This is a genomic window from Streptomyces sp. NPDC096193 (genome assembly GCF_040302905.1).
GTDB lineage: Bacteria > Actinomycetota > Actinomycetes > Streptomycetales > Streptomycetaceae > Streptomyces.
This window is the reverse complement of the sequence record NZ_JBEOSJ010000035.1, coordinates 1-57,527: the sequence shown is the minus strand read 5'-3', so window position 1 is coordinate 57,527 and position 57,527 is coordinate 1. Positions and strand designations below refer to the sequence as shown.

Sequence of the window (57,527 nt, the reverse complement as noted above, 5' to 3'; positions counted from 1 at the left end):
CTTCCCTTCGGTCTTGCGTTTCCAACCCTACCAGATTCTTTTTCCGTTCCGTTTCCGGTGGAGTTTGAATCCGATGGCCGATTGGAGTGGCCTTTCGCCTTTCGGCTGCACCGACTTTATCAGAAGCATTTCGGCTGAGCTAATCAGCCTGAGTGATCCGGATAGGGAGTCGATTGGCTCTGCGGAAATTTGAATTTCCGTTGAGAGCGAGAGAGACGTTATCAACTGCTCTCGGCCTTGTCCAGTCCGAGGCAACTACCAAAATCTACCTCCCCGCATCTGCCGTGTCAACGGTTTTTGCGGGCGGAGAGGACAGTAGCAGGTCAGGCGGGGCAGACGCACATCACGCAGCGACCGGGAGCTCGGCACTGCGGTCGGTTTCGTCGACATCGCCGGTGTCGCCGGCCCGAGCCGCTCGTCCGCCCAGGACGTAGACGTATGCAAGGAAGGCCACTTCAGCGACGATGCCGATGGTGATGCGGGCCCATGTGGGCAGGCCGGACGGGGTGACGAAGCCTTCGATCACGCCCGACACGAAGAGCACCAGCGCCAGGCCGATGGCCATTCCGAGTGCGGCGCGCCCTTGCTGGGCGAGGGCCGTCCGGCGGGACAGGGAGCCGGGGTCGATCAGCGTCCAGCCGAGCCGCAGGCCCGTGCCCGCCGCTACGAAGACAGCGGTCAGTTCGAGAAGACCGTGCGGCAGGACGAGACCCAGGAACGTGTCGAGACGGCCGGCGGAGGACATCAGGCCGATGCCGACGCCCAGATTGAGCATGTTGAGGAACAGGATCCAGATCACCGGGAGGCACAGGAAGGCGCCGAGGGTGAGGCACATGGCGGCCGCCTGAGCATTGTTCGTCCAGACCTGGGCGGCGAAGGAGGCCGCGGGGTGGCTGGAGTAGTACGTCTCGTACTCGCCACCCGGTTGCGTGAGCCGGCGCAGTTCCTCGGGGGCGGCGATCGCGGACTGGACCTCGGGGTGGGCGCCGATCCACCACCCGATGATCGCGGCGAGGAGGGTGGAGAGGACGGCGGTCGGTATCCACCAGTGACGAGAGCGGTAGACGGCAGCCGGGAAACCGGCGGTGAGGAAGCGGACCGCGTCGCGCCAGGTGGCTCGCCGGGTTCCGGTGACCGTGGACCGGGCCCGGGCGACCAGCTGCGTGAGGCGGCCGGTGAGGACCGGGTCGGGGGCGCTCGACTGTATGAGGGACAGGTGCGTGGCGGTGCGCTGGTAGAGCGCGACGAGTTCGTCGGCTTCGGCGCCCGTGAGTCGGCGGCCTCGGTGCAGTAGGTGATCCAGGCGGTCCCACTCGGCACGGTGGGCGGTCACGAAGACATCGAGGTCCATGGTCGGCTGCTGCTCCAGGCACTGGGGTGCGTACGGTTCGTACTACTGCGGCGCGCTGCGGATCAGCTTGGCAGACTGGTGAAGCAAGGGGCAGGGACGGTCGACGGCGGAGGGCGGCAGCGGTGAGTGCGCTAGTGACGGGGGACGCGGTCGTACTGGGGCTGCAGTCGGCGAAACTGCCGAGTCGGGCACTCGCCATAGTGATCGACCTCGTGGTCGTGTGGGCCGCTTATCTGTTCATCTCGATCGGCCTCGCCGTGGCGACGGCCTCACTCGACGAGGCAGCCGTCATGGCGGTGTCGATCGCGACGTTCCTGCTGGTCCTGGTGGGTGCGCCGATAGCCGTGGAAACCCTGAGCCACGGGCGCTCCCTGGGGAAGCTCGCCTGTGGACTGCGGGTCGTGCGGGACGACGGTGGGCCGATCCGGTTCCGGCACGCGCTGGTGCGCGGGGCGATGGGCGTGGTCGAGATCCTGATGTCGTTCGGGGTCATCGCCTGTATCGCGTCGCTGGTGTCGGCGCGGGGCCGGCGCATCGGGGATGTGTTCGCGGGGACGCTGGTCGTACGGGAGCGGGTCCCGGCCACGCGTGGGAATGTCCTGCCGCCTCCGCCGCCGTGGCTCATGGGCCGTTTCGCGGAATTGGACCTGTCGGCGGTACCTGATCACCTGTGGCTGGCGATACGGCAGTACCTGACACGGATGCGCCAGTTGGACCCTGCGGTGAGCTGGTCGATGGCAGAACGGCTGGCAGGTGACCTGGCCGAACGCACGGGGGCGCCCGCGCCGCAGGGTGTGCCTCCGGCCGCCTATCTGGCCGCTGTGGTGAGCGAGCGGCAAGCACGCGACGCACGACGGGCCTTCGGGGCAGGGGGCGTCGGAGGTGCCCCGATGACCGGGGCCGGCCAGATGCAGGCGGCAGCACCCGCTCTCGGCTCCCCGGCCACGGGGGCGAGTGGCGTTGCTGGTGCGGCTGCTGCTGTTGCTGCGGGGAGCGTTGTGGCCCCTGGTGCAGGCTGGATCCTTGGTGGCAGTGAGACTGCTGGTTCTCGGGCGACGCCGGCGGCGGTCGCGCTGACCAAAGAAGCTCACCCCCACACCCCGACCGAGCCGACCCGTGGTGCTGGTGAGCGCGCCGACGGCGGCGCATCGCAGTCGACGGGCTTCGCTCCGCCCGCGTAGGGGCGGGCGCCCCGACCAGAAGCAGCAACCGGGCCGGCCGCGGCAGACTTCCGCAGGCCTGCCCGTGATCGTTCGTCAGGGCAGGACCGACGGTGGCGTCTCGAGGTCCTCGAGTTCGATGCCGGGCGCCGCGAGAACCACGTCCCCCGCGATGTACACCGCGTGCTGCTCCCCCGTGTCCAGGGCGCTGACCTGGTATTCGTCCACGGTCAGAGGGCCATTGTCAGTGGCATGCGCTTCACTCTTCACCAGGGCCCAGGACTGATCCACAGTGCGGGGGGCGAGGACTGGGTCCGTGAAGGCGACCAGGCGGACGCGCGTCGCCGGGGAGCCGGGGGTGAGGTGCAGCAGGCGGGCTGTGGCGATGAGAAAAGCGGGGGAAGTGCCGGTGAAGGCGTGTGCGCGGACATTGCCTTCGGTGGCATCAGTGCCGGTGGGGTCGGTGCGGACCCAGGTGACGCCGTCGAGCGCGGCGCCGCGGACCTGCCAGCTGGATGCGTGCAGTTCGAGACGGATGGGACGGCCGAGTTCGTCGAGGGCGAGGTCGACGGAGCCGGCGTGGTCGCCGGAGGGGGTGGTGATCTGCGAGACGTAGCGCCAGCCGGACGGACCGGGGGCGCATTGGAAGTGTTCGTTGCCGAGGGGGGTGTGATCGTGCGGATCGTGGAGCGAATAACGGCCGCGGGGCATGGGGGCGTCGGTGTCCTTGGGCGGTGAGGCTCGTGCCGGAGAGCCGGAGCCGTTCGGGGGGCGTACGGGGCAGGCCCCCGACACGGGGGTGCGGGGGCCTGCCTGGAACCGCTGCCGGCTGTGCTGTCTGTTGGCCACGGGCGGCTGACTGCCGCATGCGACGAGTGAGGCGTGACGGCCACCTGGCCTGCGGCAAGTGGTGTGACGGCCACCTGTCGCGGAGCTGTCCGGCTGCCGCCGTCGGAGACGGCGCAGCTGCCGTCGGCTGCCGGAGGGTGTCCGGCAGCCGTCGGCCGCCGGAAGCTGTCCAGCGCCGCCACGGGCCGGTCCTGTCCTCAGGTCCGACCTACGGCCGACTGCCCACCCGCGCTGTCCAGGGGGCAGCCGACCGTGGCCGGCAGACGATCAGTAGCGGTAGTGGTCCGACTTGTACGGGCCCTCGACCTGCACACCGATGTACGAGGCCTGCTCGGGGCGGAGCGTCGTGAGCTTCACGCCGAGCGCGTCCAAGTGCAGCCGCGCGACCTTCTCGTCGAGGTGCTTCGGCAGCACGTAGACGTCGGTCGGGTACTCCTGCGGCTTGGTGAAGAGCTCGATCTGCGCCAGGGTCTGGTCGGCGAAGCTGTTGGACATCACGAACGAGGGGTGACCCGTCGCGTTGCCCAGGTTCAGCAGACGGCCCTCCGACAGCACGATGATGACCTTGCCGTCGGGGAACTTCCAGGTGTGGACCTGGGGCTTGACCTCGTCCTTGACGATGCCCGGGATCTGCGCCAGGCCGGCCATGTCGATCTCGTTGTCGAAGTGGCCGATGTTCCCGACGATGGCCTGGTGCTTCATCTTGGCCATGTCGGCGGCCATGATGATGTCCTTGTTGCCCGTGGTGGTGATGAACAGGTCGGCCGTGCCGACGACCTCGTCGAGCGTGGTGACCTGGTAGCCGTCCATCGCCGCCTGGAGGGCGCAGATGGGGTCGATCTCGGTGATGATCACGCGGGCGCCTTGGCCGCGGAGGGACTCCGCGCAGCCCTTGCCGACGTCGCCGTAGCCGCAGACGACCGCGACCTTGCCGCCGATCAGGACGTCGGTGGCGCGGTTGATGCCGTCGACGAGCGAGTGGCGGCAGCCGTACTTGTTGTCGAACTTGGACTTGGTGACCGCGTCGTTGACGTTGATCGCCGGGAAGAGGAGGGTGCCGTCGCGGTGCATCTCGTACAGACGGTGAACACCGGTGGTGGTCTCTTCGGTGACGCCGCGGATCTCGGACGCCAGGCGGGTCCACTTCTGCGGGTCCTCGGAGAGAGTGCGGTTCAGCAGGCGGAGGATGTAGGCGTACTCCTCGCTGTCCGCGGTGGCCGGGTCGGGGGCCTCGCCGGCCTTCTCGAACTCGACGCCCTTGTGGACCAGGAGCGTGGCGTCACCGCCGTCGTCGAGGATCATGTTCGGGCCGCCGGTGGGCGTGCCGGGCCAGGTCAGCGCCTGCTCGGTGCACCACCAGTACTCCTCCAGCGTCTCGCCCTTCCAGGCGAAGACCGGGACGCCCGCGGGGCTGTCCGGCGTGCCGTTGGGGCCGACCGCGATCGCGGCGGCGGCGTGGTCCTGGGTGGAGAAGATGTTGCAGGACGCCCAGCGGACCTCGGCGCCGAGGGCGACCAGGGTCTCGATGAGGACGGCGGTCTGCACGGTCATGTGCAGCGAGCCGGTGATGCGAGCGCCGGCGAGCGGCTGCTGCTCGGCGTACTCCTTGCGGATCGACATCAGGCCGGGCATCTCGTGCTCGGCGAGGGTGATCTCCTTGCGGCCGAAGTCGGCGAGCGAAAGATCGGCGACCTTGAAGTCCTGGCCGGTGGCGACAGTCGTCATGGGCGAGCTGCTCCTCGTGGTGTGGGTCGAGGTGGGTACGGCTGGCTCTGCGGCGGCGGACACAGGAATGCCCGGGCCACTCGCAGCGCAGTCCGTCGGAGGCCCTCTCTCCCTCGGTCGGTCCGTGAGGACCGCCCGACCGCCATCAGCAGCGACGTCTGAGTCTGGTCACGAATCTACACCGATCCCTGCGGTCGACCCCAGCCCGCCCCGGGGCGGGATTCGGCCACATCCCAGGGCCCTTGTCCCTTGAGTGCCGGGCGACCAGGGCTTTTGACGTGGCGCAAACGTGGTGCACGATGCTGCGGGATCGGGAATCTGCACGATCTGCGCCACAAGCGTTAGGAGAAACACGTGACCAGTCCGGAGAGCGAGAAGCGGAAGGTCAGGCTTCTCGCGGTGACCGCCTGTCCGACCGGCATCGCGCACACCTACATGGCCGCGGAGAAGCTGGCACAGGCCGCGGAGGCGCTCGGCGTCGAGATCAAGGTGGAGACGCAGGGCTCCATCGGCGCTGAGAACGTCCTTACTGACAACGATGTCAGAAACGCTGACGGCATCATCATCGCCGCCGACAAGGACGTCGACCGCAGCCGTTTCGTGGGCAAGAAGGTGCTGGCCGTCGGGGTGGCCGAAGGGATCCGCCACCCGGAGCGTCTGATCGAGCAGGTGCGGAGCGCGCCCGTGCACGCTGCGGGCAGCGGCAGTGGCGGCGGACCGGTGGTCGGCGGACCGAGGGCGGCCGGGGGCGGCAAGGAGCGCAGCATCGTCTACAAGGCGCTGATGAACGGCGTCTCGTACATGATCCCGTTCGTGGTCGTCGGCGGACTGCTCATCGCGATATCCCTCGCACTCGGCGGTGACGCGACGGCCAAGGGCTATGTGATCCCCGAGGGGACCTTCTGGGCGGATGTGAACGCCGTCGGTGTCATCGGCTTCGAGCTGATGATCCCGATTCTGTCCGGATACATCGCCTACGCGATCGCCGACAGGCCCGCGCTGGTGCCGGGCATGATCGGTGGCTGGATCGCCGGGCACGGGGAGTTCTACGACTCCGAGGCGGGCGCCGGGTTCATCGGCGCCATCGTGACCGGGTTCCTGGCCGGATATCTGGTCCTGTGGATCAAGAAGGTCAAGGTTCCCAAGTTCGCGCAGCCGATCATGCCGATCATCGTGATCCCGATCGTGGCGACGACGGCGCTCAGCCTGTTCTTCATCTATGTCATCGGCGAACCCATCGCCTGGGTGTTCACGCATCTCACCGACTGGCTGAGCGGGATGACCGGAACCAGTGCGGTACTGCTGGGTGCGCTGCTGGGGCTCATGATCGCGTTCGACATGGGCGGGCCGGTCAACAAGACCGCGTTCCTCTTCGGCGCCGGGCTCATCGCGACCGGCAACCAGACCGTCATGGGCATGTGCGCAGCCGCGATCCCGGTGATGCCGCTGGGTCAGGGGCTCGCCACGCTGATACGGCGCAGGCTCTACTCGCAGCAGGAGCGCGAGACCGGTATGGCGGCACTGTTCATGGGCATGTTCGGCATCTCCGAGGGCGCGATTCCGTTCGCTGCCGCCCGGCCCGCGCAGGTGATACCGGCGAACATGCTCGGTGGTGCGGTGGCCGGCGCGATCGCCGGTGTCGCCTCCGTCGAGGACGCCGTACCGCACGGCGGACCGATCGTGGCGGTGCTCGGCGCGATCGGCGGGGTGCCGATGTTCTTCCTCGCCGTGGCCGTCGGCACCCTCGTCACGGCGATCACGACGAATGCGCTGATCGACATCAAGGAGCGCGGCAGCCGCGGTCAGGCGGCACTCGCGACGGCGGGAGCCGGAGCCGCACCCGCAAGCGGGACCGGGCCTCTCGTACCCGAGCCGGTACTCGCCGACGCGGGGTCGGGCGTCGGCACCGCGGCCGTACGCACGAAGGCACCCGCCGCTCCCCCGGCGGCCTCCGGCGCCACCGCGCCACAGGCCGGCCCCGAGACCGGGACCCATGCCGAGGCCGCGCCAGAGCCCGGGAGCCAGGCCGAGCCCGGGACCCAGGCCGAGTCCGCGCCCGAGGCCGGGACCGCGGCTGTCGTCGACGAGGTGCTGTCCGGGTATCTCACCGGGCGGACCGTGAAGGTACGGCTGGAGGCGCAGACCAAGGACGCCGCCATCCGCGAGATGGCCGCGATGCTCGCCACCACCGGGAAGGTCGCCGACCTGGAGGCGCTGGTGGCGGCGGCATTCGTCCGTGAGGACCAGGGGTCCACCGGGCTCGGCGAGGAGATCGCCATTCCGCACGCCAAGACCGATGCGGTCACGGCGCCGGTGGTCGGGTTCGCCCGGTCGGCCGAGGGCGTCGAGTGGGGGTCGCTCGACGGCACGCGGGCCAAGTTGATTTTCATGATCACCGTGCCGGAGGCGGCCGCGGGTGACGAACACCTGCGGATCCTCGCGATGCTGTCGCGCAAGCTGATGGACACCGGCTTCCGCGAGCGGTTGTCGACGGCTCCCGACGAGGCGGCGGTCCTCGCGGTGTTGCGCGAAGTTCAGTAGCCGTACGCCTGCCCGCACAGGTGCGTGCAGGAGCAGGCCGTAACCATGACTGAGGGCCATGCACCCCGGGCCCCGCGCGGGCATCGCGCGGGGCCCGGCCCGTGCGGGCCGGGGGTGGCGACGTGGGGGGACCACATGAGAAGGAGACGGCCGAAGCGCCGGCTGCGAGTTGCCGGGTTAGTTCTGCTGGCAGTCGGCCTGCTGGGGACGACGGGGACGCTGGTGCCGCTCTTGGGGTACTCGGTGCGCGCGGCGAGCGGCGATTCGATGACGCCTGGGTATGCGCAGGGCGACGCCGTCTTCTTCGACGAGGCGGGCCCCGATGACGTACGGCGTGGCGACATCGTCCTGTTCCGCGCTCCGGCGCCCGTCGACCAGGAGACGATGAAGCGGGTGGTGGGCGTCGGCGGGGACTCCGTCGCCTGCTGCGACAGCGGTGAGCGGGTCACCGTGAACGGGAAGCCGCTGCGAGAGCCCTACCTCAGGGACGGGGACGCGGTCGGCGGTGCGCCTCCGTACGACGTGAAGGTGCCGGACGGGCAGGTCTTCCTGCTCGGGGACAACCGTATGGATTCCCTCGACTCACGCTTCTTCGAGGGCGGCGGCACCGTGCCGGTGGGGGCGGTGAAGGGCCGCGCGGACGACACCGCCGTGCCGGTGCTGCTGATCGTGGGTGTCGTGGTGTCGGGCATGGCACTTCTGGCCGGAGCAGGCCTCGGGTTGGCCGACTGGGTAACGGGGCGGCGGCGGCGTGCGCGGCCGGCTGGGCAGTTCACCGGGCCGCCTCCCGGCGCCCCGCCGGCTGCCCCGGCCCGACCCAGACCGCCTCGGCGCTCAAAAAGGTGACCTGGTGACCCGGAAAGGTGACCTAAAGAAGAGGCATGCGCAAGAAGAGGGAAGCAACGGTTGGGCCCCCGGACCACAGGGTCCGGGGGCCCAACCGTTACGTATGCAGGATGCCGTTCGCGCGCCCGAGGGGTCAGGCCGAGGTGTCAGTGCGACCCGTCCGGGGCCGGGCCGTCGCCCGGGGACTTCGCCGGGTTCACACCCGCCTCGGCCGCCGCCGCGTCGTAGATGTCCGGCTCCAGGTAGATCACGCGGGCGATCGGGACGGCGGCGCGGATGCGGTCCTCGGCGGCGTTGATCGCATGGGCGATCTCCGTGGCCGTGTCGTCGTGCTCCACCGCGACCTTCGCCGCGACCAGAAGCTCCTCCGGACCGAGGTGGAGGGTGCGCATGTGGATGATGCGCGTGACCACCTGGCCGTCCACCAGGGCCTTCTTGATCTTCTCGACGTCCTCGACACCGGCCGCCTCGCCCAGCAGGAGCGACTTCGTCTCCGCGGCCAGGACGATCGCGATGGCGATCAGCAGGACACCGATGCAGAGCGTGCCGATGCCGTCCCACACGCCGTTGCCCGTGCCCAGGGCGAGGCCGACGCCGCCGAGCGCCAGGAACAGACCCACCAGCGCGCCCAGGTCCTCCAGCAGGACGACGGGGAGCTCGGGCGCCTTGGCCCGCCGCACGAACTGCGTCCACGACAGCGCCCCGCGGACCGCGTTGGACTCCTTGATGGCCGTACGGAAGGAGAACGTCTCGGCGATGATCGCGAAGACGAGGACGCCGACCGGCCAGTACCAGGCCTCGATCGGGTGCGGGTGCTTGATCTTCTCGTAGCCCTCGTAGATGGCGAACATGCCGCCGACCGAGAAGAGGACGATGGAGACGAGGAAGGCGTAGATGTAGCGCTCGCGGCCGTAGCCGAAGGGGTGTTGCGGGGTCGCCTCGCGCTGGGCCTTCTTGCCGCCGAGGAGCAGCAGACCCTGGTTGCCGGAGTCGGCGAGCGAGTGGACGCTTTCGGCGAGCATCGACGACGAGCCGCTGAACAGGAACGCCACGAACTTCGCTACCGCGATTGCGAGATTGGCGGCCAGTGCCGCCACGATCGCCTTGGTTCCGCCTGACGCGCTCATGTGTGCGGGATGTCCCTTCGTCCTGACGTCGGTCGCCGGTTCGGTTTTGCCCGGTCTTTGCGGTGCGCCATTGTTGCAGCACCGGAAGGCGGGCGGCGTCAGACCACCACAGTGGCGCGGAAGAGGGTTCCGGTACCGCCCCTGGTGCCCGCGATCTCCGTCTTGTCACCTGCGGGGACGAACACGGACTCCCCCGGTGCGAGGGCCAGTTCGCCGACGGTGACGCCGCCCGCGGTGCAGAGCAGGATCTGCGGGGTCGGCGCGGTGATGTCGCGTGCGGCCGCTCCCGGCGCGAGAACGAAACGCGAGAGACGGAACTCGTCGGTGGGGGTGTCGTACAGCTCCTCACCGGACGGGGAGGCTTCCGGGCGCAGTACGCCGGGGTCGCCCGCCTCGAAGCGGACGATGCGCAGCAGTTCGGGGACGTCCACGTGCTTGGGGGTCAGTCCGCAGCGCAGGACGTTGTCGGAGTTTGCCATGATCTCGACTCCGAGCCCGTTGAGATAGGCGTGCGGAACTCCGGCGCCGAGGAACAGGGCCTCTCCCGGCTGCAGTTGGACGTGGTTGAGCAGCATCGCGGCGATGACGCCCGGGTCGCCCGGGTAGTGGCGGGCGATGGCGGCGTACGGGATGTAGGGACCGCCGAGCCGTTCCGCGGCGAGCGCGGCCGCGTGCACGGTCTTCGTCATCTCGTCGGGGTCGGCGGTCAGCACCGCGGTCAGGACTTCGCGGAGCGCGGCCTCCTCCGGGGTGGCGTGCAGCAGGTCGACGTACGGCTCCAGCGTGTCGACGCCGAGGCCGGCGAGCAGTTCCGCGGCGTCCAGCGGGTCCCGGAATCCGCACAGTCCGTCGAACGGCGTGAGCGCGCAGATCAGTTCGGGCTTGTGGTTGGCGTCCTTGTAGTTGCGGTGCGGGGCGTCGGCCGGGACGCCCGCGCTCTCCTCGGCGGCGTAACCGGCCTTCGCCTGTTCGAGGTTCGGATGCACCTGGAGGGAGAGCGGGCCGCCCGCGGCGAGGATCTTGAGGAGAAAGGGGAGACGCGGGCCGAACTTCTCGACGGTCGCACTGCCGAGTTCGCCGGCCGGGTCGGCGGCGATCACATCGGACAGCGCGCGCTCGCCCGCCTCGCGGGTGAGACGGGACGGCGCGCCCGGGTGGGCGCCCATCCACATCTCGGCCTGCGGCTCACCGGTGGGTTCGATGCCGAGCAGCTCCGGGATCGCGGTCGTGGATCCCCAGGCGTAGGGGCGCACGGTGTTGGCGAGGCGGTCCATGATCTTTCGGCTTCTCCCTGCTTCATTTCCGTACTGCGGTGGTGCGGTGGAACGGCGGTGCGATGGAACGGCGGTGCGGTGAATCGGTGCTGCGATGGATGCGGTGGATGCGGTGGTGCTACGCAGGGTGGCCCAGCGCCGCGAGCGCCAGGTAAACAGCGGCGAAATCGGTGACGGCGAGCAGCTCGGCGATCGATTCGAGCTCCGAGCCCTCCTCGGGTTCCAGCTCGCTGATGGGGGTGTCGTGGCTGAGTGCCAGTTCACGCGCCGTGGGGGCTGCGGTCAGACCGCCGACGGGCCGGTCGCGCAGCAGGACGACCCGGGCGCGCAGTGCCTGCGGCTCCTCCACCCGGTCGCGGAAGAAGTCGTCCGGGTCGGCGCCGGCGGCGAAGTCGCTGACGAGGAGCCCGCCGTGTGCCGGGAGCGCTTCGGGCAGTTCGGCGGCGAGTGCGGGGCATCCGGCCAGCTCGGCCAGCACGGCGGCGAACCGTCGGCCCACCGGCGCCGCGCCCCCACCCTCCGTCCAGACCAGCGGAAGGCTGTCGGCGAGCTCGGCGGCGAGCGTCTTTGCCGGGTTGCTGTACGTGGCGATCGCCGGGCCGCAGCGCTCGGCGGTGCGGTCCAGACGTTCCGCCACCTTCTCCAGGATCTCCGCGGGAGCCTCCAGCAGCCCGACCCGGTCGAGCAGGGCCAGCAGCGGTGTGAACAGCGCCCACAGCGCGCCGGGGCTCGCGGCCTGCGTCTCCTCGTACAGCTCGTGCGGGGCGGTGGCCATCGGGACGACCATGCCGTGCGTACCGTCGACGGCCTCGGCGAGCGGTGAGTTGCGCGGGGCGACGGCGACGACGGTGGCACCCCGGCGGTACGCCTGCTCGGCGAGGAGCGCGAGGCCCGGTTCGCTGCCGTCGGTGGTGGCGATGAGCAGCAGGTCCACCGATCCCGCCCAGCCGGGGAGCGCCCAGCGCAGCGCGCCGGCCGCGGGTGCGACACCGGTGGGATGCAGGCGGGTGACGGGGGCGAAAGCACCGGCGAGTGCGCCGATCAGATCAGCGACTCCGGTGGCGGCGTGTCCGGGGCCGGCGACGAGGACGGCACGGGGGCGGCCCTCGGGCTTCAGCTCGGAGATGCCGGCCTCGGCGGCGTGCCGGGCGGCGGTGCGGACCCGCGCCCCCGCCTCGGCGGCGCCACGGAGCAGTCCTCGGCGATCGGCACGGGCCAGGGCTTCCGGATCGTCGAGGAGCGACTCGTCGAGCATGGGATGGGGTCTCCGATCGCCGTACGGTGGTGGGTCAGGCGGGGCGGCGTGCTTCGTCGACGAGAAGGACGGGGATGCCGTCGCGTACGGGGTAGGCCAGGCCGCATTCCTTGCTGGTGCAGATCAGCTCGGGGGTCTCCTCCGCCGTGCTGTCGCTGAGCGGCGCGTGGCAGGCCGGACAGGCGAGGATCTCCAGGAGACCGGCTTCGAGCGGCATGTGTGACGTTCCCTTCGGGGGCGGACCATGTGCGGTGGTGGCCGAACACGCGGTCGCGGTCTTGCGGATTGGGCCACGTCAGCGTACCGCCGGGGGGCCCGGTGCGGCGCGTTCTGGGGGTGAAGGTGCGGGCCGCGTGCGGGGCGCCGCGCCTCGGAGACTCAGGGCCGGCGTGCGGGGCCGCGCGCTTCGGAGACTCAGGCCCGCCGTACGGGGCCGCGCGCTTCGAAGGCCAGGCCCGGCGTGCGGGGCGCCGCGCCTCGTACCCACCCGGCCACGCCCCGCCGCCCGGCCGTGCCGGTCACCGCACCCCGCGCATCCCGTGCATCCCGTGCCCCAGGTTTCCCCCTCAGCCCTCCCGCACCAGCCCCAGGACCTCGTCCCGCACCTTCGCCATCGTCGCCTCGTCCCGTGCCTCCACGTTCAGGCGCAGCAGCGGTTCCGTGTTCGAGGGGCGGAGGTTGAACCACCAGTCGTCGGCCGACACCGTCAGGCCGTCCAGTTCGTCCGTCGTCACGCCGGGGCGCCGCGTGAATTCCGCCTTCACCGCCGCGGTGCGGCCCGCCTGGTCCGCGACCGTGGAGTTGATCTCGCCGGAACCGCGGTAGCGGTCGTACTGCGCGACGAGTTCGGAGAGCGGGCCGTCCTGGGAACCCAGCGCGGCCAGGACGTGCAGGGCCGCGAGCATGCCGGTGTCCGCGTTCCAGAAGTCGCGGAAATAGTAGTGCGCCGAGTGCTCACCGCCGAAGATCGCTCCCGTGTGCGCCATCTCCTGCTTGATGAAGGAGTGGCCGACGCGGGTGCGGACCGGCTTGCCGCCGTTCTCGCGGACGACCTCGGGGACCGACCAGGACGTGATCAGGTTGTGGATCACCGTGCCGCCGGGGTGCTTCGCCAGCTCCCTGGCCGCGACGAGTGCCGTGATCGCCGACGGGGAGATGCCCTCGCCTCGCTCGTCGACGACGAAGCAGCGGTCGGCGTCCCCGTCGAAGGCGATGCCGAGGTCGGCGCCTTCGAGCCGGACGCGTTCCTGGAGGTCGACGATGTTCGCCGGATCCAGCGGGTTCGCCTCGTGGTTCGGGAAGGTGCCGTCCAATTCGAAGTACATCGGGACGAGGGTGAGGGGCAGGGACGCGAGGACCGTGGGGACGGTGTGGCCGCCCATCCCGTTGCCCGCGTCCACGACGACCTTCAGCGGGCGCATGGCGGAGAGGTCCACCAGCGACAGCAGGTGGGCGGCGTAGTCGGTCAGGGTGTCCCGCTCGGTCACCGTGCCGGGCGTGGCCGCCGGGGCCGGTGCGCCCTCCTCGGACCACTTCTCGGCCAGCCCGCGGATGTCCGCGAGGCCGGTGTCCTGGCCGACCGGAGCCGCGCCGGCCCGGCACATCTTGATGCCGTTGTACTGCGCGGGATTGTGCGAGGCGGTGAACATCGCGCCGGGCAGGTCGTAGTGCCCGGAGGCGAAGTACAGCTGGTCCGTCGAGCAGAGCCCGATCAGGGTGACGTCGGCGCCGAGGGCCGCCGCGCCGCGGGCGAAGGCACCCGACAGCCCCGGGGACGTGGGGCGCATGTCATGGCCGACGACGATCGCGTCCGCGCCCGTCACCTGCACGAAGGCTGCCCCGAACAGCTCGGCCAGCGCCTCGTCCCACTGGTCCGGCACCACCCCGCGGACGTCGTACGCCTTGACGATCTGCGACAGATCAGCGGTCACGGGCCATCCTCCTGAAAGTCTCTGCGGTCGCACCAAACTACCCGCACAAACTAAGGCAGCATCCAGCCCAGTACCGCGGTGCTCTGCGCGGTCACGATCAGGCACATGACCAGGAGCAGTCCGAGGCTCCAGGGGAGCACCTTGCGCAGCAGATCGCCCTCCTTGCCCGCGAGCCCCACGGCCGCGCAGGCGATCGTCAGATTCTGCGGGGAGATCATCTTGCCGAGCACTCCGCCGGAGCTGTTGGCGGCGGCGAGCAGTTCCGGCGACAGCCCGGACTCACGTGCCGCCGACACCTGGAGTGCGCCGAAGAGCGCGTTCGCGGAGGTGTCCGAGCCGGAGACGGCGACGCCGAACCAGCCCAGCACGGGCGACAGGAACGCGAGTCCGGCACCCGCCGCGGCGACGAACTGTCCGATGGTGGCGGCCTGCCCGGACAGGTTCATCACATACGCGAGGGCCAGGACGGAGATCACCGTGAGGATCGCGAACCGCAGCTCGCGCACGGTCGCCAGCCACTCGCGCGCCGCATCGGTTGCCCGTACGCCGAGGACGACGGCGGTCAGCGCTCCGGCCAGGAGCACCAGCGTCCCGCCGGTGGCGATCAACGGCAGGGTGAACTCGTTGGCGCCGACCGGCTTCCCGTCCGGGTCCGCCACGTGCAGCAGGGGCCAGTCGAAGATCTGCGTCGCCTGCGCCAGCAGGCGTTTGACCGGCGGGATCTGGGCGATCGAGAAGATCACGACGATGAGGGCGTACGGGGCGTAGGCGCGCACCACTTCCCGGCGGGGGTCCTCGCGGTCGAGTTCCTCGCTGCGCACACCGGTCAGTACGGCCGCCCGCACCGGCTCCTCGGCGGGCCTGCGTGCGCCCGGCACGGCGATCAGGGCGGCCGCGCCCGCCAAGGCGGCGGCGATGTCGGCGAGTTGGGCCGAGACATAGTTGGCCGCCGCGAACTGGGCCACGGCGAAGGCGACTCCGCAGGCGAACGCGGGTACCCAGGTCTCCCGCAGACCCCGTCGGCCGTCCACGAGGTAGACGAGCACCAGCGGTACGACGAGGGCGAGCAGCGGTGTCTGCCTGCCGACCACCGCGGCGACCGTGTCCAACGGCAGGCCGGTGACCTGGGCGAGGGTCACCACGGGGGTGCCCATGGCGCCGAAGGCGACGGGCGCGGTGTTGGCGACGAGGGAGACGACCGCCGCCTTGACCGGGTCGAAGCCGAGTGCGACGAGCATCACCGAGCAGATGGCGACGGGGGCGCCGAATCCGGCGAGCGCTTCGAGCAGCGCCCCGAAGCAGAAGGCGATCACCAGGGCCTGGATGCGCGGATCGTCGGAGAGCCGGCCGAAGGAGCGGCGCAGGATGTCGAAGTGCTGCGTGCGGAGGTCATCCGGTACACCCACAGGGCGTTGACGACGATCCACATGATGGGGAAGAGCCCGAAGAGCACCCCCTGCGCGCCGGCCGAGAGGGTCTGGCCGAGCGGCATCGTGAAGGCGGCCCAGGCGACCAGCACGGCGACGGCGAGGCCGATGAGTCCGGCGAGGTGGGCTCTCATGCGTACGGCGCCGAGGAGCACCAGGACGGTGACCAGGGGGAGGGCCGCGACGAGGGCGGACAGGGCGAGCGAGTTGCCGACGGGTTCCAGGTCCTGCACGAACACGACAGACCCACCTCCGGATTCCGTGATGCGGAAAGCGATCTCTCACCGACCCAAGGAATGGTCGTGTCCCCGACAAGCGGAGGTCAATGGTCCGCACAGGGATTCGTTCGACTTTCAAAGAAGCCGGCGCCCGGGCAGGGGGCCGTCCGTCGGACATCCGGCCGGCCTCCGGTGGACGTGGGGAACTCCGGTGCAGGCGCCCTCGGACCTGCCTGCACGGCGATGCTCGAACCTGCCCGGGCCGCGTGCCCCACTCCTACCGGGACCGCGTGCCCCAGTCCTGCCGGACGGCGGGCTCAGTCCTGCCCGACGGCGGGCTCAGTCCTGCCCGACAGCGGGCTCAGTCCTGCCCGTAGCGCGGGTCCACGGACTCCGGTGCCAGGCCGAGCAGCTCGGCGACCTGCTCCACCACGACCTCGTGCACCAGCAGCGCGCGCTCGTCGCGGTTCTTCGTACGGATCTCCACGGGGCGCCGGTAGACCACGATCCGAGCGGGCCGTCCTTTGTCCGCGGGCGCCGAGGCACCGAGCGGAACCGCCTCGTCCGGCGCTCCCGGCACATCCAGCACCAGAAAGTCGACCTCGGCCAGCTGCGGCCAGCGCCGCTCCAGTCGCTCCATCGAGTCCTGCACCAGGTCACGGAAGGATTCGGCCCGGCTCGCCGCGAGCGGCACCTGGGGCGGGGCGACGGGTCCGCGCATCCCGCGACCATGGCGGTCGCGACGCCGCGGTCGCGGCTCGATCGGTGGGGGCGGTACAGGACTGTCCATCACTGACGCAGGGTAGCTCTCCGGGGGGGGCGGCGATCGCGTGCCCGCGCCGAGGAGGCACGATGTCGCAATGTGAGCGTTCCGGCGATCCTTCGGCCCGGTTGCGGGCCGTCCGGCGATCGTCGGCGTCATCGTGATTGACCTCATTTACGCCAAGTCATGACCGGATCACGGGTGGTCGCCGTCCCGGCACTTCTCCTTCCGCGCAGGTCAGGCCAGTTGCCCGGGACGCCCTCACCACGGGCGTCGTACCACGACACGGGGGAGTGACCTGGTGGAGAGTCGTCGCAGCCCGCTCAAGAGTGCGGTACCGTCCAACGTCGTGAGCCCTGTACGTCGCTGTTCGCGCACCGCGTGCGGCCGCCCTGCCGTCGCGACACTGACGTACGTCTATGCCGACTCGACTGCGGTCCTCGGCCCGCTCGCCACCTACGCCGAGCCCCACTGCTACGACCTGTGTGCGGAACACAGCGAGCGGCTGACCGCCCCGCGCGGCTGGGAGGTGGTGCGGCTCACCGATGGCTCCGCCCCGTCCCGTCCCAGCGGCGACGATCTCGAAGCACTCGCCAACGCCGTACGGGAAGCCGCCCGCCCTCAGGGCAGAGCGGCCGAGGCGCAGAACGGCCGTCGGACGGCGGACCCCATGGAGGTCGCCCGCCGGGGCCATCTACGGGTGCTGCGCTCACCCGACTCCTGAGGACCGGTACCCCGCACGTACCGCGGTCGGCCCCGCCCGGCGCCCCTGCGCGGAGCCCGCGCCTCCCTGTTGCCGCCGCGGCGCCGCCGTCAGTCGTCCAGTACCGACAGGTCCTGCCGGGCCTTCGGCACCGCCACCGTCCCCCGGTCGTCCGGCAGCGTCTGCACCGTGAACATCGCGACACCGTCCTGCGGCAGCGCCAGCATGCGCGAGGCGTGCACAGGGCCGCCCGAGACCGTTTCCACGGTCAGCGCGTACGTGCCCTTCAGACCGGTCGGCACCGGTGGCGCCACCGCTGTCGTGGTCCCCGCGCCGACCTTGTAGGTCTTCACGGCGGGGCTGCCGCCCTCGGTGCCCGCCGACGCGGTGACCTTGACCTCGCCGGCCGCACCGGGTGCGGTCAGCGAGAGCGTCGCGCCCTTGGCCGGGTTGCCGGAGACCGTCGCCCGCTCTCCGACGGCCGCGGTCGCCGGGATGAAGGCGACCTCCTGCTTGTCGCCCTTGCCGCGGACGACCCGAAGTGCCGCCACGACGGGGGTGGCCCGGCCGCTCTGGGCCGGGCTGAGGATCAGCGATCCGGCCTCGCCCTTGGTGACGTCCGCCAGGTCGACGCTCGCGGTCATCCCGGACTTCACATGCAGGGTCTCGTGGCCCGCCGGCACGATCGCGCCGTCCGGTGCCGCGAGCTGGATCTTCAGGTCGGCGTCGTCCTCACCGGGGGCGAAGGCCACCAGCCGCACGGAGGTGGCGTCGGCGGGGATCCCGGGCAGCACCGCGGTGCCGGCCGGGTCCGCCGACGCGGTCAGCCAGTCGCTGCCGGCCTTCTCGTCGGCGGCCCGCACCACGGCGCCGACCCGGCCCGTGCGGGTCGAGACATGGACCGTGACGTCCGGGGACGGCTGCGAGGTCAGCGTCGACAGCAGGACGGGGACGCTCGATCCGGCGGGCACCGGGATGCCCTCGGTCAGCGTGGTCTTGAGCGCGCCGTCCTTGCCGTAGAGCTCGATGTCGGCGACGGCCGGGGTGTCGTCCGGGTTGGTCAGGTGGACATAGTCCTGGCGCTCCTCGGCGGTGGAGGCACCGGGGAACCAGAAGTCGGTGTCGGGCGAGGTGCAGCCGACCCCGAGCAGGCCGCGCGCGCCGCCCGCGGTGACCGTGGTCGTCTGCTGGGCGCTCCAGCCGGGCGCGAAACGACCGGTGGCCGTGCCGACGAGCGCCGCCGCTTCCCCGCCGCTCACCTTCGCCCCGACCGGCTTGCCGGGCTCCGTCAGCGTGAGCAGCGGCTTGGCCGGCCCCGGCTTCTTCGCGGGCGCCTTCTTGGGCTCGGTCTCCGGGTCGGCGAGCACCGCGCTGGACGGCTTGAGCACGGCCGTGCCGCTCTTCGCTCCACCGTCCTTGCCCGCCGGGGTGAAGGACGAGTACTCGGTCTCGGCGACCTCGGAGCTGCTCGGCGCGGGACAGAGCAGGCTGGAGCGCTCCACCGGGAGCCGGGCCGCGGCCGTGCTCTCCTTCTCCGTGGTGCCGTCGGGGGCGCTCAGGGAGGCGAATCCGGTGACCGCGGCCAGGGCGGTGACGGTGGCGAGCAGGGAGATGGTCGTGCGCTTCACTCTGACTCGCCTCGCGTCGTGTTGCCGTGGTTTCCGTTCGGTCCGGGGCGGCGGCCCTCGCCGTCGTACGGGTAGGGGTCGTACGGCCCGTCGGGGTACTGGCCCTGCGGGTACTGGCCCTCGGGGTACTGCCCCTCCGGGTACTGCCGCCCGTCCGCGTACGGTCCGTCGGCGTACTGGCCGTCCTGGTACTGCCCCTCGGCGTACCGGCCGTCCTGGTTCCGGCCGTCCTCGGCGTAGCCGCCGTTCTGATACTGATCGGGCTGGTAGGGGTCGGCCTGGTACGGCTGCTGGTACGGCTCGTTGCCGTAGGCCCCCTCGCCCCCGTAGGGGTACTGGTCCTGGCCGTACACGGGGCTGTAACCGGGTTCCGCGTAGGTCTGCTGCCCGTCCCACTCGCCGTACTGCTGCTGGGGGACGGCGTAGGAGACGGACGGCGACTGCTGAGGGTCGAAGACGTTCTGGTCCGCCGGGGGCCGGCCGTACGGGTCGGCGTAGTGGCCGTTGTCCTCCGGCGTGCCGGGGGGCGTGGCCGGGACGGGCGGGGCGTTCGGGGGCTGCTCCCCCTCGGAATCCGCTTCTGCCTCGGCCTCCGCCTGGGCGCGCAACCGGCGGGCCCGGCGGCCCTCGCCGTCCACCGGCTGGGCCGGTACGGCGACCGCCTCGTCCGGCAGGTCGTCGTCGATCTGTGCCCGTCGGCCGGGCAGGGCGAGAACGACGAGTACCAGGGCGAGGAAGGCCTGCGCCCAGATCCAGCCGGTGTGGGCGGCGGAGTCCTCGTACGTCAGGTCGAGCCGGCCGCCCTCGGCGGGCAGCTCGAAGCCCTGCGCCCAGCCGTCGACGGTCGTCTTCGTCAGGGCACGACCGTCCAGCGTGGCCTGCCAGCCGCCGTCGGCCCGGTCGGCGATGCGCAGCACGCGCCCCTCCCCGCCCGACGGGATCTTGGTGTGCGCCTCGACGGTGTCCGACGCGACGGGCAGGGGGTCGCCCTTGCCGGTGACGATCGTGGCGCGGGCGACCTGGCGGTCCACGCGCCACAGCGCGCTGCCGTCGAGCTGGCTGAGGCGGCTGAGTCCGGGGGTGGCGTCCAGGACGCGGCTGGTCTGCCGCGGCGCTCCGTCGCGGACGAGGACGTAGCGGATCGCGAAGCCGCTGAGCTGGCTGGTCTGGTCGGCCCCGGAGCCGGCGACCAGATTGGCGACGATCTTGTCGAGACGGGCGTCGCTGCCGCCCGCCTCGGCCAGTTCGGCGTCACCGAGCCGGCTGCCGGAGCCGCGCACGAGGGTGTACGGCACCTGCGCGGGCGATGTGCCGCCGAGGACGAGGGTGCGCGGCTGGTCCCGGGTGTCGCTCTCCTCGGCGACGAACGCGGGCACCTGGACCGGGTCACGCCGGGTGAGCGGGTCGGCGGCGCCGCCGACCATCCAGCCCACGGCCGCGACGACCGGGCCGATGCCCGCCGCCAGGGCGATGAGCACGGCGACGGGCTGCCGCCAGCCGAAGTTCTGGGCGGCCACGCGTGTCCGGCCGCCTTCGGCGCCGAGGACGGCCGCCGACAGCAGGGCGATGCCGTAGACGAGGGTGGCGGGTCCGGCCCAGCCGGAGCCGTTGGCGACGGCCGCGAAGAGGAACCCGACGAGCGCGGCGGCCCAGGCCGTGCGGATCGCGAACTGCCGCTGCTCGCGCAGCAGGGCCGCCAGCGCGGCGAGGACGATGCCGATCAGCAGGAACCCGCCGCCCGCCTTCGGCCCGCCGGGGCTGATGCCGAGCAGGTCGAGCGCCGACGCGCCTCCGCTGCCGATGTCCAGTCCGGCTTCGCGGAGGAAACCCGAAGGGCTGGTCAGCAGGGTGAGCGACCAGGGCGCCAGGAGGAGCATCGGCGTGCCCACGGCGGCGAGGAGGCGCAGCGCGTAGGCGGTGATGTCGTTGCGGCGCAGGACGAGGACGCCGATCCCGAGGATGAGAGCGATCAGCCACACCACGGGCGTGAACGCCGTGGTGAGGGTGAGCAGCAGGGCGTACGCCCAGGTCGCGCGCCAGCTGCCGCGCGCGCCGGAGCCGGCACCCGAACGCAGACCGTGTGCAGCGACGGCCGCACGGACCATGAGGGGCAGCAGGATCGCGAGGACCGCGGTGCCGAGCCGTCCCGTGGCGAGCGCGCCGGTGGCCGCGGGCAGGAAGGCGTACGCGACGGCCGCCCACGCGCGCAGCAGCCGGGACTCGACGATGGGGCGTGAGGCGAAGTACGCGGTGAGACCGGCGAGCGGCACCGAGCAGACGAGCAGCACGGTGAGCGCGAAGCCGGTGGAGCCGAGGAACAGCGTGGACAGGCCCGCGAGGATGCCGAGGTAGGGCGGTGCCGTCTGGGTGCCGCCGGTGCCGAGGGGGTGCCAGCTGTCCGCGTAGCGCGACCAGAGGTCGGCCACGTCGGCCGGGGCGGGCAGCAGAGCGCCGCCGGCGAGCGATCCGCCGCCGAAGAGCCCGCGGCAGGCGACGACGGAGACGATGAGGAGAAGGGCGAACAGCACCGGCGCGGGCTTGCCCGCGATCTTCTTCAGCCGGGCGAACTGCTCGACCTCGAGGTAGTCGGCGTCGTCACCGCCGGGGCCGGACTCGACGGCGCCGTGCCGGGAGCCGCCCGCGTCGGACTCCTTGCCGGCACCGAAGTGACCGGCCACCTGCTCGACCGTGGCACGGACGGTGGCGCCGGTCGGCGGGAACAGGGAGCGCAGTTCGGCGGCTTCGACGGCTCGGCCGTTCGCTCTTCTGCGGCGGCCGGCGATGATGCGCTCGGGTCGCAGCAGGATGCCGAAGAGCCCCATGACCTCGTCGACGGCCTGACCGGGCACCTTGCCGACGAGATAGGCGAGGGTTCGCAGCAGTGTGCCGAGGACGATGCGCAGCAGGACGTAGGGAAGCGTCACGCCACGGGCGTTGGTGAGCAGCGTGTAGACGGCCCCGGCCTTGTCGACGCGGTGGGGGCTCGCGACGGAGCGGCCCGCGCAGTCGACGGTGCGGCGCTCACGGGCGGCGGCCTCCGCATGCCGCAGCACGGCGTCGGGGGCGATGAGCACGCGATGGCCGGCGGAGTGCGCGCGCCAGCACAGGTCGACGTCGTCCCGCATGAGGGGCAGCCGGCGGTCGAAGCCGCCGAGTTCCTCGAAGACGTCGCGGCGTACGAGCATGCCGGCGGAGGAGACGGAGAGCACGGAGCGGACCTGGTCGTGCTGGCCCTGGTCCTGCTCGCGCCGGTCGAGTCCGGTCCACCGGCGCCCGCTGTTGGCGATGGAGACGCCGGTCTCCAGGAGTTGCTTGCGGTCGTACCAGCCGCGGAGCTTGGGCCCGACGATGGCCGCGTACTCGTCGGAGTCGACGACGCGCAGCAGTTCGGCGAGGGCGTCCGGCTCGGGCGCCGCGTCGTCGTGGAGGAGCCACAGCCACTGCACCGGTTCGCCGTACGGCAGTTCCGGCATGTCGTACGTCTCGTCGCGCCAGGTCCTGGTGACCGGGTCCCAGCCGCTGGGCCGCTTCAGATAGGGCAGGTCGTCGGGGGTGAGGACGCCCGCGGTGCGGGCGGCCTCGTCGACGGCGGTGCCGAAGCCGGTGCGGCGTGCCAGATGCAGGACGCGGTCGGCGCCGAGTGCCTCGGTGAGCAACCGCGCGGAGTCGTCGGCGCTGCCGGTGTCGGCGGCGACGACGTTCTGTACGGGGCGCTCCTGGCCGAGGAGTCCGGCGAGGGCGTCGGGGAGCCAGCGCGCGCCGTCGTGGGAGACGAGCACGGCGGTGACGACGTGCCGGGGGAACTCCGGCGGATGTGCTGAGGCGAACGCGGCTGTGGTGGCGGACATTGAGGTACGGGCCCTCCGGCCGGGGGGTCGCCCCCGATGGGGCGTTGGAGCGTCTCGGACGGGGCCCCACACTAACGGTAGGAAAATGCGCGGGGGTGCGAAGTGCCTGCACGGACCCGGGCACCGGGGACGCACCGGACACACGAACGGTCCGCCGGCTGCGATGTGGGTGCAGGCGGCGGACCGTGAGGCGGATTCCGTCGGGTGAGGGCTGGTCGGACCCGGGATATTCGCTCGGTGTTCAGACGGCGGCCTTCTTCAGCCGGCGCCGTTCGCGCTCGGACAGGCCGCCCCAGATTCCGAATCGCTCGTCGTTGGCAAGGGCGTACTCAAGGCATTCGGAGCGGACTTCACAGGCGAGGCAGACCTTTTTGGCCTCTCGCGTGGAGCCGCCTTTCTCGGGGAAGAAGGACTCGGGATCGGTCTGGGCGCACAACGCGCGCTCCTGCCAGCCGAGTTCCTCGTCCGCGTCCTCGACCAGCAGTTGTTCGAACAGCTCGGTCATGTGCGCCCCTCGTCTGTCTTTTGCGTCCCCGTGATGTTGCCGTTGATCGATGTCGGCCGAACGACACGAGTGAAATTACAAGTGTGTGGATCCGGGCCAGTCAAGCCGAGATCTGCTATTGGGCCCCGTATTCACTCTGCGGAACCAAGGCTATGCGGAAAGTGTTCAAATCATCAAAAATCTGACACATGCCAGCGGCCTGCTCCAACCACCGCCTTCCCCGCTTACGGGGGAAGACGCCGCGAGGTTCGATCTTGTTGCGATCGAGCCGGTGAAGCGATCCGGATCACAGTCCGATCACAGGACGGCAGCGGCGTTTGCGAGCGCGGTTGCTGCGCCATGTCTCCAGGGCCCTGGGTGCACAAACCTTTCTCCGTGCGCAGTAGCCGGATGAGGTGAAAGATTGCGGCCAAATCGGTCATTGAGTTGACATCAAAGACGCCGACCCGGCACCTTTGGTCACATGCCAGCGACCTCAGCGCACTACGCGACCCCCCTTCGTGGGTTCCGCAGCGCTGTCCAGGCGCGCTGTTGCTGTTCCAGCTGTTGATGCCCTCGCGCTCCAGCGACTCCCCGCATGCCGTTCTTGTGCATGCCGCGTCCCGTGTCTCGCGACTCCCCCAGCACTGCTCCGTTCTCTGCCGAGGAAACCGCACACCATGAACAGCGACAGCGACCTTCAGATCGCCGGCGACATCCTCGCCGTACAGCACCTTCTCCAGCCTGCCCGTGAGCACCCGGCCACCGTCGCCGACTTCGTCGGGCTCGCCCGCTCCGTCGCCGCCGACCGCGCGCAGTGGGCCCGTCTCGTCGAGTACGACGCCGCCAGCCGCTGGTACCACCTGCTGCGCACCGGCCCCGGCTACGAGGTGTGGCTGCTGTCGTGGGTGCCCGGCCAGGGCAGCGGGATGCACGACCACGGACCCTCGTCCGGTGTGCTGACCGTGCTGGAGGGCGAGCTGACCGAGCGCACCGAGCGCACCTCCCGTTCGCTCGGGGCGGGCGCACAGCGGGTGTTCGCGCCCGGCTATGCGCACGAAGTGATCAACGACTCGCTCGAGCCGGCCGTCTCGCTGCACGTCTACTACCCGGGTCTGACCGAAATGCCGATGCACCCGAGCCAGTCCTCCCCGGCGGCCCAGGACATCGTACGCGCCTGATTGACTGGGCCCATGCGCATTGTGGTTCTGGCCGGCGGCATCGGCGGCGCCCGTTTCCTCCGTGGTCTCCTGCAGGCCGCGCCCGAAGCGGACGTCACGGTGATCGGGAACACCGGCGACGACATTCATCTGTTCGGGCTGAAGGTCTGCCCCGACCTCGACACCGTGATGTACACCCTCGGCGGTGGCATCGACGAAGAGCAGGGCTGGGGGCGTACGGACGAGACGTTCCAGGTCAAGAGCGAACTGGCGGCGTACGGCGTGGGCCCCGAGTGGTTCGGCCTCGGCGACCGCGACTTCGCGACCCACATCGTCCGCACCCAGATGATCGCGGCGGGCTATCCGCTCAGCGCCGTCACCGAAGCGCTCTGCGCGCGCTGGAACCCCGGCGTGCGGCTGCTGCCGATGACGGACGACCGTGTCGAGACCCATGTCGCGGTCGAGATCGACGGCGAGAAGAAGGTCATCCACTTCCAGGAGTACTGGGTGAAGCTGCGGGCCTCCGTGCCCGCGGAGGCCGTCGTGCCCGTCGGCGCCGACCAGGCCAAGCCCGCACCCGGCGTGCTGGAGGCCATCGCCTCCGCCGACGTCATTCTCTTCCCGCCGTCGAACCCGGTCGTCAGCGTGGGCACGATCCTCGCCGTACCGGGCATCCGCGAGGCCATCGCCGAGGCGGGGGTGCCGGTGGTGGGCCTGTCCCCCATCGTCGGGGACGCACCCGTGCGCGGGATGGCCGACAAGGTGCTCGCGGCGGTGGGCGTGGAGGCGACGGCCGCGGCCGTCGCCTCGCACTACGGCTCCGGTCTGCTGGACGGCTGGCTCGTCGACACCGTCGACGCGGGCACGGTCGGCGAGATCGAGGCGGCAGGCATCCGCTGCCGTGCCGTGCCGCTGCTGATGACGGACACCGACGCGACCGCCGAGATGGCGCGTCAGGCGCTGGCCCTGGCCGAGGAGGTACGGGCGTGAGGTTCGAGGTCCGGGCCGTGCCCGGGCTGCCGGAGGTCCGCCCCGGCGACGACCTCGCCGCCCTGGTGGCCGTCGCCGCGCCGGATCTCGCGGACGGCGACATCCTGCTGGTCACCTCCAAGATCGTGAGCAAGGCCGAGGGACGGATCCTCGCCGCGACCGACCGAGAGGCCGCCATCGACGCGGAGACGGTACGGGTCGTGGCCCGGCGCGGTCCGCTGCGCATCGTCGAGAACCGGCAGGGCCTGGTGATGGCCGCGGCCGGGGTGGACGCCTCCAACACCCCTGCCGGCACGGTGCTGCTGCTGCCGGAGGACCCCGACGCCTCGGCGCGGGCGCTCCGGGAGGGACTGCGCGAGTCTCTCGGCGTGGACGTCGGCGTCGTCGTCACGGACACCTTCGGACGACCGTGGCGCAACGGGCTCACCGATGTGGCGATCGGCGCCGCGGGGGTCCGCGTCCTCGACGATCTGCGCGGCGGCACCGACGCCCACGGCAATCCGCTGAGCGCGACCGTCGTCGCCACCGCGGACGAACTCGCCTCCGCCGGCGACCTGGTGAAGGGCAAGGCGGAAGGGCTGCCCGTCGCCGTCGTGCGCGGACTCGCCCAGCTGGTCGGCGACGGAGACGACGAGGGCGAGGGCGCCCGTGCGCTGGTGCGCTCCCCCGCCGACGACATGTTCCGGCTCGGCACCTCCGAGGCGGTACGGGAAGCGGTCGTCCAGCGGCGCACGGTGCGGGAGTTCACCGACGAGCCGGTCGACCCGGGTGCGGTGCGCCGTGCCGTGGCCGCCGCCGTCACCGCCCCGGCGCCGCACCACACGACACCGTGGCGCTTCGTCCTGCTCGAATCGGCCGTCGCGCGCACCGCGTTGCTCGACGCGATGAAGGACGCGTGGATCGAGGACCTGCGGCGGGACGGAAAGTCAAAGGAGTCGATCGCGAAGCGGGTCCGCCGGGGCGATGTGCTGCGCCGGGCGCCGTACCTCGTGGTGCCGTGTCTGGTCATGGACGGCTCGCACCACTACGGCGACCCGCGTCGCGATGCCGCGGAACGCGAGATGTTCGTGGTCGCGGCGGGCGCGGGCGTGCAGAACTTCCTGGTGGCGCTGGCCGGTGAACGCCTCGGCTCGGCCTGGGTGTCGTCGACGATGTTCTGCCGTGACGTCGTCCGCAAGGTCCTGGACCTGCCGGCGGACTGGGACCCGATGGGCGCGGTGGCAGTGGGCCACGCGGCGGCGCCGGCGAAGGACCGGCCCGCGCGTGAGGCGGCCTCCTTCATCGAGGTGCGCTAGCGGGCGCTCCCCCGGGGACGGACGCTCCCCGGGGGCCGTCGGTCAGAGCTTGCCGATGTCGGTGCGCGGCATCTTCGGCATACGGCGCGGGGGTGTACGGCCGCTCAGCAGGATGAAGCGGGCCGCCCGGTGGCGCTGGCCCGCGTAGGGGGCGAGAAGTTCGAGCATCGCGGCGTCGTCGGCGTCGCGGTCGCCCGCGAGCGCGTACCCGACGATGCGCGGCAGATGCAGATCGCCGGTGGTGACCGCGTCCGGTGCGCCGTTGCTGCGCTGCACGGTCTCGGCGGACGTCCAGGGCCCGACACCCGGGATCAACTCCAGCCGTGCGCGCGCCTGTTCGGGCTCCATGGCCGCGGCCTCCTCCAGCCGTCGGGCCACCCGGACCGCGCGCAGGATGGTGGAGGCGCGCTTGTTGTCGACACCCGCGCGGTGCCACTCCCACGACGGGATGAGCGCCCAGGTGCGCGCCTCCGGGGTCACGTACAGGCGCATCGCGGGCCCCGGCGCGGGCTCGCCGTACTTCCGCACGAGCAGCCGCCAGGCGCGGTAGGCCTCCTCGACCGTGACCTTCTGCTCCAAGATCGAGGGGATCAGCGACTCCAGGACCAGTCCGGTGCGGGTGAGCCGCAGACCGGGGCGGCGGCGGTGGCTGTGGGCCACGAGCCGGTGGCGGGGGACGAAGACGTCCGGGTCGTCCTGCGCCCCGAGCAGGTCCGGCAGGCCCTCCAGCAGCCACTCCGCGCCGGCGCCCCACGCCTCGGCCTCCGCGGCTCCGTCCCGCAGGGCCACGCGCAGTGTGCCGGGGCCGGCGGGTGTCCGGCAGGCGCGCCACACCGATCCGTCCGGCGCGACACGGAACGCGGGGTCGCCGGGGCCACGCCGCAGCGGACCGAGGACGAGCCCGAGGTCGAGGGGCCAGGGCGGCGTCCAGCGACGGGTGCGGGAGGCGGAGACCTGGGCGGGGACGGCGGCGACGGGCACAGCCGTATGACCGCCGCGCACCGTGGTGCGGGTCGTCGGGGTCGGGGTCGGGGTCGTCGGGGTGAATCGTCCTGCCACGGTGATGAGCGTACGGGCCCGCGCTTCCCCCGGTGGGCTCTTGGCCGGCCCGGCCCGATGCCGGGCCGGGATCACTCGCCGCGGCGGCGGGCCCTCGTCACTGGTCCGAGGAGAACCGCACGGTTCCGGCGGGCAGCACCGCGTCGCACCACACCCGCGCACCGTCGCGGAGTTCGTTGTCCGCGCCCACCGTCGCGCCGTCGCCGACGACCGTGTCCGACAGGACGGTGCGCGCGCCCACCCGGGCGCGCTCGCCGATCAGGGAGGCGGAGATCACAGCGCCCTCCTCCACCACGGCGCCCGCCAGGACCACACTGCCGTCCACCCGGGCGCCCGGGTGGACGGTCGCTCCCTCGCAGACCACGGTGCCGCCGGTGAGCTTCGCGTCCGCCGCCACGGTCGCCGACTCCAGCACCAGACGGTCGCCGCAGCGACCGGGCACCGCCGGGGACGGCGCGCGGCCCATGACCAGGTCCGCGGAGCCGCGGACGAAGGCCTGGGGCGTGCCGAGGTCCAGCCAGTAGGTGGAGTCGACCATGCCCTGGAGATGCGCACCGGAGCTCAGCAGATCCGGGAACGTCTCCCGCTCGACCGAGACCGGCCGCCCCGACGGGATCGTGTCGATGACCGAGCGCCGGAAGACGTAAGCCCCCGCGTTGATCTGGTCGGTGACGATCTCCTCCGGCGTCTGCGGCTTCTCCAGGAACGCGGTCACCCGTCCGCTCGGGTCCGTCGGCACCAGGCCGAACGCCCGCGGGTCCTCCACACGGGTCAGATGGAGCGAGACATCGGCGCCCGAGGAACGGTGCGTCGAGACGAGTGCGCCGATGTCCAGACCGGTGAGGATGTCGCCGTTGAAGATGAGGACCGGTTCGTCCGGCCCGGACCTCAGCCGGCCGGCGACGTTGCGGATCGCGCCGCCGGTGCCGAGGGGTTCCTCCTCGGTGACGTACTCCAGGTGGAGGCCGAGCGAGGACCCGTCACCGAAGTACGGCTCGAAGACCTCGGCGAGGTAGGAGGTCGCCAGCACGATGTGCTCGACACCTGCCGCCCGCGCCCGCGCCAGCTGGTGGGTGAGGAAGGGGACACCTGCCGCCGGCACCATCGGTTTCGGCGTGTTGACGGTGAGGGGACGCAGCCGGGTGCCCTTGCCGCCGACCAGGAGGATCGCTTCTGTCACCGTGTCGTCTCTGCTTCCTGTCCGGGCCGGGCGTGATCAGTCGTTCGAGACCGGCCAGTGTATGCAGTGGGCGGCACGTTCCCCGTCAGCCACGTCCCTGCAGCTTGGCCGAGGCGCTCCGGGCGGTGCCGAGCTTGCTGTAGAGGCGGGCTCCCGGACATTCGGTGAGGAACCCGTCGCGGTGCCCGGAGATGACGTTGAAGCTGACCTTCTTGCCCTTCTTGTACTTGCCGCTGCCCCCGGACGTCAGCGTTACCTTCCCCTTCGGGTTGCCCTTGAACAGCCCGATCTTCCACGCGGTCAGCCGCGCGATCGCGGTCACCGCGGCCGCCGGCGGGGTGGAGCGACTGTACGTGCCGAGTACGGCCACGCCCATGGTGTTCGTGTTGAATCCGAGCGTGTGGGCGCCGAGCACCGCTCTGGTCACGCCTCCCGCCCGGCCTTCGTAGATGTTTCCGCACTTGTCGACGGCGAAGTTGTAGCCGAAGTCGCGCCAGCCGCTGCTCACGACGTGGTAGCGGTAGATACTGCGCAGGACTGAGGGCGCCTGCTTGCACGTATAGCTGTTGCCGGTGGCGCTGTGGTGGACGAAAGCCGCCTTGACGGTCTTCGTGTAGACGAAGCTCTTCTCGCGCAGCGACTCGCTCGCGCCCCATCCCTTGCGGGTGATGATGCCCGGCCGGGGTCCGATGTAGGGCTTGGCGGCGGCGCCGGCGGCCTCCACCTCGGCCGCGTCGGTCGCGGCGTCCGTGCCCGCGTCCAGCTCGGCCGCGGCGGCCGTGCCCGCGCCCACCCCGGCCTGCGCCTGGGCCCGCGCCTGCGCCACTGTCTCCTCCACGCTGAGCGCGGGAAGTACGGTGCCGGCCGCCGAACTGCCGCCCGGGGTCACCCGGTCCGACGCGGCGGGGTCCTCACCGGGGTCGACGAGTTCAACGCGCATGCCCTCGGGCAGCGGGGCCGGCTCCGAAGTCTCGGGGCGGACGCGTACCTCGACGCCGTCCGAAGCGCCCACCCACAGGGGGGCCGTGGCGCCGCGCACCTTGCCGGACTCGCTCTCGGCCGTGCCGGGGTCGGCGCCGTGATCGTCGTTGTGGGTCTCGACGTCCTGCCAGGCCGACCACGCGCCGGTGCCGACCGTGCGGGTGCGCACCTGGACCGAACCGTGCAGTTCGGCGTCCACGTCGTCCCAGACGACGCCGATGAGGGAGAAGGGTCTGACGTCCTGCTCGGGAAGCCGCCGCTCGGCGGCGGGTCCGCGCGAACGGTCGGACGGCGTCGGTCCGACGGCCGTGAGGGGCAGTGACTGAGTGGAGCCGGGTACGTCCGGCGCCGGTATCTCATGTGGTGGCGCGGCGATGGCGCCTGAGGTCAGGGTGAGCGGAAGGACGAGCGCGGCGGAGGCCGCGACACCGATCGAAGAAGCCAGGAATCCACGCATGCAGCTGATCGTGTGCCGGGGCAGCCGACTTCGCTTCCCGGAGAAAAGAGCGGGCGCATCGGTCCGACCGGAGGACCCGTCACCGGTACGGCGGCCTCCCGGGGCACCCCGCCCCGTACGCTTGGCCGCGTGAACCCCAGCGACCGCACCCCCGCCGACCTGCTGCGATCCGCGCTCGCCGCGGACCCGGCGCGCCCCTTGGTCACTTTCTACGACGACGCCACCGGTGAACGCGTGGAATTGTCCGTCGCGACCTTCGCCAATTGGGTGGCCAAGACAGCCAATCTGCTCCAGGGCGATCTTGCCGCCGGGCCGGGCGACCGGCTCGCGCTGCTGTTGCCCGCGCACTGGCAGAGCGCGGTGTGGCTGCTCGCCTGTTCGTCGGTCGGCGTGACCGTCGAGGTCGGCGGCGATCCGGCGGACGCGGACGTCGTCGTCAGCGGTCCGGACACGCTGGAGGAGGCGCGCGCCTGCTCCGGAGAGCGGGTGGCCCTGGCGCTGCGGCCGCTGGGCGGGCGTTTCCCGCAGCCGCCCGCGGGGTTCGTCGACTACGCGGTTGAGGTGCCCGCCCAGGGCGACCGCTTCGCGCCGTTCGCGCCGGTGGACCCGGCCGCGCCCGCGCTCTCCGTCGGCGGAATGGAGCTGACCGGCGTCCAACTGGTGGAGAAGGCGCGTACGGATGCGGCCGAACTGGGCCTGGTGAGCGGGTCCCGGCTGCTGACGGGACGCGACTACGCGTCCTGGGAGGGCCTGTCGGCCGGGCTGTTCGCACCGCTGGCCGCGGGCGCCTCCGTGGTGTTGTGCCGCAATCTCGGGGAACTGTCCCAAGACAACCTTGACAAGCGCATCGAGAGCGAGCGGGTCACCAACACCGCAGTATGACAAGCCTCCGAGGGCCACTCGTGTGGCGCACACACGGGCCGAGCCCCCGGGCTCCGGCCTCAACTCCGGTGGATGATCGGCGATACGTGTGCTTCAACGCACAACCAAGCGTGAGGTTCAGCCGTCTAGTCCTGCGATCGGCGACCCAGCGCGCCGCCGACGCCATGAAGGATGGACGCAGACGTGACGGACAGTGCTGGCACGCCGGCCGAACCGGACGGCCACGCCGGGGACGAGCGGGCGTCGGACCCGCCCCCGGCGGACACCCCCGCGCCTCGCGCAGGTCGGGCCAGCACCCCTCCGCCCGCGTCCGCGGACGGTGAGAACTCGCCATCGGACGAGGCGGTTCCGGCGGACGGGACAGATGAGGACGCCACGGACGAGAGCGGTACACACGGGGACAGTGGGGACGAACCGGTGGATGACGCCGGGGCGTCCGACCCCTCCGGGGGCGAGCGTACGGACGACGGTTCGGCAGACGGCTCGGCGGCGGACACGGACGACGAGCCCGCAGACCGCTCGGCGACCGACACGGACGACGAGCCCGCAGACCGCTCGGCGACCGACACGGACGACGAGCCCGCAGACGGCTCGGCGGCGGACACGGACGACGACCCGGCAGAGGGCGCTTCGCACGCCACCGCCGACGAGCACTCCGCCGGTGAACACTCCCCCGACGGGCCCGCCGAAGCCGAAACCGGCGACGACGAAACCGAAGCCGCCGCCCACGAGTCCGCCGAGGCCGACGCCGACGCCACCGCCGAACCCGCCCAGAACGCCCGAACCGCCCCGGGGGAGACCGACGCCGGCGTAGAGCCCGAGGTCGCCATCGCCGAAGCCGCGGGCGAAACGGACCCCGCCGCACCCGACGCCACACCCGACGTCCCCGCCCGCAAGCGCCACTGGCTGCGCTGGGTCGCCCTCGGCACCGCCGTCTTCGTGGTGGCCGCCTCCGGGGTCGGCTGGTGGTTCTACCAGAAGCTCGACGGCAACATCACGACCGACACCTCGGCCGCCGCCGAGCTCGAGACGTACGAGAAGGAACGGCCCACGCCGGTCGCGCTCAACGCGCAGAACATCCTGCTCCTCGGCTCCGACACCCGCTCCGGCAAGGGCAACAGCAAGTACGGCCAGGACGGCGGCACCCAGCGCTCCGACACCACGATCCTGCTGCACATCGCGGCGGACCGGCAGAGCGCGACCGCGACGTCCGTCCCGCGCGACCTGATGGTGTCCGTCCCCAGCTGCCGCAAGCCGGACGGGACCCGTACGAAGGAGCAGTTCGCGCAGTTCAACTGGGCGTTCGAGTTCGGCGGCGCCGCCTGCACCATCCGTACCGTGGAGCGCATGACCGGCATCCGCGTCGACCACCACATGGTGGTGGACTTCAGCGGCTTCAAGGAGATGGTCGACGCCGTGGACGGTGTCGAGGTCTGCCTGAAGGAACCCATCGACGACGCCGACGCCCATCTGAAGCTGCCCGCCGGCAAGCAGACCCTCAACGGTGAGCAGGCCCTGGGCTACGTCCGCGCCCGCAAGAGCATCGGCAACGGCAGCGACACGGAACGCATGGACCGCCAGCAGCAGTTCCTCGGCGCGCTGGTCAAGAAGGTCCAGAGCAATGGCGTCCTGCTCAATCCGGCGCGGCTCTACCCGGTGCTGGACGCGGCGACGAAGTCGCTGACCACGGACCCGGGCCTGGACTCGCTGCGGGACCTGTACGACCTGACCCGCTCGGTCCGCAGCATCCCCACCGAGAAAGTGCAGTTCCTCACGGTCCCCCGGCAGGCGTACTCCGCCGATCCCAACCGCGACGAGCTGAAGCAGCCGGACGCCGCCGAGCTCTTCAAGCGGCTGCGGCAGGACAGTCCGATCACCGTGGTCCCCGGCGGGATCGGCGAGAAGCAGCCTGGCGAAGAGCCGGATCCGAACAGTTCCACGGCCCCGTCGGCGTCGCCGACGTTCGCCGGCCGGAACGCGGCCGCGGCCGCCTGTGAGTAAAGCGATGACCAAGGCGGGGCGGGGAGTCCATGCCTATTGAGCGGAATGCCCGGTTGTAAGGGGCGTGGAATTTGTCACGGACGTCGCCCCACGTTGAACTGGGCGGATAGTGTGACGCGATCCGGTGCTACGACCCCGCGTCGCGCACTGCTGGATCGAAAGACCGAGCGCCCTTCGGGGGAGGCGCGTCGCGTGGCACCGACGGAGGACTCAAGCAACCGTGGATGCGCAAAGCCGTGGGCGGGCGGACGAGATCGACCCCGCCGACCAGTGGGTACTCAACCCGCAGACCGGCAACTACGAGCTGCGACTGGGTCGATCCGCAGCGCAGTCGGCCCCGTCGAACGGCTCCTCCTCGAGAAGCGCCGCGCGTAAGGCGGCCGACGCCGGCGGCTCCGCCCCGCGAACTCCGTCCCCGCGCAGCGCGCAGGGCCGCAGGACCCAGACGCCCGGCCGAGAGGTGCCCCCGCAGCGCTCCCGCCGTGCCGGCGACGCCTCGGGGGGCAAGAACCCGCCGCACGCGGGCCGGCGCAAGCGCAAGCAGGCCAACTCCCGCAAGAAGAAGGCGATGATGTGGACGGGCGGCGTGGTCGCCCTCATCGTCGTCGCCACGTCCGCCATCGGATACCTCCTGTACCGCCACTTCGACGGCAACCTGAACACGGTCGACGTGGCGGGGGCCGGCAGCGGCGGCTTCAAGAAGGACCAGGCCGTCAACATCCTGGTCATCGGCACCGACAAGCGTTCCGGCGCGGGCAACGAGTCCTACGGCGACAAGGACAGCGTCGGTCACGCCGACACCTCGATCCTCTTCCATGTCTCCAAGGACCGGACCAACGCGACGGCGCTGTCCATCCCGCGCGACCTGATCACCGACATCCCGGACTGCGAGACCAAGTCCGGCGACGAGACGAAGATCATTCCCGGTACGCCGAAGACCCGCTTCAACGAGAGCCTCGGCCAGTCGGGCCGCGATCCGGGCTGCACCATGCGGACGGTCAAGGAGCTGACCGGGGTGACCGTCGACCACTTCATGATGGCCGACTTCAACGCGGTCAAGACCATGACCACGGCCGTCGGCGGTGTCGAGGTGTGCCTCGCCAAGGACATCAACGACAAGGACTCCAAGCTCAACCTTCCCGCCGGAAAGCACGTCCTCGAAGGGGAGGACGCCCTGGCGTTCGTCCGCACACGGCACTCGGTGGGCTTCGGCGGCGACCTCAGCCGTATCGAGATCCAGCAGCAGTTCCTGAGCTCGCTGATCCGCAAGATGAAGTCGAGCGACACCCTGTCGAGCCCCTCGAAGATGTGGGACCTGGCGGAGGCCGCCACCAAGGCGCTCACCGTCGACACGGGCATAGGGAAGATCTCGCGGCTGCGCGACCTCGGCATGGAACTGTCCAAGGTGGACCCGAAGAACATCACCTTCGCCACCGTGCCCGTCGTCGACAACACCGACGGTGCCACCGTGCTGCTGAACGAGGAGAAGGCCAAGCCGCTCTTCTCGATGATCCAGAACGACACCTCGCTCACCGAGGTGAAGCAGAAGGAGCAGGACGCCAAGAACAAGCAGAAGGGTCTGCTGACCGGACCGAGGGCCGCGGCCGCCGATGTGCGGGTGGCGGTCTACAACGGCAGCAACACCCGGGGGGCGGCACTGGCGACCCTCACCTGGCTGCAGAACGAGGAGGGCGTTCTGAAGTCGAGCAACGAGGGCAACGCCCTCGAGAAGCTCACGAAAACGACGCTGACCTACGCGCCGAACCAGGCCGACCAGGCCCGCAAGCTCGCGGATCTGATGGGGCTGCCCGCGACGGCGCTGCAGCCGGGAACGGCGAACGCCGAGGGGCTCGAGGCGATGACGCTGACCCTCGGTGCGGATTACAAGGGCGCAGGGGTGCCCATCACCGGCCCGGCCAAGGCGCCGGAAGGTGTGCAGAAGGTCGAAGCGGACAAACAGGTGTGCGCCAAGTGACACGGGACCTCCCGGTCGCTCGGCCTGCCTGAACGACAGGGGGAACCAGGGGTGGGTCACAACAGCGTGCGGGGAAAGGGGACGCGCGGGGGCGTTCCGCACGCCCGTCGACCGGGGTGGGACGAGGGGCTGTACGACGAGGAGCGCGACGCCTCCAAGGGCCGCGCGCGTCTCGTGCTCGACGACGAACGGGAGGCGCCGGCCACAGCGGGGGCAGCCGGCAGAGGCGGACGCGGGCACGGACGCAGCGGTCCGGCGGCACGGCAACGGCAGAAGCGCGGCAGACGCCGCATACTGCGCTGGGTCGCCTCCGTCCTCTCCCTGCTGATACTCGCCACGGCGGGCGCCGGCTATCTGTACTACGAGCACCTCAACGGCAGGCTCAAGAAGGACGATCTGACCCTCGGCAACGACATGCCGGACCACAAGGCCAACGCGGCCGGTCAGACGCCGATGAACATCCTTCTCATCGGGTCGGACGCACGCGACACCGCGGCGAACCAGAAGCTCGGCGGCGCCAAGAAGACTTTCGGCTCGCCCCCGCTCGCCGATGTGCAGATGCTGCTTCACCTGTCCGCCGACCGCTCCAACATCTCGGTGATCAGCATGCCGCGCGACACCATGCTGAAGATCCCGGACTGCACGGACCCGGACACCGGGAAGACCTACCCGTCGTCCCGATTCGCCCCGACGAACGAGTCGCTGGGACGCGGTGGTCCGGGCTGCACGGTGGCCACCTGGTACGAACTCACCGGCATCACCATCGACCACTTCATGATGATCGACTTCGCGGGCGTGGTCTCCATGGCCGACGCCATCGGCGGCGTCCCCGTCTGTGTCGAGCAGAACGTGTACTCCCGCAACAGCACCGGCCAGGGTTCCGGGCTCAAACTGGCCGCGGGCACACACCCCGTGAAGGGTGAGCAGGCGCTCCAGTGGCTGCGGACGCGCTACGGCTTCGAGGACGGCACGGACCTCGCCCGCACCCACGCGCAGCACATGTACATGAACTCGATGGTGCGGGAGCTGCGCGAGAACACCAAGCTCACCGACCCCAACAAGCTGCGCAAGCTCGCCGAGGCCGCCATCGGGGCCCTCACCGTCGACAACGGCATCGACTCGGTCAAGAAGCTCTACGACCTCGGCGGCCAGCTCAAGAGCGTTCCCACCGGCCGGATCACCATGACGACCATGCCGAACGTCTACTCGCAGCGCCCGGGGTACGCCGGGAAGGTCGAGCCCAAGGAGGGCGACGCCGAGCAGCTGTTCCGGATGGTCCGCGAGGACATCCCGCTGGACGGCAAGGCGGCGAAGACCCCGCCGAAGAAGCCGGCGGCGCCGACGGTGTCCAAGGACCCGGCGGCCGCACCGGCCGAGATCTCGGTGTTCGTCCAGAACGGCACGGGCGCGGACGGCCGGCTCCCGCAGAAGGGCCGCGCCACGGAGATCGCCGGAGTGCTGAACGGCAAGGGCTTCACCCGCGCCGTGGCCGACGCCGCTTCCAACCCGCAGGCGAAGACGGCCATCCGGTACTCCAACGCGGAACTGGAGGGCGACGCCCAGGCCATCGCCAAGTCCCTCGGGATCCCCCTGACTTCGGTGAAGAAGTCGACGGACGTCACCGGCATAGCGCTGACCGTGGGGTCGGACTGGCGTCAGGGCACCGCCTTCCCGAAGGCGCCTGCCGCCGACAACAAGACGCCCGAGTCGGCCCGCGCGCTCAACGGCAACACCAAGGCCTGCATGAAGATCCAGCCGGGATTCACCTGGTAGAACACGCAGGCCGCGGACGGCAAAGGGCCCCGGGTGCGTGCACCCGGGGCCCTCGCGGTGAGACGTCTCGTACGCGTCAGGCCGACGCGCTCTGCACGGCCGGACGGCGGCTCGCGATGACCTTCCTCGCCAGCGCGCGCGGGCTCGTCAGAAAGCCGAAGCCCCACGACATGTGCATGGTCGCCAGCGCCACCGGGATCTGGAGCCGCGCCTTGAGCGGCAGGCCCTTGCCCGCGGGGACGGAGCCCGCGGCGATCGCGGCGAGGTAGCCGGCGGGTACCACCAGGCCCCAGGGGGTGAGCACCGCGCCCACCACGACACCCGCGGCGATCGCGCAGAGCGCGACCGGCGGCGCGAGGTAGCGCAGGTTGATGGATCCCTGGTGGTAGCGGGCGACGACGTGCCGCCAACGGCCGTAGTCCTTGTACTGCTTCGCCAGCGCCCGCACCGAGGGACGCGGGCGGTACTGCACCCGCAGCTCCGGCGAGAACCAGATCAGACCGCCGGCCTCGCGGATGCGGAAGTTCAGCTCCCAGTCCTGGGCGCGGATGAACTCCTCGTTGTAGCCGCCCTGCTGCTCCAGCGCCTCACGACGGAAGACACCCAGATACACGGTCTCGGCGGCACCGGCCTGACCGCCGGTGTGGAAGGCGGCGTTGCCGACACCGATCTTCGAGGTCATCGCGGCGGCGACCGCGTGCTCCCAGTCGTTCTCGCCCTCGGCGTGCATGATGCCGCCGACGTTCTGCGCCCCGGTCTCCTCAAGGAGCCGGACAGCGGTGGCGATGTAGTTCGCCGACAGCATGCCGTGGCCGTCGACGCGCACCACGATCGGGTGGCTGGAGGCCTTGATGGCGGCGTTCAGCGCGGCCGGCGTACGGCCGGTGGGGTTCGGCACCGTGTGGACGCGGGGGTCCTCACGTACGAGTTCGGCGGCGATCTCGTCGGTGCGGTCCGTCGACGGGCCGAGCGCGATCACCACTTCCATCTCGCCGCCGTACTCCTGCTCGAGGATGTGGCGGACCGAGTTGCGCAGGTGCCGCTCCTCGTTGAGGACCGGCATGATCACGGAGACAGGGGGCGTGGCGTTCATCGGGCGCCACGTTACCGCGAACGGGGGACATGAAGGCGCGGCGGCCGTTCGATGCCCCTGGCAGCAGATCGTATGGGCCTACGGTGTGCGGGATTCCCCCCACGTCACCCACGGAGGTGCCTCCCCCGTGCCCACACCGCCCCGCTCCCCCCGTCCCCGGCCGAACCCGAGGCCCCGGACCGGACGGCCGGTCCCCCGACCGCGCTGGGGCCTGCGGGTGGCGACAACCCTGTCGGTCCTGGTGCTCGGCGCGGGCGCCATCGGGCATGCGGTGGTGACCAGTCTGGACACCGGGATCAGCCGGGTGGACCCGTTCCGCGACATGAAGAACCGGCCCGAGGGCGGGCACGGGATGAACCTGCTCCTCGTCGGCACCGACGGCCGCGACAAGATCACCGCCGAGGAGAAGGAGAAGTACCGCCTCGGCGGGGAGCCCTGCCGCTGCACGGACACGATCATGCTGGTGCACATCTCGCGCGACCGGGAACGGGCGAGCGTGGTCAGTCTGCCCCGGGACAGCTACGTCGAGATCCCCGCGCACACCGACCGGAACACGGGCAAGCGCCACGAAGGCCACCCGGTGAAGCTGAACGCGGCGTACTCGGAGGGCGGCCCCGGGCTGACCGTCAGCACCGTCGAGCAGCTGACCAAGGTGAAGATCGACCACTATCTGGAAGTCGACTTCACCAGCTTCATGAAGACCGTGGACGCGGTCGGCGGGGTGGAGATCTGTACGGCCCAGTCCATGAAGGACTCGTACACCGGTCTGGATCTCGCGGCCGGCACCCACCGGCTCGACGGCGGCCGGGCGCTGCAGTACGTGCGCTCGCGCCATGTCGACGGCGCGTCCGACCTGGGCCGGATGCAACGCCAGCAGCGCTTCGTCGCGGCCTTCATCAAGCAGGCCACCAGCACCGGCGTCACGCTGAACCCGATGAAGTTCCGCAAGGTGACCTCGGCCATGCTCGACTCCGTCCGGGCCGACGCGGGTTTCGGCCCCGACGAGATGCTGGCACTCAGCAGGGCGATGCGGGGCTTCTCGGCGGCGTCCTCGGAGTTCACCTCCGTACCCATCGGCGCGGAGGGCCCGGCCACGGACATCGGTTCCACGGTCAGGTGGGACGACGCGAAGGCGCAGAAGCTGTTCCGGATGATCCGCGAGGACAAGCCGCTCGTGCCGCAGACCCCGCAGAAGCCGAAGGTCCCGCTGGTCGACGTCGCCCCGCAGCAGATCCGGGTGCAGGTCTACAACGGGACGCGCGCCGACGGCCTCGGCCGCAAGGTCGACTCCGCCCTGCGGGCCGCCGGCTTCAACACGACCGGCTCGCCCTTCAACGGCGGCGGCAGCCCCGTGGTGCCGCGCACCTTGGTCCAGTACGACCCGCTCTGGGACCGCTCGGCCCGCTCACTGGCGGCGGCGCTGCCCGGGTGCGAGCTGCGGCCCGTGAAGGGCCAGGGGCAGACGCTGAAGGTGACCGCGGGCACCGACTACAAGGGCGTGACGACCGTGCGGGCGAAGGATGTGAAGCAGGGCGAGTTCGACACGGTGAAGGGCGACCAGGTGGTCTGCCCCTGACGGGACGGACGCGCCGGCCCGGCACATGGGCGCCGGGCTCAGCGGGCGGGTGCCGCGCCCAGGGGGCGGGCGCCGGGCTCAGGGAGCGGGTGCCGGGCTCAGGGGGCGGGTGCCGTACTCAGGAGGCAGGTGACGGGCACAGCGGGGGGTGCGCGCCGGCGCCGGGCTCTAGTCCTGCATCCCGTCGGCCGCGCGCCTCTCGCGGAGTTCCTTGATCGCGCGGCGACGGGCCAGCCGGTGCGTACGCCGGATCTGGGCCTCCTGGTAGCGCCGCCGGTCGCGCTCGGTCTCCGGTACCACCGGCGGTACGGCACGGGGCTTGCCGTCCCCGTCGACCGCCGCGAACACCAGATACGCCGAGCCGACCTGCTGGGCGGGGGTGGACTCGTTCCACCGCTCGGCCATCACGCGGACACCGACCTCCATGGAGGACCGGCCGGTCCAGTTGACCTGGGCCTTCACATGCACCAGGTCACCGACCCTGACCGGCTCCAGGAAGACCATCTCGTCCATGGAGGCCGTGACGGCGGGACCACCGGAGTGCCGGCCCGCGACCGCGCCCGCCGCGTCGTCCACCAGTTTCATGATCACGCCGCCGTGCACCGTGCCGAGGAGATTGGTGTCACTGCCGGTCATGATGTGACTGAGGGTGGTACGGGACGCCGAAGTGGGCTTGCCCAGAATTACGGACTCCGAGCGCTGGGCCTGATCTGTCATGGCGTCCACCCTATGCGGGGGTCACACAATCGGGTCATTGCATCAGCTTGGCAACAGGCCAGGCCCGATTCCCCACCCCCTCTGTAAGGCGCGAGGTCCCCCCGGCACACTGGTCGCCATGAACGATTGGCCCGAAGGATACGGACGCGGCAGCCAGGGCTCTCAGCCCGAGGGCGCTCGCGTGATGCGCCATGTGCAGCGACGGCCGGTCCCGCAGCAGCAGTCGCAGGGCTACGACGACGCCCCCTACGACAGCGGCTACAACACGGGCCAGGTCTATGGCTCTCCGCCCGGCGGTCCCGGCGGCCCGCCGCCCCAGGGCGGCGCACCGCGCGGTTACGGCCCGGACTGGCGGCGCCGGATCAAGATCGGCTCGCTCGTCCTGGTCGTGGCGCTGCTCGCGGTCACGATCGGCACGTACTTCTGGGCCGACGGCAAGCTCAAGCGCGAGGTCGACCTCGCCAAGGTCATCGAGCGTCCGGGCGCCGGCGACGGCACCAACTACCTGATCGTCGGGTCCGACAGCCGTGAGGGCATGTCGGCCGAGGACAAGAAGAAGCTCCACACCGGCTCGGCCGAGGGCAAGCGGACCGACTCGATGATGATCCTGCACGACGGCTCGAACGGCCCGACGCTGATCTCGCTGCCGCGTGACTCGGACGTCGAGATACCGTCGTTCAAGGGCTCCGAGTCCGGCAAGTTCTTCCCGAACACCGGGCGCAGGGTCAAGCTGAACGCCGCGTACGCCGAGGACGGCCCGGAGCTGCTCGTCCGTACGGTCGAGCACAACACGGGTCTGCGCATCGACCACTACGTCGAGATCGGCTTCGCCGGCTTCGCGGGCATCGTGGACGCGCTCGGCGGTGTCGAGATGGACATCCCGAAGGCCTTCAAGGACAAGAAGTCGGGCGCCGACTTCCAGGCCGGCAAGCAGACGCTGGACGGCGAGCAGGCGCTGGCGTTCGTCCGGACGCGCTACGCCTTCGCGGGCAGCGACCTGGACCGTACGAAGAACCAGCAGAAGTTCCTCGCGGCCCTGGCCTCCCAGGCGGCGACGCCGAGCACCATCCTGAACCCCTTCAAGCTCTACCCGACCATGGGCGCGGGCCTGGACACCCTGATCGTGGACAAGGACATGTCGCTCTGGTCGCTGGGCCAGATGTTCTTCGCGATGAAGGGCGTCACGGGCGGCGAGGGCACGTCGCTGAACATGCCGATCTCCGGCACCAGGGGCGGCAACCTCGTCTGGGACAAGGCGAAGGTGAAGCAGCTCGTGGAGCAGCTCGAGAACGACGAGAAGGTCACGGTCACCGGTAACTGACGGTGTCCTGACCGCCTGGGGAAGGGCCCGCCGCGTGAGACCGCGCGGCGGGCCCTTCCGTGTCCGGCCGAAAATCTCACGGCGGTGATGCCGAGCGATGTCGAGAACCCGCGCCCCGCTCCGTCCCCGGGGTGAAGGCGACCACAATGGGTCGCAACCACACCGAGGAGAGATCCACGATGGCGAAGTACCTGCTGCTCAAGCACTACCGTGGCGCCCCGGCTCCGGCCAACGACGTGCCCATGGACCAGTGGACGCCGGACGAGATCTCGGCCCACGTGCGGTACATGAGCGACTTCGCGGCCCGGCTGGAGCAGACCGGCGAGTTCGTCGACGGCCAGGCGCTCGCCCCCGAGGGAACATTCGTCCGCTACGACGGCGAGGGGCGTCCGCCGGTCACCGACGGCCCGTTCGCCGAGACCAAGGACCTGATCGCCGGCTGGATGGTGATCGACGTCGACAGCTACCAGCGCGCCGTCGAGCTGGCCGGGGAGCTGTCGGCCGCCCCCGGGGCGGGCGGCAAGCCGATCCACGAGTGGCTCGAGCTGCGTCCGTTCCTGGGCCCGCACCCCACCATCACGGAGTGCCCCCATCGATGAACGAGGCCCTGATCCGGAGCCTCACGCCCAGTGTGCTCACCGTCCTCATCCGCCGCGGAGCCGACTTCGCGGCGGCTGAGGACGCCGTGCAGGACGCACTGGTCGAGGCCGTCCGTGTCTGGCCCGCCGACCCTCCGCGGGACGCGAAGGGCTGGCTGATCACCGTGGCCTGGCGCAAGTTCCTCGACGCCACCCGCTCGGACACCGCACGCCGTCGGCGTGAGGAGCTCGTCGAGGAGGAACCGGCGCCGGGCTCCGTGCCCGCGGCGGACGACACGCTCCAGCTCTACTTCCTGTGCGCCCATCCGTCGTTGACGCCGTCGTCCGCGGTCGCGCTCACCCTGCGCGCCGTGGGCGGGCTGACCACGCGCCAGATCGCCCAGGCCTACCTGGTGCCGGAAGCGACCATGGCGCAGCGGATCAGCCGGGCCAAGCGCACCGTCTCCGGCGTGCGCTTCGACCAGCCCGGCGATGTCGCCACCGTGCTGCGCGTCCTCTATCTGGTCTTCAACGAGGGCTACTCCGGCGACGTCGACCTCGCCGCCGAGGCCATCCGGCTCACCCGGCAGCTCGCGGCCGCTGTCGACCACCCCGAAGTGGCGGGCCTGCTGGCCCTCATGCTGCTCCACCACGCCCGGCGCGCCGCCCGGACCGCGCCCGACGGCAGCCTGGTGCCGCTCGCCGAACAGGACCGCGGCCGGTGGAACACGGCGGCGATCGCGGAGGGCGTCGTGATCCTTCAGGCGGCCCTCGCCCGCGACCGGTTGGGCGAGTTCCAGGCCCAGGCCGCCGTCGCGGCACTCCACGCGGACGCGCCCACGGCCGAGGAGACCGACTGGGTGCAGATCGTCGAGTGGTACGACGAACTCACGCGTCTGACGGACAGTCCGGTCGTCCGCCTGAACCGTGCGGTGGCCGTGGGCGAGGCCGACGGCCCACGCGCAGGCCTCGCGGCGCTCGCGGCACTGGACGACAGCCTGCCCCGCCACACCGCGGTGTCGGCGTACCTCCACGAGCGGGACGGCGATCTGCCGACGGCGGCCCGCCTCTACGCGGAGGCGGCCCACAAGGCGTCCAACCTCGCGGAACGGCACCACCTGACCCGCCAGGCGGCCCGGCTGAACGCCCGCGGGGGCGGCTGACGGTCCGGCGGCTGACCGTCGGACGGCTGACGGGGCGCGTGCGGGCCGCTCGGCGCGAGCGGCCGGGTTCCGTCGTACGCGTCCCTCGGCCCCTCGACGACGAGAGGCACCCCGCGCGTGCGAGGTGCCTCCGAAACCCGCGGTGACCGGGAAGCAGCCGGACTACGGCAGGTTCCTTGCCATGACAATGCGCTGGACCTGGTTCGTGCCCTCGTAGATCTGGGTGATCTTCGCGTCGCGCATCATGCGCTCCAGCGGGTAGTCACGGGTGTATCCGTAGCCGCCGAGCAGCTGCACCGCGTCCGTGGTGACCTCCATCGCCACGTCGGAGGCGAAGCACTTCGCCGCCGCGCCGAAGAAGGTCAGGTCGCCGTCCACCCGCTCCGACTTGGCCGCCGCCGAGTACGTGAGCTGACGCGCCGCCTCCAGCTTCATCGCCATGTCGGCGAGCATGAACTGGATGCCCTGGAAGTCCGCGATCGGCTTGCCGAACTGCTTGCGCTCCTGGACGTAGCCCTTGGCGTAGTCGAGGGCGCCCTGGGCGACGCCGAGTGCCTGGGCCGCGATCGTGATGCGGGTGTGGTCAAGGGTCTTCATCGCGGTCGCGAAGCCCGTGCCCTCCTCGCCGATCATGCGGTCCGCCGGGATGCGGACGTTGTCGAGGTAGACCTCGCGGGTCGGGGAGCCCTTGATGCCGAGCTTCCTCTCCGGGGCGCCGAAGGAGACACCCTCGTCGCCCTTCTCGACGACGAACGCCGAGATGCCCTTGGAACGCTTCGTCGGGTCCGTGACGGCCATCACCGTGTAGTACTCGGACTCACCGGCGTTGGTGATCCAGCGCTTCACGCCGTTGAGGACCCAGAAGTCGCCGTCGCGTACGGCCTTGGTCTTCATGCCGGCGGCGTCGGAGCCCGCGTCCGGCTCGGAGAGGGCGTACGAGAACATCGCGTCGCCCTTCGCGAGCGGGCCCAGGTACTTCTTCTTCAGGTCCTCGGAGCCGGACAGGATCACCGGGAGGGAGCCGAGCTTGTTCACGGCCGGGATCAGGGAGGAGGAGACGCAGACACGGGCGACCTCCTCGATGACGATCACGGTGGCCAGCGCGTCCGCGCCGGCGCCGCCGTACTCCTCGGGGACGTGGACGGCGTGCAGGTCGTTGGAGACGAGAGCGTCGAGGGCCTCGCGCGGGAAGCGCGCCTGCTCGTCGACCTCGGCCGCGAAGGGAGCGATCTTCGCCTCGGCCAGCGAACGGATCGCGTCACGGAGCATGTCGTGCTCTTCGGACGGGCGGTACAGGTCAAAAGCCGCGTTACCGGTCGATCCGGCCACTTCTCTCACTCCCCAAGCGTGCTAACTACCGTTAAGTAACCCAATTTTAGAGGCCCCACTGCCCATCGGCATACGTGAGTTTGGCGACAGCGGAAAAGTGCCCCGGCGGCGGCGCGGCTATGCTCGGGTCGCATTCTTGCCGCGCAATTCTCTGGAGCACCGCATGGCCCTCAAGATCACCGTGATCGGCACCGGCTACCTCGGCGCCACGCACGCCGCGGCCATGGCGGAGCTGGGCTTCGAGGTGCTGGGGCTCGACGTCGTCCCGGAGAAGATCGAGATGCTCTCCGCCGGCCGGGTCCCGATGTACGAACCGGGGCTCGAGGAGCTGCTGGCGAAGCACGTCGCCGGGATCGAGGGCTCCAGCGGACGGCTGCGCTTCACGAACTCCTGGGAGGAGGTCGGCGAGTTCGGCGACATCCACTTCGTCTGTGTGAACACCCCGCAGAAGCACGGCGAGTACGCCTGCGACATGTCCTTCGTGGACCGCGCCTTCACCTCGCTCGCCCCGCAGTTGAAGCGCCCCGCCCTGGTGGTCGGCAAGTCCACCGTGCCGGTGGGCAGCGCGGCCCGGCTGTCGGCGCTGCTCGCGGAGCTGTCGCCGGTGGGCGCCGACGCCGAGCTGGCGTGGAACCCGGAGTTCCTGCGTGAGGGCTTCGCGGTCCAGGACACGCTGCACCCCGACCGGATCGTGGTCGGTGTGGAGAGCGAGCGCTCGGAGAAGCTGCTGCGCGAGGTGTACCGCACGCCGGTCTCGGAAGGGTCGCCGTTCGTGGTGACGGACTTCCCGACGGCGGAGCTGGTGAAGACCTCGGCGAACTCGTTCCTGGCGACGAAGATCTCCTTCATCAACGCCATGGCCGAGGTCTGCGAGGCCGCCGACGGCGACGTGGTGAAGCTGGCCGAGGCCATCGGTTACGACGAGCGCATCGGCTCCAAGTTCCTTCGGGCGGGCATCGGCTTCGGCGGTGGCTGTCTGCCGAAGGACATCCGCGCCTTCATGGCCCGCGCCGGTGAGCTGGGCGCCGACCAGGCGCTGACCTTCCTGCGGGAGGTCGACTCGATCAACATGCGGCGCCGCGGGCACATGGTGGAGCTGGCCAGGGACGCGGTCGGCGGCGACTCCTTCCTCGGCAAGCGGGTCGCGGTGCTGGGCGCGGCGTTCAAGCCCGACTCGGACGACGTCCGCGACTCGCCCGCGCTGAACGTGGCGGGCCAGATCCATCTCCAGGGCGGTCAGGTCACGGTCTACGACCCCAAGGGCATGGAGAACGCGCGGCGGTTGTTCCCCACCCTCGGCTACGCGGACTCGGCGCTGGACGCGGTCCGGGGTGCGGATGTGGTGCTGCATCTGACGGAGTGGCGCGAGTTCCGCGAGCTGGACCCGGCGGAGCTGGGCGCGGTCACCTCGAGCCGGATCGTCCTGGACGGCCGCAACGCGCTGGACAGCGTGAAGTGGCGCGAGGCCGGCTGGACCTACCGGGCGATGGGCCGCCCGAAGGCCTGACCGGGCCGGCGCCGTGGGGCTGCGTACGGGAGCACCGAGCGGGAGCTGAGCCGCGGCTCGGGTGCCCGGGCCGCTGAGCAGGCTTGCGCCGGGGCCTCCGTACGGGAGCGCCGAGCCGGAACTGAGCCGCGGCTCGGGTGCCCGGAGCGCTGAGCAGGCTTGCGCCGTAGGGCTGCGTACGGGAACGCCGAGCCGGGCCTCGGGTGCCCGGAGCGCTGAGCGGGATCCGAGCCGGGGAATCTTCCGGGCTCAGCCGGCCGTCGTGCGGCGGGCCCGGTACGTACGCATCTTGGCGCGCGCCCCGCACACCGACATCGAGCACCAGCGGCGCCGCCCCGACGGACTCCGGTCGTAGTACGCCCACTGGCAGTCCTCGGCCTCGCACGCCTTCAGCCGTGCCCATGTGCCGTCCGCCACGGCTGCCGCGATCGCTTCCGCGACCCGTGAGGTCAGGCTGCCCGGCGCCGCCGGGCGCAGGGCGGCCGTGCCGTCCTCGGCCACCGTGACCAGCAAAGGCGCCGCCGCGAGGAGCCCGTCGAGGGCCGTGGGCGGTGGGCCGCCTGCCGGCCGGTGGCCCGCGTGCGCGAGACAGGCCCCGCGCAGGGCCTCACGCAGTTCCCGTGCCGCGGCGACCTCGTTCTCGGCGAGGCCGTGGGCGGCGCGCCCCTCCGGGGTGTCGAGGGCGTCCTTGCCGGATTCGACGTCAAGCGTGTTGACCAGCGCTTCGACCAGCGCCAGGCCGCCGGGTGCGACTGCCCTCTCGCTCATGGTTGCGACGTTACCTCCGATGCGGGACCATGCAGTAACGGTTACCAGTTGAGCCGACGTAACGGTAACTGCGCCAACAGGCGCCGCCGGCTCCGCATTCCGATCGAGGAGGAACCATGGCCATCGCCACCCTGGGCACGGTCGTACTGGACTGTCCCGACCCCGTCGCACTCGGCCGCTTCTACGCCGAGGTGCTGGGCGGCGAGATCGAGAACGACGGCACGGGCTGGGTGACCCTGGTGGGCGCCACCGGCACCTCGCTCGCCTTCCAGGCCGCGCCCGGTCACGTACCGCCGAAGTGGCCCGCGCCGGACGACTCCCAGCAGTTCCATCTGGACCTGATGGTCGACGACATGGACGCGGCCGAGAAGCAGGTCCTGGCGCTCGGCGCGACGGTGCTGGAGGCGGACGACCGGTCCCGCCCCTTCCGCGTCTACGCCGACCCGGCCGGGCACCCGTTCTGCCTCTGCGCGAACTGATCTCGCGCCGCCTCCGCTGAAGGAGGCACAAGCAGGGGCAGAGGAGCGGGACTCCTACGCGTCCAGCGTGGTCAGTCGCGCCGTCGACGCCGGCCGCCTCGCCTGCGTCGCCCGCGCGACGAACTCGGCGTCCCGCAGCACCCGGTGCACGTTCGACCAGGTGAGCGCCTCGATGTCGGCCTCCGGCCAGCCCCGTTCGAGCAGTTCGGCGATCAGGCGGGGGTAGCACGAGACGTCCCCGAGGCCGGGGGCGTGCGCGGCCCCCGTGTCGTAGGCGCCTGTGAGGGCCGTCGTCCGGGGGCCGGCCGTGTCGCGGACGTGGTCCAGCAGATCGGCCGTCTCGGGGACCGAGGCGGCCGTGCAGACCGCCATGCACACGCCTCCGTTGGCCCGCAGTTGCCGCAGGACGTCGTCGGGGACCCGCGTCGGGTGCTGCGAGATGATCGCCGGGGCCCGGGTGACCACAAGGGTCCGGTGCATGGTCTCGGGGGTGCAGCCGGAGAGGTCCACCAGCATGCCGAGACGGTTCATCTCGCGTACGACTTCGTGGCCGAAGGGCGTCAGGCCGCCGCGCTGGGTCCAGCGGGTGCCCGCGAGGGCCGCGCTGCGGACGCCGAGGGCCTGGTACGCGCGCAGCGTGCCCAGCGAGTCGGCGAGCGCCGGGCCCGAGACCGGGCCGAGCAGACCGGCGATACGGCCGCAGTTGCGTGCGTGGGCGAGTTCGTCGGCGCTCCGCGCCGGCCGCAGGGCCTCGGGGTGGGCCTCCACCACGGACCGGATGAGGTCGATGTGTTCCAGGGTCGTGGCCAGCGCACGGTCCCCGGCGAGCCCGGGTGGCGTCAGGAGCGACCAGAACAGCGCACCCACTCCCCCGTCGCGCAGCCGCGGGATGTCCGTCTCCAGAAGGCTCTCGCCTTCCTCCAGGTCGTAGTGCGCCATCTCCCTCAGCGCGTGGGCGAGGCCGTTGCAGCCGTCGACGACGGGGTACCGCGCGAGCAGTTCGCGGGCGCGTTCCAGAGGTCCCGGGCCCTCGGCGGCTGGGGCGTCGGCGGGCTCCGCGGGGGCACGGCCGGCCGCCTCCGCGGAGTCGCGGACGTCGACGTCGCGGACTTCATCGCTGTCGCGGACGTCATCGATGTCGCCGACCGCAACCGAGGCGGTCTGGGGCTCGTCCTGAAGATCTGCCATGTGCTGCTCCGTGCTGCTCCGTGCTCCGACGGCGGGCCGTACGGCCACCGTGGCACGGGAGCGGCGAGGGGTCGCGGCGGACGGAGCGTTCGGGCGTACGGGGCGGTGCCCGTCTCCCGGGGCCCGTCGTCGAAGGGCTCGCGGTCACGGGCCCTCGGCGGGACAGGCCAAGGGCTGTCGGCTGTCGTTCGGATCAGGCACGGTCGGCGAGCGGGGCCGCCGCGCCCGCAGGGCATAGGGGGACGGCCTGGCTGCGTGCGATCGCAGGGCGACGAGGGAGCCGACGCGGCGGGGCACCGCCCGCGCCTGGGGCTACGGGTGGAGGCACCCGCGCCTGGGCAACGGGGGAGGCACCCGCGCCTGGGCAACGGGCCGGGTGGGGTACCCCCGGCCTGGGCTACGGGCGGAGGCACCCCCTGCCTGGCGCTACGGGGCCCGTCGACGACCGACAACAACCCAGCGAGGGGGTACCTCGCGTGCCCGAGGCGGGAGCACCGCCCGCGCCCGGGCTACGGGCGGAAGCACCCGCTGCCTGGCGCTACGGGGCCCGTCGGCGACCGACAACAACCCAGCGAGGGGGTACCTCGTCGGGTTGCCGGCGAGGGGGTACCTCGCATGCCCGAGGCGGGGGTACCCCCGGCCTGGGCTACGGGCGGAAGCACCCCCTGCCTGGCGCTACGGGGCCCGTCGGCGACCGACAACAACCCGGCGAGGGGGTAACCTCCCGTGCCCGAAGAGCTACCGCTCAGTGCGTGCCGGGGCGCGCGAGCCCGGCACGATCCGAACGGCAGGCCCTAGCCGTCGAGCTCGTCGATCGTCGCGTTGGACGGTCCGCGTCGGGCCTGCTCGTCCCGTGCCACCGCCTCCGCGTCCGCCAGGACGCGCACGGCGTTCCGCCAGGTGAGCTTCGCGAGGTCCGCCTCGGACCAGTTCCGCCGGAGCAGCTCCGCGACGAGGTTCGGATAGCCGGCCACGTCGTCCAGTCCGGCGGGGGTGAACGCCGTCCCGTCGAAGTCGCCGCCGATGCCGATGTGGTCGACGCCCGCGGTCTCCCGCATGTGGTCGAGATGGTCGGCGACCGTGGACGCGGTGGCGGCGGGCCGTGGGTTCGCCTCCTCGAAGGCCTGGTGCAGCTTCATCGCCTCGGGTGTGGTGTCGAGGTGGTGGAAGCCGTGCGCCCGCAGGTTCTCGTCCGCGGCCCGGGTCCAGTCGCCGGCGGCGGGCAGGATGAACTTCGGCACGAACGTGGCCATCGCCACACCCCCGTTGTCCGCGAGCCGCTCCAGCACGTCGTCCGGGATGTTGCGGACGTGGTCGCAGACCGCCCGGGCCGACGAGTGCGAGAAGAGGACCGGGGCCACCGAGGTGTCGAGCGCGTCCCGCATGGTCGAGGCCGCGACGTGCGAGAGGTCGACCAGCATCCCGGCGCGGTTCATCTCACGGACGACCTCGCGCCCGAAGGCGGAGAGGCCGCCGACGCCGGGCTCGTCCGTCGCCGAGTCCGCCCAGGCGGTGTTGTCGTTGTGGGTGAGCGTCATGTAGCGCACGCCGAGCGTGTGCAGCGCGCGCAGCGTCGCCAGGGAGTTGTTGATGGAGTGGCCACCCTCGGCTCCCATCAGCGAGGCGATGCGGCCCTCGCCGCGCGCCTTCTCCATGTCGCCGGCGCTCAGCGCGGGCGCCAGGTCCGCGGGGTAGCGGCTGAGCAGCTGCTGCACGCCGTCGATCTGCTCCAGCGTCGCGCTGACGGCGTCCTCGCCGGACATGTCGGAGCGGACGTACACGGACCAGAACTGGGCGCCGACCCCGCCGGCCCGCAGCCGCGGGATGTCGGTGTGGAGCCGGCCGGTCTGGTCCCCGGCGATGTCGAGCTTGTCCAGGTCGTAGCGGACGTTTTCGCGCAACGCCCAGGGCAGGTCGTTGTGACCGTCGACGACGGGGTGGGCGGCGAGCAGCTCGCGCGCCCGGGCGAGGTGATCCGTGCGGGATGTCATGGACACTTACTTCCCGAAGCCGAAGGAGTCCGCACCTGCGACCTTGGCGCGCAGGCGCTTGCCCTTGTCGGTGGCCTGGTCGTTCAGCTCCTGCTGGAACTCCCGCATCCGGGAGAGCAGTTCGGCGTCCTGCACGGCGAGAATGCGCGCGGCCAGCAGACCCGCGTTGCGCGCGCCGCCCACCGAGACCGTGGCCACCGGCACACCCGCCGGCATCTGCACGATGGACAGCAGCGAGTCCATGCCGTCGAGGTACTTCAGCGGGACCGGGACACCGATGACCGGCAGCGGGCTGACGGAGGCGAGCATGCCGGGCAGATGGGCCGCGCCGCCCGCGCCCGCGATGATCACCTTCAGGCCGCGGGAGTCGGCCTTCTCGCCGTACGCGATCATCTCGCGCGGCATGCGGTGCGCGGAGACGACGTCGACCTCGTAGCGGATCTCGAAATCGTCGAGAGCCTGCGCGGCCGCCTCCATCACGGGCCAGTCGGAGTCGGATCCCATGACGATGCCCACGGCAGTACGGGTCATGCTGCTCATTCGACGATGGTCCCCTTGAGATAGCCGGCCGCGTGACGGGCGCGCTCCAGCACGTCGTCCAGATCGTTGCCGTAGGTGTTGACATGCCCCACCTTGCGGCCGGGCTTGACGTCCTTGCCATACATATGGATCTTCAGCTGCGGGTCCCGGGCCATGCAGTGCAGATACGCCTGGTACATGTCCGGGTAGTCGCCGCCGAGGACATTGCACATCACGGTCCAGGGCGCACGGGGGCGGGGGTCGCCGAGCGGCAGGTCGAGGACGGCCCGCACATGGTTGGCGAACTGGGAGGTGATCGCGCCGTCCTGGGTCCAGTGGCCGCTGTTGTGCGGGCGCATGGCCAGCTCGTTGACGAGGATGCGGCCGTCGGCCGTCTCGAACAGCTCGACCGCCAGATGTCCGACGACACCGAGCTCCCCCGCGATCCGCAGGGCGAGCTGCTGGGCCTGCCCGGCGAGCTCCTCGTCGAGGCCGGGGGCGGGCGCGATGACGGTGTCGCAGACGCCGTCGACCTGCTGCGACTCGACGACGGGGTACGCGACGGCCTGGCCGTGCGGGGAGCGCACGATGTTGGCGGCGAGCTCGCGGACGAAGTCGACCTTCTCCTCGGCCAGGACCGGCACACCCGCGCGGAACGGGTCGGCGGCGTCCGCCTGCGACCGGACGAACCAGACGCCCTTGCCGTCGTAGCCGCCGCGCACGGTCTTCAGGATGACGGGGAAGCCCCCGACCTCCTCGGCGAACGCGGACACGTCGGCGGGGTCGGTCACGATGCGGTGGCGCGGGCAGGGCGCGCCGAGTTCCATGAGCCTGGCGCGCATCACGCCCTTGTCCTGCGCGTGCACGAGCGCGTCGGGACCGGGCCGGACGGGGATGCCGTCCGCCTCCAGCGCGCGCAGGTGCTCGATGGGGACGTGCTCATGATCAAAAGTGATCACATCGCAGCCGCGGGCGAACTCACGCAGGGTGTCCGGGTCGCGATGGTCGCCGATGACGACATCGCTGACCACCTGGGCCGCGGAGTCCTGCGGGGTGTCACTGAGGAGCTTGAAACGGATGCCGAGGGGGATGCCCGCCTCGTGGGTCATACGGGCGAGCTGACCGCCGCCGACCATGCCGACTACCGGGAACGTCACTCTCCTAGGGTATCCGCCGCTCCACACGGCCCTGCCGCCCGTGTCACAGCCTCGCCACACGATTGTCGATGTGCCCGGGCAACCGCGGAGGCGGCTGGTTAGCATGACGGGGATGACGCTGTCGATCTGATGGGCTGGACTCTCACTATGAGTGAACGAGGCGGAGCGCTACGCGGGCGGCTCGATCAGCTCATGCGGGAGATCGCGAAGTTCGGCGCGGTCGGCGGCGCCGGGCTGCTCGTCAATCTCGCCGTTTTCAACCTGGTACGGCACACCACCGAGCTCCCCGTGGTCCGGGCCTCGGTCCTGGCCACCGTGATCGCCATCGCGTTCAACTACGTGGGTTTCCGGTACTTCACCTACCGGGACCGCGACAAGACGCGCCGGACCAAGGAGCTCACGCTCTTCCTGCTGTTCAGCCTGGTCGGCCTGGTCATCGAGAACGGCATTCTCTACACGGCGACGTACGGCTTCGGCTGGGACAGCCCGCTGCAGAGCAACATCTTCAAGTTCCTCGGCATCGGCATCGCGACGCTGTTCCGTTTCTGGTCCTACCGCACCTGGGTCTTCCGGGCGCTGCCCGCGCGCGAGGCGGTGCAGACCGCGGAATCGTTCCTGGGACAGCACACGGCGGAGCCGGACCGGGTGGGCCGCTGAGCCCGCGCGCCTTTCCCTGCCGCGCTGCGAGCCGCGTCACCTGAACCGGCCGGTGCCGGCTGTCTGCCGACCCGTGCCGGCTATCTGACCGTCGGCGGGTCGTCCTTGGGCTTGCGGGCCACCCGGCTGAGGAAGAGCGCGAAGACCGGCGGATGCTGCTGCAACAGCTCCAGCCGCCCGCCGTCCGCCTCCGCGAGGTCCCGCGCCACGGCCAGTCCGATGCCGGTGGAGTTGCGGCCGCTGATGGTCCGCTCGAAGATCCGCGCGCCGAGGTCGGCCGGCACGCCCGGCCCCTCGTCGGTGACCTCGATGACGGCCTGATTGCCGGTGACACGGGTGCGCAGGGCCACGGTCCCGCCACCGTGCATCAGGGAGTTCTCGATGAGCGCGGCCAGCACCTGGGCGACGGCGCCCGGGGTGCCGACCGCGCGCATACCCGTCTTCCCCGAGCAGACCACGGCTCGCCCCGCGCTCCGGTAGGCCGGCCGCCACTCCTCGATCTGCTGCTTCACGACCTCGTCGACGTCGAAGGCGATCGCGGAGCCGCTACGAGGGTCTCGGGAGTTCGTGAGCAGCCGCTCCACGACGTCGGTGAGCCGCTCCACCTGGGCGAGGGCGACGCTCGCCTCCTCCTTCGCGGTCGCCGGGTCGTCGGTCTCCGAGATCTCCTCCAGCCGCATGGACAGGGCTGTCAGCGGCGTACGGAGCTGATGCGAGGCGTCAGCGGCGAGCCGGCGCTCCGCGGTGAGCATCCGCGCGATGCGCTCGGCGCTGGCGTCCAGGACGTCGGCGACCCGGTCGAGCTCGGGGACGCCGTACCGCTTGTGACGGGGGCGCGGGTCGCCGGAGCCGAGGCGCTCGGCGGTCTCGGCGAGGTCGGTGAGCGGGGAGGCGAGGCGGTTCGCCTGCCGTACGGCGAGGAGGATGGCGGCGATGACGGCGAGCAGCGCGACGGCCCCGATGATCATGAGGGTGCGTCCGACCTCGCGGGTCACGGAGGAGCGGGGCTCCTCGACGGTGACGGTCTCACCGCGCTCCCCCTCGGCGACGCCGCGGATGACGCTGCCCTCGGGCCGCTCACCGATCTCGATGGACGGCCGCCCGGGGATCTCGATCACGGCGTAACGCTGTGCGCCGCTCTGGTCGGCGAGGATGTCGGGGTTGACGGGCTCACCGCCGATGAGCCGGCTGTCGACGATGCTGACGAGCCGCACGGCCTCGGAGTCGACGCTCTCCTGGGCGCTGTTGCTGATCGTCCGGGTCTCGACGAGAACGAGGGACACGCCGAAGACGGCGATGACGACGAGAACCACGGCGAGCGTGGAATTGATGAGCCGTCGACGCAAGATGCCCTCCGGGCGGGATGAACGGTGCCGACACCGAGCCTATGGCGTGCGGGGGGCGTTCTCGGCGGGGCGCGGGTGTTGGGGGCGGTGCGGGGTGCGCTGCCCGCGCGGTGACTCCACCGCCGGGTGCGGTTGCGTGCCGGGGGCGGTTGCGTGCCGGGTGCGGTTGCGTGCCGGGTGCGGTCCCGCGCCGCCGGGCGGTGGGCTCCGCGCTGAGCGCGGGTGCTCTGACCAAGGCTGATGCTCCGCACGGGACGCGGTCGCCCTCGCCGAGGCCGGTGCCTCCCGCCGCACGGGCCCGGTTCCCGCTGCGCGCGGGACCTCTACGCGCCGCCTGTCGCTCTGCGTCGAGCACGGCCCCCGGCCGGGACGTGGGCTCCCCACTGGAGCCGCCCGCCGGCCGCCGCTGAGCGCTGCTGTTGCCTGCCGGGCTCCGGTGTTCCTCGGTGCCCCGGGTGTTCCCGTCGAGCGGGGGCCGCACGCGATCGTTCCCCGCCCGGTACCGGCGCGGCCCGCAGACACCGCCGCCGCCAGGGGCGCGGGTGCCGCGCCGAGCGCCCGATCTCTTCCGTCAGCTCTTCTCGAAGCGGAAACCCACACCCCGCACCGTCGCGATGTACCGCGGGTTCGCCGCGTCGTCGCCGAGCTTCTTACGGAGCCAGGAGATGTGCATGTCCAGCGTCTTCGTGGACGACCACCACGTCGTGTCCCAGACCTCCCGCATCAGCTGGTCGCGGGTGACCACCCGGCCCGCGTCGCGGACCAGGACCCGCAGCAGGTCGAACTCCTTCGCCGTCAGCTGCAGTTCCTCGTCGCCCATCCACGCCCGGTGCGACTCGACGTCGATCCGCACCCCGTGCGTCGCGGGCGCCGGGGCCGGCTCCGTCGCGCCGCGGCGCAGCAGCGCCCGGACCCGGGCGAGCAGCTCCGCGAGGCGGAAGGGCTTCGTCACGTAGTCGTCCGCGCCTGCGTCCAGGCCCACCACCGTGTCCACCTCGTCCGCGCGCGCCGTCAGCACCAGGATCGGCACGGTGTGGCCCTCCGAGCGGAGCCTTCTCGCCACCTCCAGACCGTCCATGCCGGGCAGGCCGAGGTCGAGTACCACGAGGTCGACACCGCCCGCCAGACCGGCGTCCAGCGCTGCCGGACCGTCCTCGCGCACCTCGACCTCGTAGCCCTCTCGGCGCAGGGCCCGGGCCAGCGGTTCCGAGATGGATGCGTCGTCCTCGGCGAGCAGTACACGCGTCATGTGGTGATGGTAGTCCGCGTGACGTGCGCCTCGGTGCGTCTTCCAACCACCCTGCGGGACTGGGATGCAATCATGGTTACGACCTTCGATTCAGGGCAGACGGTTCCTGCAAAACCTGTGATCCATCTCTCAAGTCCTTCCATATGCCACTGTGTCGTGTCGTATGGTGGCGAGACGCCTGTTGTACTGCACGGGGACCTTTGGCCTGCCGGCCAAGGGTCTCTTTTCTGCGCGGAGCCCTGTGGCCCCGAGCGCAGTGAATGACCTGTGGGCCGGGCCCCGGACGCGACGTTGCGCCAGGGGTGTGGATCCCGGTGCGGACCGTCCCCGCCTCCGTCACGACACGGAGCGAACCCCTCGGGCGTGGGGTGGATCGGCTTGCCTCCGGTGCCGGCCGCCCCCCACCGGGCGCGTAACCGCTCACGAGGCAGTCGCGTCCCGAGCAAGCAAGGATCGACCATGGCGTCCAGCCTGACGAAGGACTCGGCCACTCCTGGCGAGAAGACCTTCCTCGGCCACCCCCGCGGTATGGCCACCCTCTTCATGACGGAGATGTGGGAGCGCTTTTCCTGGTACGGAATGCGCGGCATCCTCGTCCTCTACTTGGTCGCGGGTGTTCTCGACGGTCCGCTGGCCGGTCGCGAGGCGCTGGCCGCGTCCATCTACGGCGTCTACAACGCCGTCGTCTACATGGCCGCGATGCCGGGCGGATGGGTCGCCGACCGTCTGTGGGGCGCGCGCAAGGCCGTCCTCGTCGGCGGCATCATCATCGCCCTCGGCCACTTCACCCTGGCCATCCCGTCGGACTCGGCGTTCTTCGCCGGCCTCGCCCTGATCGCCGCCGGCACCGGCCTGCTGAAGCCGAACATCTCCGCCATGGTCGGCGGGCTGTACGAGGGGCAGTCCAGCGCCCGTCGTGACGCGGGCTTCACGCTTTTCTACATGGCGATCAACATCGGCGGCATGGCCGCCCCGCTGGTCGTCGGCTACCTGGGTGAGAACGTCAACTGGCACCTCGGCTTCGCCGTCGCCGGTATCGGTATGACGCTGGCGGTCGTTCAGTACGTCCTCGGCAGCCGCCACCTCGGTGACATCGGCAAGGAGCCCGCGACTCCGGCTACGCCGGAGGAGAAGCGCACCGTTCTGCGCAAGGTGCTGCTGTGGAGCGGTCTCGCGGTCGTCGCGCTGCTCGCCGACATCATGCTCGGCACCTACGACATCGAGCACATCGTCAACGTCCTGGCGGTCCTCGGCATCGTCGTCCCGGTCGTGTACTTCGTCTCGATGTACCGCAACCCCGCACTGCAGACCGAGGACAAGCCGAAGATCAAGGCCTTCGCGTGGTTCTTCGCCACGGCCGTGCTCTTCTGGATGATCTACGACCAGTCCGGTTCGCTGCTGACGCTGTTCGCGGACAACAAGACCGACCGTATGATCGGCGGCTGGGAGTTCCCCGCTTCCTGGTACCAGTCGGTGAACCCGGCGTTCGTCATCATCCTCGCGCCGCTCTTCGCGGCGCTGTGGGTCAAGCTCGCCAAGCGCAACCGCGAGCCCAGCACCCCGATGAAGTTCGCTCTGGCGATGCTGCTCATCGGCGGCTCGTTCGCCATCATGGGCCTGGCCGGTGCCGCGGCCGCCAACAGCGAGACCGGCAAGGTCACCGTGTTCTGGCTGCTGAGCGTCTACCTCGTCCAGACGATCGGTGAGATGTGCCTGTCCCCGGTCGGTCTGTCGCTGTCGACGAAGCTGGCGCCCAAGCAGTTCGTCGGCCAGATCATGGGTCTGTGGTTCCTCGCCACCGCGACGGGCAACGCCCTGAACGGCTGGACGACCAAGCTCAACGAGCCGCTGGGCGACGCGATGTACTACATGCTGTGGGCCGTCATCGCGGTCGCGACGGGTCTGGCCTTCATGACGGCCGGCAAGAAGATCCGGTCGCTCATGGGCGACGTCCGCTGACCCCTGCCCCCTGGCCGAGAAGGGCCGCCGCACCGATCCGGTGCGGC

Annotated in this window: 45 protein-coding genes and 1 pseudogene; 20 read left to right on the top strand and 26 right to left on the bottom strand. The window is 71.1% G+C overall.

Annotation, left to right across the window (positions count from 1 at the left end):
* The coding region (locus ABTX78_RS32925) for a hypothetical protein (RefSeq protein WP_352210446.1) at nt 1-193 on the top strand (193 nt) is incomplete at its 5' end.
* A 150-nt stretch (nt 194-343) separates the two neighbouring features.
* On the opposite strand, the gene ABTX78_RS32920 is transcribed toward ABTX78_RS32925, so the two are convergent.
* Nucleotides 344-1,351: a stage II sporulation protein M gene (locus ABTX78_RS32920; RefSeq protein ID WP_352210445.1), complete on the bottom strand. Its 1,008-nt coding sequence runs from the start codon at nt 1,349-1,351 to the stop codon at nt 344-346.
* A gap of 122 nt (nt 1,352-1,473) precedes the next feature.
* Here ABTX78_RS32920 and ABTX78_RS32915 point away from each other — a divergent pair, with 122 nt between their 5' ends.
* A complete protein-coding gene (locus tag ABTX78_RS32915) occupies nt 1,474-2,532 on the top strand; it encodes an RDD family protein (RefSeq protein WP_352210444.1) in 1,059 nt (352 codons plus the stop codon).
* 75 nt (nt 2,533-2,607) lie between these two features.
* Here ABTX78_RS32915 and ABTX78_RS32910 read toward each other — a convergent pair whose 3' ends face one another.
* Nucleotides 2,608-3,222, bottom strand: a complete 615-nt coding sequence (locus ABTX78_RS32910) for a hypothetical protein (RefSeq protein WP_352210443.1) — start codon at nt 3,220-3,222, stop codon at nt 2,608-2,610.
* Between the two features lie 405 nt (nt 3,223-3,627).
* Nucleotides 3,628-5,085: an adenosylhomocysteinase gene (ahcY, locus tag ABTX78_RS32905; RefSeq protein ID WP_352210442.1), complete on the bottom strand. Its 1,458-nt coding sequence runs from the start codon at nt 5,083-5,085 to the stop codon at nt 3,628-3,630.
* Nucleotides 5,086-5,520: 435 nt separating this feature from the next.
* Here ahcY and ABTX78_RS32900 point away from each other — a divergent pair, with 435 nt between their 5' ends.
* Both ABTX78_RS32900 and lepB read left to right on the top strand, forming a co-directional pair.
* Complete coding sequence (locus tag ABTX78_RS32900) at nt 5,521-7,626, top strand: fructose-specific PTS transporter subunit EIIC (RefSeq protein ID WP_502994036.1); 2,106 nt, start codon at nt 5,521-5,523, stop codon at nt 7,624-7,626.
* A gap of 135 nt (nt 7,627-7,761) precedes the next feature.
* Nucleotides 7,762-8,472 (top strand): signal peptidase I, encoded by a 711-nt coding sequence (lepB, locus tag ABTX78_RS32895; protein WP_365937894.1) that lies wholly within the window; start codon nt 7,762-7,764, stop codon nt 8,470-8,472.
* Nucleotides 8,473-8,618: 146 nt separating this feature from the next.
* On the opposite strand, the gene ABTX78_RS32890 is transcribed toward lepB, so the two are convergent.
* From ABTX78_RS32890 to ABTX78_RS32860, 7 genes and pseudogenes are all read right to left on the bottom strand, one after another.
* Entirely contained in the window at nt 8,619-9,599 is a 981-nt protein-coding gene (locus ABTX78_RS32890) for a cation diffusion facilitator family transporter (RefSeq protein WP_352210439.1), read from the bottom strand.
* A 98-nt stretch (nt 9,600-9,697) separates the two neighbouring features.
* A complete protein-coding gene (gene manA / locus ABTX78_RS32885) occupies nt 9,698-10,873 on the bottom strand; it encodes a mannose-6-phosphate isomerase, class I (protein ID WP_352210438.1) in 1,176 nt (391 codons plus the stop codon).
* A gap of 118 nt (nt 10,874-10,991) precedes the next feature.
* Nucleotides 10,992-12,128 carry an SIS domain-containing protein gene (locus ABTX78_RS32880; RefSeq protein WP_352210437.1) on the bottom strand — a complete coding sequence of 379 codons (1,137 nt, stop codon included), beginning with the start codon at nt 12,126-12,128 and terminating at the stop codon, nt 10,992-10,994.
* Nucleotides 12,129-12,162: 34 nt separating this feature from the next.
* Nucleotides 12,163-12,345 carry a Trm112 family protein gene (locus tag ABTX78_RS32875; RefSeq protein ID WP_352210436.1) on the bottom strand — a complete coding sequence of 61 codons (183 nt, stop codon included), beginning with the start codon at nt 12,343-12,345 and terminating at the stop codon, nt 12,163-12,165.
* A 349-nt stretch (nt 12,346-12,694) separates the two neighbouring features.
* Nucleotides 12,695-14,059: a phosphomannomutase/phosphoglucomutase gene (locus tag ABTX78_RS32870; protein WP_352210435.1), complete on the bottom strand. Its 1,365-nt coding sequence runs from the start codon at nt 14,057-14,059 to the stop codon at nt 12,695-12,697.
* Nucleotides 14,060-14,109: 50 nt separating this feature from the next.
* Nucleotides 14,110-15,725: pseudogene (locus tag ABTX78_RS32865) on the bottom strand (L-lactate permease).
* Nucleotides 15,726-16,065: 340 nt separating this feature from the next.
* Nucleotides 16,066-16,494 (bottom strand): metallopeptidase family protein, encoded by a 429-nt coding sequence (locus tag ABTX78_RS32860; RefSeq protein WP_313945987.1) that lies wholly within the window; start codon nt 16,492-16,494, stop codon nt 16,066-16,068.
* 274 nt (nt 16,495-16,768) lie between these two features.
* Between ABTX78_RS32860 and ABTX78_RS32855 the strand changes: the two genes are divergently transcribed.
* Nucleotides 16,769-17,191, top strand: coding sequence for a DUF3499 domain-containing protein (locus tag ABTX78_RS32855; RefSeq protein WP_352210434.1), 423 nt, complete (start codon nt 16,769-16,771; stop codon nt 17,189-17,191).
* An 89-nt stretch (nt 17,192-17,280) separates the two neighbouring features.
* Here the strand turns inward: ABTX78_RS32855 and ABTX78_RS32850 are convergent, their stop codons facing one another.
* The 3 genes from ABTX78_RS32850 to ABTX78_RS32840 form a co-directional block, all read right to left on the bottom strand.
* Nucleotides 17,281-18,798 (bottom strand): DUF5719 family protein, encoded by a 1,518-nt coding sequence (locus ABTX78_RS32850; RefSeq protein ID WP_352210433.1) that lies wholly within the window; start codon nt 18,796-18,798, stop codon nt 17,281-17,283.
* Entirely contained in the window at nt 18,795-22,646 is a 3,852-nt protein-coding gene (locus ABTX78_RS32845) for a glycosyltransferase (protein WP_352210432.1), read from the bottom strand. Before ABTX78_RS32845 ends, ABTX78_RS32850 begins: the two co-directional genes overlap by 4 nt.
* A gap of 241 nt (nt 22,647-22,887) precedes the next feature.
* The gene (locus ABTX78_RS32840; RefSeq protein WP_023541320.1) at nt 22,888-23,151 is read right to left on the bottom strand and encodes a WhiB family transcriptional regulator; all 264 of its coding nucleotides are present in this window, start codon (nt 23,149-23,151) and stop codon (nt 22,888-22,890) included.
* 659 nt (nt 23,152-23,810) lie between these two features.
* Here ABTX78_RS32840 and ABTX78_RS32835 point away from each other — a divergent pair.
* The 3 genes from ABTX78_RS32835 to ABTX78_RS32825 are packed head-to-tail and all read left to right on the top strand — an operon-like array spanning nt 23,811 to nt 26,575.
* The gene (locus ABTX78_RS32835) at nt 23,811-24,311 is read left to right on the top strand and encodes a cysteine dioxygenase (protein ID WP_352210431.1); all 501 of its coding nucleotides are present in this window, start codon (nt 23,811-23,813) and stop codon (nt 24,309-24,311) included.
* 12 nt (nt 24,312-24,323) lie between these two features.
* Complete coding sequence (gene cofD / locus ABTX78_RS32830; RefSeq protein WP_352210430.1) at nt 24,324-25,280, top strand: 2-phospho-L-lactate transferase; 957 nt, start codon at nt 24,324-24,326, stop codon at nt 25,278-25,280.
* Nucleotides 25,277-26,575 carry a coenzyme F420-0:L-glutamate ligase gene (locus ABTX78_RS32825; RefSeq protein WP_352210429.1) on the top strand — a complete coding sequence of 433 codons (1,299 nt, stop codon included), beginning with the start codon at nt 25,277-25,279 and terminating at the stop codon, nt 26,573-26,575. Before cofD ends, ABTX78_RS32825 begins: the two co-directional genes overlap by 4 nt.
* A gap of 42 nt (nt 26,576-26,617) precedes the next feature.
* Here ABTX78_RS32825 and ABTX78_RS32820 read toward each other — a convergent pair whose 3' ends face one another.
* From ABTX78_RS32820 to ABTX78_RS32810, 3 genes are all read right to left on the bottom strand, one after another.
* Complete coding sequence (locus ABTX78_RS32820) at nt 26,618-27,634, bottom strand: DNA-3-methyladenine glycosylase family protein (RefSeq protein WP_352210428.1); 1,017 nt, start codon at nt 27,632-27,634, stop codon at nt 26,618-26,620.
* Between the two features lie 97 nt (nt 27,635-27,731).
* The gene (manB, locus tag ABTX78_RS32815; protein WP_352210427.1) at nt 27,732-28,814 is read right to left on the bottom strand and encodes a mannose-1-phosphate guanylyltransferase; all 1,083 of its coding nucleotides are present in this window, start codon (nt 28,812-28,814) and stop codon (nt 27,732-27,734) included.
* Nucleotides 28,815-28,899: 85 nt separating this feature from the next.
* Nucleotides 28,900-30,252, bottom strand: coding sequence for a peptidoglycan recognition protein family protein (locus ABTX78_RS32810; protein ID WP_352210426.1), 1,353 nt, complete (start codon nt 30,250-30,252; stop codon nt 28,900-28,902).
* A gap of 129 nt (nt 30,253-30,381) precedes the next feature.
* On the opposite strand from ABTX78_RS32810, the gene ABTX78_RS32805 reads away from it, so the two are divergent.
* The 4 genes from ABTX78_RS32805 (at nt 30,382) to ABTX78_RS32790 (ending at nt 36,883) form a co-directional block, all read left to right on the top strand.
* Complete coding sequence (locus ABTX78_RS32805; RefSeq protein ID WP_352210425.1) at nt 30,382-31,134, top strand: TIGR03089 family protein; 753 nt, start codon at nt 30,382-30,384, stop codon at nt 31,132-31,134.
* A 417-nt stretch (nt 31,135-31,551) separates the two neighbouring features.
* Nucleotides 31,552-33,135, top strand: coding sequence for an LCP family glycopolymer transferase (locus ABTX78_RS32800; protein ID WP_352210424.1), 1,584 nt, complete (start codon nt 31,552-31,554; stop codon nt 33,133-33,135).
* Between the two features lie 220 nt (nt 33,136-33,355).
* Nucleotides 33,356-35,110, top strand: a complete 1,755-nt coding sequence (locus ABTX78_RS32795) for an LCP family protein (protein WP_352210423.1) — start codon at nt 33,356-33,358, stop codon at nt 35,108-35,110.
* A 51-nt stretch (nt 35,111-35,161) separates the two neighbouring features.
* Complete coding sequence (locus tag ABTX78_RS32790; RefSeq protein WP_352210422.1) at nt 35,162-36,883, top strand: LCP family protein; 1,722 nt, start codon at nt 35,162-35,164, stop codon at nt 36,881-36,883.
* 76 nt (nt 36,884-36,959) lie between these two features.
* Here ABTX78_RS32790 and ABTX78_RS32785 read toward each other — a convergent pair whose 3' ends face one another.
* Nucleotides 36,960-37,976: a glycosyltransferase family 2 protein gene (locus ABTX78_RS32785; protein WP_352210421.1), complete on the bottom strand. Its 1,017-nt coding sequence runs from the start codon at nt 37,974-37,976 to the stop codon at nt 36,960-36,962.
* 127 nt (nt 37,977-38,103) lie between these two features.
* Between ABTX78_RS32785 and ABTX78_RS32780 the strand changes: the two genes are divergently transcribed.
* Nucleotides 38,104-39,552, top strand: coding sequence for an LCP family protein (locus tag ABTX78_RS32780; RefSeq protein WP_502994033.1), 1,449 nt, complete (start codon nt 38,104-38,106; stop codon nt 39,550-39,552).
* A 168-nt stretch (nt 39,553-39,720) separates the two neighbouring features.
* Here the strand turns inward: ABTX78_RS32780 and ABTX78_RS32775 are convergent, their stop codons facing one another.
* Nucleotides 39,721-40,269: an acyl-CoA thioesterase gene (locus tag ABTX78_RS32775; RefSeq protein ID WP_352210420.1), complete on the bottom strand. Its 549-nt coding sequence runs from the start codon at nt 40,267-40,269 to the stop codon at nt 39,721-39,723.
* A gap of 118 nt (nt 40,270-40,387) precedes the next feature.
* Here ABTX78_RS32775 and ABTX78_RS32770 point away from each other — a divergent pair, with 118 nt between their 5' ends.
* The 3 genes from ABTX78_RS32770 (at nt 40,388) to ABTX78_RS32760 (ending at nt 43,331) form a co-directional block, all read left to right on the top strand.
* Nucleotides 40,388-41,590, top strand: a complete 1,203-nt coding sequence (locus ABTX78_RS32770; protein WP_352210419.1) for an LCP family protein — start codon at nt 40,388-40,390, stop codon at nt 41,588-41,590.
* 179 nt (nt 41,591-41,769) lie between these two features.
* Nucleotides 41,770-42,189: a YciI family protein gene (locus tag ABTX78_RS32765; RefSeq protein WP_352210418.1), complete on the top strand. Its 420-nt coding sequence runs from the start codon at nt 41,770-41,772 to the stop codon at nt 42,187-42,189.
* The gene (locus ABTX78_RS32760) at nt 42,186-43,331 is read left to right on the top strand and encodes an RNA polymerase sigma factor (RefSeq protein WP_352210417.1); all 1,146 of its coding nucleotides are present in this window, start codon (nt 42,186-42,188) and stop codon (nt 43,329-43,331) included. The genes ABTX78_RS32765 and ABTX78_RS32760 overlap by 4 nt, the downstream gene beginning before the upstream one ends.
* A gap of 162 nt (nt 43,332-43,493) precedes the next feature.
* On the opposite strand, the gene ABTX78_RS32755 is transcribed toward ABTX78_RS32760, so the two are convergent.
* Nucleotides 43,494-44,660, bottom strand: a complete 1,167-nt coding sequence (locus ABTX78_RS32755) for an acyl-CoA dehydrogenase (protein WP_502994032.1) — start codon at nt 44,658-44,660, stop codon at nt 43,494-43,496.
* Nucleotides 44,661-44,823: 163 nt separating this feature from the next.
* On the opposite strand from ABTX78_RS32755, the gene ABTX78_RS32750 reads away from it, so the two are divergent.
* Nucleotides 44,824-46,167 carry a UDP-glucose dehydrogenase family protein gene (locus ABTX78_RS32750; RefSeq protein ID WP_352210415.1) on the top strand — a complete coding sequence of 448 codons (1,344 nt, stop codon included), beginning with the start codon at nt 44,824-44,826 and terminating at the stop codon, nt 46,165-46,167.
* A 249-nt stretch (nt 46,168-46,416) separates the two neighbouring features.
* Here ABTX78_RS32750 and ABTX78_RS32745 read toward each other — a convergent pair whose 3' ends face one another.
* A complete protein-coding gene (locus ABTX78_RS32745; RefSeq protein ID WP_352210414.1) occupies nt 46,417-46,935 on the bottom strand; it encodes a CGNR zinc finger domain-containing protein in 519 nt (172 codons plus the stop codon).
* 116 nt (nt 46,936-47,051) lie between these two features.
* On the opposite strand from ABTX78_RS32745, the gene ABTX78_RS32740 reads away from it, so the two are divergent.
* Nucleotides 47,052-47,414 carry a VOC family protein gene (locus tag ABTX78_RS32740; protein ID WP_352210413.1) on the top strand — a complete coding sequence of 121 codons (363 nt, stop codon included), beginning with the start codon at nt 47,052-47,054 and terminating at the stop codon, nt 47,412-47,414.
* 54 nt (nt 47,415-47,468) lie between these two features.
* Here the strand turns inward: ABTX78_RS32740 and ABTX78_RS32735 are convergent, their stop codons facing one another.
* The 4 genes from ABTX78_RS32735 to ABTX78_RS32720 form a co-directional block, all read right to left on the bottom strand.
* On the bottom strand, nt 47,469-48,602 hold the full coding sequence (locus ABTX78_RS32735; protein ID WP_352210412.1) for a membrane dipeptidase: 1,134 nt from the start codon (nt 48,600-48,602) through the stop codon (nt 47,469-47,471).
* 794 nt (nt 48,603-49,396) lie between these two features.
* Nucleotides 49,397-50,593, bottom strand: a complete 1,197-nt coding sequence (locus tag ABTX78_RS32730) for a dipeptidase (protein ID WP_352210411.1) — start codon at nt 50,591-50,593, stop codon at nt 49,397-49,399.
* A 6-nt stretch (nt 50,594-50,599) separates the two neighbouring features.
* Nucleotides 50,600-51,124 carry a 5-(carboxyamino)imidazole ribonucleotide mutase gene (gene purE / locus ABTX78_RS32725; RefSeq protein WP_502994035.1) on the bottom strand — a complete coding sequence of 175 codons (525 nt, stop codon included), beginning with the start codon at nt 51,122-51,124 and terminating at the stop codon, nt 50,600-50,602.
* Between the two features lie 5 nt (nt 51,125-51,129).
* Complete coding sequence (locus ABTX78_RS32720) at nt 51,130-52,374, bottom strand: 5-(carboxyamino)imidazole ribonucleotide synthase (protein ID WP_502994031.1); 1,245 nt, start codon at nt 52,372-52,374, stop codon at nt 51,130-51,132.
* A 42-nt stretch (nt 52,375-52,416) separates the two neighbouring features.
* Between ABTX78_RS32720 and ABTX78_RS32715 the strand changes: the two genes are divergently transcribed.
* Nucleotides 52,417-52,926 carry a GtrA family protein gene (locus ABTX78_RS32715; protein WP_352210408.1) on the top strand — a complete coding sequence of 170 codons (510 nt, stop codon included), beginning with the start codon at nt 52,417-52,419 and terminating at the stop codon, nt 52,924-52,926.
* A gap of 80 nt (nt 52,927-53,006) precedes the next feature.
* Here ABTX78_RS32715 and ABTX78_RS32710 read toward each other — a convergent pair whose 3' ends face one another.
* Together ABTX78_RS32710 and ABTX78_RS32705 are read right to left on the bottom strand one after the other, a co-directional pair.
* Complete coding sequence (locus ABTX78_RS32710; protein ID WP_352210407.1) at nt 53,007-54,272, bottom strand: sensor histidine kinase; 1,266 nt, start codon at nt 54,270-54,272, stop codon at nt 53,007-53,009.
* A 571-nt stretch (nt 54,273-54,843) separates the two neighbouring features.
* On the bottom strand, nt 54,844-55,521 hold the full coding sequence (locus ABTX78_RS32705; RefSeq protein ID WP_313945949.1) for a response regulator transcription factor: 678 nt from the start codon (nt 55,519-55,521) through the stop codon (nt 54,844-54,846).
* Nucleotides 55,522-55,980: 459 nt separating this feature from the next.
* On the opposite strand from ABTX78_RS32705, the gene ABTX78_RS32700 reads away from it, so the two are divergent.
* Entirely contained in the window at nt 55,981-57,480 is a 1,500-nt protein-coding gene (locus ABTX78_RS32700) for a peptide MFS transporter (RefSeq protein ID WP_352210406.1), read from the top strand.
* Nucleotides 57,481-57,527 lie beyond the last annotated feature (47 nt).

What these genes read in the sequence shown, in the direction of transcription:
- ABTX78_RS32920 (WP_352210445.1), bottom strand. Translation starts at nt 1,351, where the DNA reads ATGGACCTCGATGTCTTCGTGACCGCCCACCGTGCCGAGTGGGACCGC.
- ABTX78_RS32910 (WP_352210443.1), bottom strand. Translation starts at nt 3,222, where the DNA reads ATGCCCCGCGGCCGTTATTCGCTCCACGATCCGCACGATCACACCCCC.
- ahcY (WP_352210442.1), bottom strand. Translation starts at nt 5,085, where the DNA reads ATGACGACTGTCGCCACCGGCCAGGACTTCAAGGTCGCCGATCTTTCG.
- ABTX78_RS32900 (WP_502994036.1), top strand. Translation starts at nt 5,521, where the DNA reads ATGGCCGCGGAGAAGCTGGCACAGGCCGCGGAGGCGCTCGGCGTCGAG.
- lepB (WP_365937894.1), top strand. Translation starts at nt 7,762, where the DNA reads ATGAGAAGGAGACGGCCGAAGCGCCGGCTGCGAGTTGCCGGGTTAGTT.
- ABTX78_RS32890 (WP_352210439.1), bottom strand. Translation starts at nt 9,599, where the DNA reads ATGAGCGCGTCAGGCGGAACCAAGGCGATCGTGGCGGCACTGGCCGCC.
- manA (WP_352210438.1), bottom strand. Translation starts at nt 10,873, where the DNA reads ATGGACCGCCTCGCCAACACCGTGCGCCCCTACGCCTGGGGATCCACG.
- ABTX78_RS32880 (WP_352210437.1), bottom strand. Translation starts at nt 12,128, where the DNA reads ATGCTCGACGAGTCGCTCCTCGACGATCCGGAAGCCCTGGCCCGTGCC.
- ABTX78_RS32875 (WP_352210436.1), bottom strand. Translation starts at nt 12,345, where the DNA reads ATGCCGCTCGAAGCCGGTCTCCTGGAGATCCTCGCCTGTCCGGCCTGC.
- ABTX78_RS32860 (WP_313945987.1), bottom strand. Translation starts at nt 16,494, where the DNA reads ATGGACAGTCCTGTACCGCCCCCACCGATCGAGCCGCGACCGCGGCGT.
- ABTX78_RS32845 (WP_352210432.1), bottom strand. Translation starts at nt 22,646, where the DNA reads ATGTCCGCCACCACAGCCGCGTTCGCCTCAGCACATCCGCCGGAGTTC.
- ABTX78_RS32840 (WP_023541320.1), bottom strand. Translation starts at nt 23,151, where the DNA reads ATGACCGAGCTGTTCGAACAACTGCTGGTCGAGGACGCGGACGAGGAA.
- ABTX78_RS32835 (WP_352210431.1), top strand. Translation starts at nt 23,811, where the DNA reads ATGAACAGCGACAGCGACCTTCAGATCGCCGGCGACATCCTCGCCGTA.
- cofD (WP_352210430.1), top strand. Translation starts at nt 24,324, where the DNA reads ATGCGCATTGTGGTTCTGGCCGGCGGCATCGGCGGCGCCCGTTTCCTC.
- ABTX78_RS32810 (WP_352210426.1), bottom strand. Translation starts at nt 30,252, where the DNA reads ATGCGTGGATTCCTGGCTTCTTCGATCGGTGTCGCGGCCTCCGCCGCG.
- ABTX78_RS32785 (WP_352210421.1), bottom strand. Translation starts at nt 37,976, where the DNA reads ATGAACGCCACGCCCCCTGTCTCCGTGATCATGCCGGTCCTCAACGAG.
- ABTX78_RS32775 (WP_352210420.1), bottom strand. Translation starts at nt 40,269, where the DNA reads ATGACAGATCAGGCCCAGCGCTCGGAGTCCGTAATTCTGGGCAAGCCC.
- ABTX78_RS32770 (WP_352210419.1), top strand. Translation starts at nt 40,388, where the DNA reads ATGAACGATTGGCCCGAAGGATACGGACGCGGCAGCCAGGGCTCTCAG.
- ABTX78_RS32765 (WP_352210418.1), top strand. Translation starts at nt 41,770, where the DNA reads ATGGCGAAGTACCTGCTGCTCAAGCACTACCGTGGCGCCCCGGCTCCG.
- ABTX78_RS32760 (WP_352210417.1), top strand. Translation starts at nt 42,186, where the DNA reads ATGAACGAGGCCCTGATCCGGAGCCTCACGCCCAGTGTGCTCACCGTC.
- ABTX78_RS32750 (WP_352210415.1), top strand. Translation starts at nt 44,824, where the DNA reads ATGGCCCTCAAGATCACCGTGATCGGCACCGGCTACCTCGGCGCCACG.
- ABTX78_RS32745 (WP_352210414.1), bottom strand. Translation starts at nt 46,935, where the DNA reads ATGAGCGAGAGGGCAGTCGCACCCGGCGGCCTGGCGCTGGTCGAAGCG.
- ABTX78_RS32740 (WP_352210413.1), top strand. Translation starts at nt 47,052, where the DNA reads ATGGCCATCGCCACCCTGGGCACGGTCGTACTGGACTGTCCCGACCCC.
- ABTX78_RS32735 (WP_352210412.1), bottom strand. Translation starts at nt 48,602, where the DNA reads ATGGCAGATCTTCAGGACGAGCCCCAGACCGCCTCGGTTGCGGTCGGC.
- ABTX78_RS32730 (WP_352210411.1), bottom strand. Translation starts at nt 50,593, where the DNA reads ATGACATCCCGCACGGATCACCTCGCCCGGGCGCGCGAGCTGCTCGCC.
- purE (WP_502994035.1), bottom strand. Translation starts at nt 51,124, where the DNA reads ATGACCCGTACTGCCGTGGGCATCGTCATGGGATCCGACTCCGACTGG.
- ABTX78_RS32720 (WP_502994031.1), bottom strand. Translation starts at nt 52,374, where the DNA reads ATGCTAACCAGCCGCCTCCGCGGTTGCCCGGGCACATCGACAATCGTG.
- ABTX78_RS32715 (WP_352210408.1), top strand. Translation starts at nt 52,417, where the DNA reads ATGAGTGAACGAGGCGGAGCGCTACGCGGGCGGCTCGATCAGCTCATG.
- ABTX78_RS32705 (WP_313945949.1), bottom strand. Translation starts at nt 55,521, where the DNA reads ATGACGCGTGTACTGCTCGCCGAGGACGACGCATCCATCTCGGAACCG.
- ABTX78_RS32700 (WP_352210406.1), top strand. Translation starts at nt 55,981, where the DNA reads ATGGCGTCCAGCCTGACGAAGGACTCGGCCACTCCTGGCGAGAAGACC.